At 61.3% G+C, this 57671-nt stretch carries 49 protein-coding genes (2 of these 49 cut by a window edge); 23 read left to right on the top strand and 26 right to left on the bottom strand.

What is annotated here, in order from left to right; all coding sequences use genetic code 11:
- The 7 genes from infB to HKD24_RS04825 all read left to right on the top strand — a co-directional run.
- Positions 1–184, top strand: the final stretch of a protein-coding gene (gene infB, locus HKD24_RS04855; protein WP_194259255.1) for a translation initiation factor IF-2. Its footprint begins 2573 nt before the window's first position; only the last 184 of its 2757 coding nucleotides appear in the window; its start codon lies beyond the left edge, outside the window; its stop codon occupies positions 182–184.
- Positions 181–609 (top strand): 30S ribosome-binding factor RbfA, encoded by a 429-nt coding sequence (rbfA, locus tag HKD24_RS04850; RefSeq protein ID WP_011253108.1) that lies wholly within the window; start codon positions 181–183, stop codon positions 607–609. The genes infB and rbfA overlap by 4 nt, the downstream gene beginning before the upstream one ends.
- Positions 610–707: 98 nt before the next feature.
- Positions 708–1709: a tRNA pseudouridine(55) synthase TruB gene (gene truB, locus HKD24_RS04845; protein ID WP_194259254.1), complete on the top strand. Its 1002-nt coding sequence runs from the start codon at positions 708–710 to the stop codon at positions 1707–1709.
- Positions 1669–1938, top strand: a complete 270-nt coding sequence (gene rpsO / locus HKD24_RS04840; RefSeq protein ID WP_011253110.1) for a 30S ribosomal protein S15 — start codon at positions 1669–1671, stop codon at positions 1936–1938. Before truB ends, rpsO begins: the two co-directional genes overlap by 41 nt.
- 196 nt (positions 1939–2134) lie before the next feature.
- Complete coding sequence (gene pnp / locus HKD24_RS04835; protein ID WP_194259253.1) at positions 2135–4285, top strand: polyribonucleotide nucleotidyltransferase; 2151 nt, start codon at positions 2135–2137, stop codon at positions 4283–4285.
- 64 nt (positions 4286–4349) lie between these two features.
- The gene (locus HKD24_RS04830) at positions 4350–5768 is read left to right on the top strand and encodes an NAD(P)H-dependent flavin oxidoreductase (RefSeq protein WP_194259252.1); all 1419 of its coding nucleotides are present in this window, start codon (positions 4350–4352) and stop codon (positions 5766–5768) included.
- A 4-nt stretch (positions 5769–5772) separates the two neighbouring features.
- Positions 5773–7767, top strand: coding sequence for an FUSC family protein (locus HKD24_RS04825; protein ID WP_194259251.1), 1995 nt, complete (start codon positions 5773–5775; stop codon positions 7765–7767).
- 74 nt (positions 7768–7841) lie between these two features.
- Here the strand turns inward: HKD24_RS04825 and HKD24_RS15450 are convergent, their stop codons facing one another.
- The 7 genes from HKD24_RS15450 to HKD24_RS04790 all read right to left on the bottom strand — a co-directional run bounded on the left by HKD24_RS15450 (position 7842) and on the right by HKD24_RS04790 (position 14964).
- A complete protein-coding gene (locus HKD24_RS15450) occupies positions 7842–8282 on the bottom strand; it encodes a hypothetical protein (protein ID WP_194259250.1) in 441 nt (146 codons plus the stop codon).
- A complete protein-coding gene (locus tag HKD24_RS04815; protein WP_194259249.1) occupies positions 8279–9223 on the bottom strand; it encodes a VOC family protein in 945 nt (314 codons plus the stop codon). The genes HKD24_RS15450 and HKD24_RS04815 overlap by 4 nt, the downstream gene beginning before the upstream one ends.
- A 162-nt stretch (positions 9224–9385) precedes the next feature.
- Positions 9386–9805, bottom strand: coding sequence for a DUF1489 family protein (locus HKD24_RS04810; protein ID WP_194259248.1), 420 nt, complete (start codon positions 9803–9805; stop codon positions 9386–9388).
- Between the two features lie 23 nt (positions 9806–9828).
- The gene (locus HKD24_RS04805) at positions 9829–10929 is read right to left on the bottom strand and encodes a nucleoside hydrolase (protein WP_194259247.1); all 1101 of its coding nucleotides are present in this window, start codon (positions 10927–10929) and stop codon (positions 9829–9831) included.
- Positions 10930–10965: 36 nt separating this feature from the next.
- On the bottom strand, positions 10966–12144 hold the full coding sequence (gene hemW / locus HKD24_RS04800; protein WP_194259246.1) for a radical SAM family heme chaperone HemW: 1179 nt from the start codon (positions 12142–12144) through the stop codon (positions 10966–10968).
- On the bottom strand, positions 12141–14168 hold the full coding sequence (locus HKD24_RS04795; protein WP_194259245.1) for a potassium transporter Kup: 2028 nt from the start codon (positions 14166–14168) through the stop codon (positions 12141–12143). The genes hemW and HKD24_RS04795 overlap by 4 nt, the downstream gene beginning before the upstream one ends.
- Before the next feature lie 115 nt (positions 14169–14283).
- Positions 14284–14964 carry a YggS family pyridoxal phosphate-dependent enzyme gene (locus HKD24_RS04790; RefSeq protein ID WP_194259244.1) on the bottom strand — a complete coding sequence of 227 codons (681 nt, stop codon included), beginning with the start codon at positions 14962–14964 and terminating at the stop codon, positions 14284–14286.
- Positions 14965–15039: 75 nt separating this feature from the next.
- Here HKD24_RS04790 and HKD24_RS04785 point away from each other — a divergent pair, with 75 nt between their 5' ends.
- Entirely contained in the window at positions 15040–16392 is a 1353-nt protein-coding gene (locus HKD24_RS04785) for an RsmB/NOP family class I SAM-dependent RNA methyltransferase (RefSeq protein WP_194259243.1), read from the top strand.
- Between the two features lie 49 nt (positions 16393–16441).
- On the opposite strand, the gene HKD24_RS04780 is transcribed toward HKD24_RS04785, so the two are convergent.
- The 4 genes from HKD24_RS04780 to HKD24_RS04765 all read right to left on the bottom strand — a co-directional run bounded on the left by HKD24_RS04780 (position 16442) and on the right by HKD24_RS04765 (position 21083).
- Positions 16442–17488 (bottom strand): aldo/keto reductase, encoded by a 1047-nt coding sequence (locus tag HKD24_RS04780; protein WP_194259242.1) that lies wholly within the window; start codon positions 17486–17488, stop codon positions 16442–16444.
- Between the two features lie 89 nt (positions 17489–17577).
- Positions 17578–19197 (bottom strand): ATP-binding protein, encoded by a 1620-nt coding sequence (locus tag HKD24_RS04775; protein ID WP_194259241.1) that lies wholly within the window; start codon positions 19195–19197, stop codon positions 17578–17580.
- 5 nt (positions 19198–19202) lie between these two features.
- Positions 19203–19928: a response regulator gene (locus HKD24_RS04770; protein WP_062506969.1), complete on the bottom strand. Its 726-nt coding sequence runs from the start codon at positions 19926–19928 to the stop codon at positions 19203–19205.
- 99 nt (positions 19929–20027) lie between these two features.
- Complete coding sequence (locus HKD24_RS04765) at positions 20028–21083, bottom strand: cysteine synthase A (RefSeq protein ID WP_194259240.1); 1056 nt, start codon at positions 21081–21083, stop codon at positions 20028–20030.
- 57 nt (positions 21084–21140) lie between these two features.
- Between HKD24_RS04765 and HKD24_RS04760 the strand changes: the two genes are divergently transcribed.
- On the top strand, positions 21141–21557 hold the full coding sequence (locus tag HKD24_RS04760; RefSeq protein ID WP_194259239.1) for a rhodanese-like domain-containing protein: 417 nt from the start codon (positions 21141–21143) through the stop codon (positions 21555–21557).
- Here HKD24_RS04760 and HKD24_RS04755 read toward each other — a convergent pair.
- From HKD24_RS04755 to HKD24_RS04730, 6 genes are all read right to left on the bottom strand, one after another.
- Entirely contained in the window at positions 21533–22453 is a 921-nt protein-coding gene (locus HKD24_RS04755) for a DUF2272 domain-containing protein (RefSeq protein ID WP_194259304.1), read from the bottom strand. The genes HKD24_RS04760 and HKD24_RS04755 overlap by 25 nt on opposite strands.
- Before the next feature lie 55 nt (positions 22454–22508).
- A complete protein-coding gene (locus HKD24_RS04750; RefSeq protein WP_194259238.1) occupies positions 22509–22958 on the bottom strand; it encodes a hypothetical protein in 450 nt (149 codons plus the stop codon).
- 3 nt (positions 22959–22961) lie between these two features.
- Positions 22962–24068 carry an S-methyl-5-thioribose-1-phosphate isomerase gene (gene mtnA / locus HKD24_RS04745; RefSeq protein ID WP_194259237.1) on the bottom strand — a complete coding sequence of 369 codons (1107 nt, stop codon included), beginning with the start codon at positions 24066–24068 and terminating at the stop codon, positions 22962–22964.
- A gap of 116 nt (positions 24069–24184) precedes the next feature.
- Positions 24185–25660, bottom strand: a complete 1476-nt coding sequence (locus HKD24_RS04740) for a glycosyltransferase family 4 protein (RefSeq protein ID WP_194259236.1) — start codon at positions 25658–25660, stop codon at positions 24185–24187.
- A 46-nt stretch (positions 25661–25706) separates the two neighbouring features.
- A complete protein-coding gene (locus HKD24_RS04735; protein WP_194259235.1) occupies positions 25707–27077 on the bottom strand; it encodes a glycosyltransferase family 4 protein in 1371 nt (456 codons plus the stop codon).
- Entirely contained in the window at positions 27074–28540 is a 1467-nt protein-coding gene (locus HKD24_RS04730; RefSeq protein ID WP_194259234.1) for a glycosyltransferase family 4 protein, read from the bottom strand. Before HKD24_RS04730 ends, HKD24_RS04735 begins: the two co-directional genes overlap by 4 nt.
- A gap of 290 nt (positions 28541–28830) precedes the next feature.
- Here HKD24_RS04730 and HKD24_RS04725 point away from each other — a divergent pair, with 290 nt between their 5' ends.
- The 4 genes from HKD24_RS04725 to HKD24_RS04710 all read left to right on the top strand — a co-directional run bounded on the left by HKD24_RS04725 (position 28831) and on the right by HKD24_RS04710 (position 36868).
- Positions 28831–31002, top strand: coding sequence for a glycosyltransferase (locus HKD24_RS04725; protein WP_194259233.1), 2172 nt, complete (start codon positions 28831–28833; stop codon positions 31000–31002).
- Between the two features lie 78 nt (positions 31003–31080).
- Complete coding sequence (locus tag HKD24_RS04720) at positions 31081–32298, top strand: HAD-IIIA family hydrolase (protein WP_194259232.1); 1218 nt, start codon at positions 31081–31083, stop codon at positions 32296–32298.
- Positions 32295–33383: a GHMP family kinase ATP-binding protein gene (locus HKD24_RS04715; RefSeq protein WP_322783276.1), complete on the top strand. Its 1089-nt coding sequence runs from the start codon at positions 32295–32297 to the stop codon at positions 33381–33383. Before HKD24_RS04720 ends, HKD24_RS04715 begins: the two co-directional genes overlap by 4 nt.
- The gene (locus HKD24_RS04710; RefSeq protein ID WP_194259231.1) at positions 33371–36868 is read left to right on the top strand and encodes a glycosyltransferase; all 3498 of its coding nucleotides are present in this window, start codon (positions 33371–33373) and stop codon (positions 36866–36868) included. The genes HKD24_RS04715 and HKD24_RS04710 overlap by 13 nt, the downstream gene beginning before the upstream one ends.
- Positions 36869–36957: 89 nt before the next feature.
- Here the strand turns inward: HKD24_RS04710 and HKD24_RS04705 are convergent, their stop codons facing one another.
- The 3 genes from HKD24_RS04705 to HKD24_RS04695 all read right to left on the bottom strand — a co-directional run bounded on the left by HKD24_RS04705 (position 36958) and on the right by HKD24_RS04695 (position 40877).
- Positions 36958–37860 carry a GDP-mannose 4,6-dehydratase gene (locus HKD24_RS04705; protein ID WP_194259230.1) on the bottom strand — a complete coding sequence of 301 codons (903 nt, stop codon included), beginning with the start codon at positions 37858–37860 and terminating at the stop codon, positions 36958–36960.
- A gap of 11 nt (positions 37861–37871) precedes the next feature.
- Entirely contained in the window at positions 37872–38855 is a 984-nt protein-coding gene (locus HKD24_RS04700; protein ID WP_194259229.1) for a GDP-mannose 4,6-dehydratase, read from the bottom strand.
- Positions 38856–39278: 423 nt separating this feature from the next.
- Positions 39279–40877, bottom strand: coding sequence for a putative bifunctional diguanylate cyclase/phosphodiesterase (locus HKD24_RS04695; RefSeq protein ID WP_194259228.1), 1599 nt, complete (start codon positions 40875–40877; stop codon positions 39279–39281).
- 211 nt (positions 40878–41088) lie between these two features.
- On the opposite strand from HKD24_RS04695, the gene HKD24_RS04690 reads away from it, so the two are divergent.
- Positions 41089–42177 carry a glycosyltransferase family 4 protein gene (locus tag HKD24_RS04690; protein ID WP_194259227.1) on the top strand — a complete coding sequence of 363 codons (1089 nt, stop codon included), beginning with the start codon at positions 41089–41091 and terminating at the stop codon, positions 42175–42177.
- 5 nt (positions 42178–42182) lie between these two features.
- Here the strand turns inward: HKD24_RS04690 and HKD24_RS04685 are convergent, their stop codons facing one another.
- On the bottom strand, positions 42183–43181 hold the full coding sequence (locus HKD24_RS04685; protein ID WP_194259226.1) for an aldo/keto reductase: 999 nt from the start codon (positions 43179–43181) through the stop codon (positions 42183–42185).
- 90 nt (positions 43182–43271) lie between these two features.
- Here HKD24_RS04685 and HKD24_RS04680 point away from each other — a divergent pair, with 90 nt between their 5' ends.
- From HKD24_RS04680 to HKD24_RS04670, 3 genes are read left to right on the top strand one after another with little or no spacing between them, the layout of a single operon-like run.
- Positions 43272–44564: an O-antigen ligase family protein gene (locus HKD24_RS04680; protein ID WP_194259225.1), complete on the top strand. Its 1293-nt coding sequence runs from the start codon at positions 43272–43274 to the stop codon at positions 44562–44564.
- Positions 44565–44583: 19 nt separating this feature from the next.
- Complete coding sequence (locus tag HKD24_RS04675) at positions 44584–45582, top strand: CobW family GTP-binding protein (RefSeq protein ID WP_041111934.1); 999 nt, start codon at positions 44584–44586, stop codon at positions 45580–45582.
- Positions 45579–46619: a WD40 repeat domain-containing protein gene (locus tag HKD24_RS04670; protein WP_194259224.1), complete on the top strand. Its 1041-nt coding sequence runs from the start codon at positions 45579–45581 to the stop codon at positions 46617–46619. The genes HKD24_RS04675 and HKD24_RS04670 overlap by 4 nt, the downstream gene beginning before the upstream one ends.
- Positions 46620–46662: 43 nt before the next feature.
- On the opposite strand, the gene HKD24_RS04665 is transcribed toward HKD24_RS04670, so the two are convergent.
- Entirely contained in the window at positions 46663–47658 is a 996-nt protein-coding gene (locus HKD24_RS04665; RefSeq protein WP_322783280.1) for an MIP/aquaporin family protein, read from the bottom strand.
- A 386-nt stretch (positions 47659–48044) separates the two neighbouring features.
- Between HKD24_RS04665 and HKD24_RS04660 the strand changes: the two genes are divergently transcribed.
- Both HKD24_RS04660 and HKD24_RS04655 read left to right on the top strand, forming a co-directional pair.
- Positions 48045–50066, top strand: a complete 2022-nt coding sequence (locus HKD24_RS04660; RefSeq protein ID WP_322783279.1) for a GAF domain-containing protein — start codon at positions 48045–48047, stop codon at positions 50064–50066.
- 25 nt (positions 50067–50091) lie between these two features.
- Positions 50092–50463 carry a response regulator gene (locus HKD24_RS04655; protein WP_194259221.1) on the top strand — a complete coding sequence of 124 codons (372 nt, stop codon included), beginning with the start codon at positions 50092–50094 and terminating at the stop codon, positions 50461–50463.
- Between the two features lie 9 nt (positions 50464–50472).
- Here HKD24_RS04655 and HKD24_RS04650 read toward each other — a convergent pair whose 3' ends face one another.
- On the bottom strand, positions 50473–50775 hold the full coding sequence (locus HKD24_RS04650; RefSeq protein WP_194259220.1) for a SelT/SelW/SelH family protein: 303 nt from the start codon (positions 50773–50775) through the stop codon (positions 50473–50475).
- 149 nt (positions 50776–50924) lie between these two features.
- Here HKD24_RS04650 and HKD24_RS04645 point away from each other — a divergent pair, with 149 nt between their 5' ends.
- Positions 50925–51734: an acid phosphatase gene (locus HKD24_RS04645; protein WP_194259219.1), complete on the top strand. Its 810-nt coding sequence runs from the start codon at positions 50925–50927 to the stop codon at positions 51732–51734.
- A gap of 27 nt (positions 51735–51761) precedes the next feature.
- Here HKD24_RS04645 and HKD24_RS04640 read toward each other — a convergent pair whose 3' ends face one another.
- From HKD24_RS04640 to HKD24_RS04630, 3 genes are all read right to left on the bottom strand, one after another.
- Positions 51762–53231: a chloride channel protein gene (locus HKD24_RS04640; protein WP_407646349.1), complete on the bottom strand. Its 1470-nt coding sequence runs from the start codon at positions 53229–53231 to the stop codon at positions 51762–51764.
- 200 nt (positions 53232–53431) lie between these two features.
- The gene (locus HKD24_RS04635; RefSeq protein ID WP_194259218.1) at positions 53432–54325 is read right to left on the bottom strand and encodes a cation diffusion facilitator family transporter; all 894 of its coding nucleotides are present in this window, start codon (positions 54323–54325) and stop codon (positions 53432–53434) included.
- Positions 54326–54334: 9 nt separating this feature from the next.
- Entirely contained in the window at positions 54335–55390 is a 1056-nt protein-coding gene (locus tag HKD24_RS04630) for a cation diffusion facilitator family transporter (RefSeq protein ID WP_194259217.1), read from the bottom strand.
- A 138-nt stretch (positions 55391–55528) separates the two neighbouring features.
- Between HKD24_RS04630 and HKD24_RS04625 the strand changes: the two genes are divergently transcribed.
- The 3 genes from HKD24_RS04625 to HKD24_RS04615 form a co-directional block, all read left to right on the top strand.
- The gene (locus HKD24_RS04625; RefSeq protein ID WP_457851941.1) at positions 55529–56131 is read left to right on the top strand and encodes a DJ-1/PfpI family protein; all 603 of its coding nucleotides are present in this window, start codon (positions 55529–55531) and stop codon (positions 56129–56131) included.
- Positions 56132–56196: 65 nt separating this feature from the next.
- Positions 56197–56814 (top strand): TIGR00645 family protein, encoded by a 618-nt coding sequence (locus tag HKD24_RS04620; RefSeq protein ID WP_194259216.1) that lies wholly within the window; start codon positions 56197–56199, stop codon positions 56812–56814.
- Positions 56814–57671, top strand: partial view of an NAD(P)/FAD-dependent oxidoreductase gene (locus HKD24_RS04615; RefSeq protein WP_194259215.1) — the 5' portion only. The gene runs 750 nt beyond the window's last position; 858 of the gene's 1608 nt are visible here — the first part of the coding sequence; its start codon is at positions 56814–56816; its stop codon lies off the right edge, out of view. Before HKD24_RS04620 ends, HKD24_RS04615 begins: the two co-directional genes overlap by 1 nt.

Raw genomic sequence — 57671 nt, 5'->3', positions numbered from 1 at the left:
CGTGCGTCTGCTGCGTGACAACGTGGTTATTCATGAGGGCGAGCTGAGCCAGCTCAAGCGCTTCAAGGATGACGTCAAGGAAGTGGCACGCGGTTACGAATGTGGTCTGTCCTTCGCGGGTTACAATGACCTGCGCGAAGGCGACATGGTCGAGTGCTATGAAATGGAAGTGATCCCGGCTTGAGCTCCCGTTCCAGACATGACGTGAAAGGTCCCGCGGGCGTCTCCGCTCACGGGCCCAGCACCCGCCAGCTCCGGGTGGCCGAAGAGGTTCGCCGGGTTCTGGCGGAGCTGTTTGCCCGGACCGAATTCCGCGATCCGGAACTGCTGGATGTGCGGATTACGGTGACGGAAGTCCGTATCTCTCCGGATTTCAGACATGCCACGGCTTTCGTGACGCGTCTGGGACGGAGCGATGTGGAGGTTCTCCTGCCAGCCCTGAAGCGGGTGGCACCTTTCCTGAGAACGGGGCTTTCCAAGGCTCTCAATCTCCGGACGGTGCCGGAGATCCACTTCCAGCCTGATACGGCGCTGGATAACGCCATGGAACTCGACGAGATCATGCGGTCTCCGGAAGTCCAGCGGGATCTGAACTCCAAGCCCGAGTGACTTTTTTAAAAAACGCCTCTCACTTCCGGTGAGGGGCGTTTTTGCATTCCGGCCCCCTGCTGGTCTATCAGCGGCCTTCAAAAGCAAGGACGGGATGTATGGGCAGGAAACGTGGACGCGATATCGACGGGTGGCTGATTCTCGACAAGCCGCTGGGGCCGACCTCCACGGATATGGTCAATAAGCTGCGATGGGCTTTTGATGCGAAAAAGGCCGGTCATGGTGGAACGCTCGATCCGCTGGCTTCGGGCGTCCTGCCGATCGCGTTCGGCAAGGCCACGCGGACCATTCCCTACATCATGGACGCGACAAAGCGTTACCGTTTCACCCTGACTTTTGGTGAAAGCCGGACGACGGATGATCTTGAAGGCGAGGTTCTGGCGACATCTCCCAACCGCCCGACCGATGACCAGATCCGTGCTGTTCTGCCCGCGCTCACCGGAAATGTCATGCAGGTGCCGCCCGTTTTTTCAGCGCTTCGGGTCGGGGGCGAGAGGGCCTATGACATGGCGCGGGCCGGCCGTCCGCCTGAACTTCCGCCACGTCCGGCGCGGATCGATTCGATAACGCTGGTGGAACGTCCGGACGCGGATACGGCCGTATTCGACGTGCAGTCTGGCAAGGGCGTCTATATGCGTGCGCTCGCGCGTGACATCGCGCTAGCCTGCGGAACGATCGGGCATATCTCGGTGCTGCGGCGGATGAAGTGCGGGCCGTTCGATCTGAGCCACGCCCTGACGATCGATCAGATATCACTGGACAAATCGACTCAAACTGTGGACAAGGCCGATGCTCTTCCGGCTCCTCTGCTGGATGCGGCGACCGCGCTGGTCGACATCCCGGCGCTGGCCGTCACCGATGCGGAGGGAAGGATGCTTGTCTGGGGGCAGTCGATAGACCCCGCGGACCTTGTGCATCCTCTGCCGGCATCGTCGCAGGGGGAAGACCATCTGTGGCGCGCGATGATCGGAGAGCACGTGCTGGGTCTGTGTCATGTCCGTCATGGGCGGCTCAGGGCAGCGCGGATGCTGGAAAACCACGAGTTTTTTGGAGAACACGATGTCGATTACCGCAGAACGCCGTACGGCGCTGATTTCTGAGTACAAGCAGAGCGAGACGGATACGGGTTCGCCGGAAGTGCAGGTTGCAATCCTGTCCGAGCGTATCGTCAACCTGACCGAGCACCTGAAGACCCACAAGAAGGACTTCCACTCCCGTCGTGGTCTTCTGATGATGGTCGGTCAGCGTCGTAGCCTGCTGGACTATCTGAAGCGCAAGGACCAGGCCCGTTACCAGAGCCTGATCGAGCGTCTCGGCCTGCGTCGCTGAGCTAGATCTGTCCGGGAGCCTGCTCCCGGACATCCCGCCATCGCCTGTCCGGCGGTGCGGGTGCGCGACCGGCGTTTCAGGCCACATGGTGTCATGTCGGGGGCTTCCCGCCATCACCGCCATGCCGTCCGAAACGCTGCTCCGCCACCTGCCGGACGCCCGGGGATGGTTTCATCCTTAATTTGGGAAAACATGCATGTTTGATTATTTCCGTAAGGAAATCGAATGGGCCGGACGCCCCCTGATCCTGGAGACCGGCAAGGTCGCACGCCAGGCAGACGGCGCGGTCATGATCACATATGGCGACACGGTCGTCCTCTGCACCGCTGTTGGTGCCAAGACGGTCAAGCCGGGACAGGACTTCTTCCCGCTGACGGTCAACTACCAGGAAAAGGCTTATGCCGCCGGCAAGATCCCGGGTGGGTTCTTCAAGCGTGAAGGTCGTCCGTCCGAAGCCGAAGTCCTGAACGCACGTCTGATCGATCGTCCGATCCGTCCGCTGTTCCCGGAGAACTTCCGCAACGAAGTCCAGATCACCGCAACGGTTCTGAGCTACGACAACGAGAACGATCCGGCCCTCGTGTCGCTGATCGGCTGCTCGGCTGCGCTGACGCTCTCCGGTATTCCGTTCTTCGGCCCGGTCGCCTGTGCGCGCATCGGTCGCATCGACGGCAAGCTGGTCGTGAACCCGACGCATGACGAGATCAAGGATAGCACGCTCGACCTGATGGTCGCCGGTACGGCCGAAGGCGTACTGATGGTTGAATCCGAAGCCAGCGAGCTTTCGGAAGAGACGATGCTCGAAGCCGTCACGCTGGGTCACACGTCCTTCCAGCCGGTCATCGATGCCATCATCGCGCTCGCCGAGCACGCTGCGAAGGCTCCGTGGGATCTGCCGTCGCTGACGAAGGAAGAAATCGCCCTTCGCAAGCGCGTCGAGAAGGTCGGCAACAAGCTGATGGCGGATGCCTACAAGGAGCGTCAGAAGCAGGCCCGTTACAAGAAGGTCGCCGAAGCCAAGGACCGGATCAACGAGATCCTGGCCGAGGAAGGTCTGGACGTCGAACTGGCCAAGCCAATGCTCAAGGAGCTTGAGGCACAGGTCGTTCGCGGCTCCATCCTCAAGACGGGCATCCGTATCGATGGCCGTGACCTGAAGACGGTCCGTCCGATCCTGGCCGAAGTCGGCATCCTGCCACGCGCTCATGGGTCTTCCCTGTTCACGCGTGGCGAGACGCAGGCCCTCGTGGTCGCAACGCTCGGCACGGGTCAGGACGAGCAGATCATCGACGCGCTGGAAGGTGAATACCGTTCCAACTTCATGCTGCACTACAACTTCCCGCCGTACTCGGTTGGTGAGTGTGGCCGCATGGGCTCCCCGGGCCGTCGTGAAATCGGTCACGGCAAGCTGGCATGGCGCGCAATCCACCCGCTGCTGCCGAGCAAGGAAGCCTTCCCGTACACGATGCGTGTGGTTTCCGAGATCACGGAAAGCAACGGTTCGTCTTCCATGGCAACCGTCTGCGGCTCCTCGCTCGCCCTGATGGATGCCGGCGTTCCGCTGCCGCGTCCGGTTGCCGGCATCGCCATGGGCCTGATCAAGGAAGACCGTGGCTACGCCGTGCTGTCCGATATCCTGGGTGATGAAGATCACCTCGGCGACATGGACTTCAAGGTGGCCGGTACGGCTGACGGCGTGACCGCGCTGCAGATGGACATCAAGATCACGTCCATCACGCCGGAAATCATGAAGATCGCCCTGGAGCAGGCCCGTGAAGGCCGTATCCACATCCTTGGCGAAATGGCCAAGGCCCTGACGGAAGGCCGTTCGGATGTTTCGGGCAATGCTCCGAAGATCACCACGATCTCCGTGCCGAAGGAAAAGATCCGTGATGTGATCGGCTCCGGCGGCAAGGTGATCCGCGAGATCGTCGAGTATTCGGGTGCAAAGGTCGATATCGGTGACGATGGCACCGTGACGATTGCTGCTTCGAACGACGAGCAGGCCCAGAGGGCCATCGCCCGCATCGAAGGCATCGTTGCCGAGCCGGAAATCGGTCGCATCTATGATGGTAAGGTTGTTAAGACCGCCGATTTCGGTGCGTTTGTGAACTTCCTCGGCCCGCGTGATGGCTTGGTTCACATCTCCGAACTGGCTGAAGGCCGCGTTGCGAAGACGACCGATGTCGTCAAGCAGGGTGATGCCGTGAAGGTCAAGGTCATCGGTTTTGACGACCGCGGCAAGGTCAAGCTCTCCATGAGGGTTGTCGATCAGGCCACGGGCGCCGATATTACGGAGAGTGTGGGGGCCAAGCCGGGCCGTCCGCCCCGTCGCGACGCCGAATGAGTGTTGGGGCGGGGCTCGCAAGGCCCCGCCTTTTTTTTCTGAGTATCGGAGACAGCCAGTCCCCATGAAATCTATTGATACCCTCCGTTTTGGTGGTCAGGATGTGCTGCCTCTGATCGAAGGGGGCAAAGGTGTTTCCGTCTCCACGGGCGTTTCGGCCGGACACTGGGCTGCCGCCGGCGGGATCGGAACCATCTCGGCCGTCAATGCGGACAGCTACGATCAGGATGGCAAGCCCATTCCGCAGATCTACCATGGCCGGACCCGTCGTGAGCGTCAGCAGGAACTGATCCGCTACGCCATTGATGGTGGCATCGCCCAGGCGAAGATCGCCCACGATATTTCGGGCGGCAAAGGCCGGATCAACGTCAATATCCTGTGGGAAATGGGCGGAGCCGAGGAAGTCATCACGGGCATCCTCGAAGGCGCTCCTAGCCTTGTGCATGGTCTGACCTGTGGCGCGGGCATGCCGTATCGCCTGTCGGACATCGCGGTCCGTTTCGGGATTCCGTATTATCCGATCATCTCCTCGGGACGCGCGTTCAATGCCCTGTGGCGGCGTGCTTACAGCAAGGCGCCCGAACTTCTGGGTGGCGTGGTCTATGAGGATCCGTGGCGTGCGGGCGGTCATAACGGCCTGTCCAACACGGAAAATCCGCTGTCTCCGGAAGATCCGTATCCGCGCGTTCTCGAACTGCGCCGCGTCATGCGCAATTACGGTCTGGACGAGACGCCGATCATCATGGCCGGTGGTGTCTGGCATCTTGAAGAATGGCAGGACTGGATCGGCAATCCGGAACTGGGGCCGATCGCCTTCCAGTTCGGAACCCGTCCGCTGCTGACGCAGGAAAGCCCGATCCCCGATGCCTGGAAGCGTCGCCTTCTGACGCTGAAGAAGGGGGATGTGTATCTGAACCGCTTCTCCCCGACCGGGTTTTACTCATCAGCCGTCAAGAACAGCTTCTTGAACGACCTTCGCGAGCGCTCCGAGCGTCAGGTGCCGTACAGTCAGGAATCTGGCGACGGATATGAAGCGTCCTATGGCGTTGGTGCCCGCAAGCGCGAGGTGTTCGTGCCGGCGGCTGACCGTCCGCGCATTGCGGAATGGGAGGCAGCGGGCTTCACGGAAGCACTGCGCACGCCGGATGATACGCTGGTGTTCGTGACGCCGGAAAGCTCGCGGGAAATCCTTGCGGACCAGACGGCCTGCATGGGCTGCCTGTCGCAGTGCCGCTTCTCCAACTGGATGCAGAAAGAGCCGTACACGACAGGTCAGAAAGCTGACCCCCGGTCGTTCTGTATCCAGAAGACGCTTCAGACCATTTCCCACATTCCGCCCGGTGCGGATGAGGATGTGGTCATGGACCATAATCTGATGTTCGGCGGCACGAATGCGTGGCGCTTCGGCACGGATCCGTTCTACGCGAACGGCTTTGTCCCGACGGTCGGCCAGCTCGTGGAGCGTATCCTGACCGGTCGCTGAGGACATGGTCCGCGATCCTCTTGCTACTGGTCCGTCGTCCCGGCCTGCCCCCAACAGGGGCAGGCCGTTCGACTTTCTGACGCAGTTTCTGGCGCGACATTCCGTGCCTGTCAGTCCGGAGCAGATTGCTCCGGCCGAGGGAAGCCGGGCTGCGGTGGCAACCGTCATGGCGCTGCTTCCCGCGCTTTACGAACAGCAGGCCGTGCTGGCCTGGGCTGCCTTTGCGGCGTTCTGGAGCTGCCTGATCGAGCCGGGCGGGACGGCGCGCGAGCAGTTCCGCATTCTTGGACTTTTCACGGTAGGCGGCGCGATTTTGGGGGGGGTGACCTCCATTGTCGCGGATTATCCGCTGTGGGGTGTGCTGCCTTGGCTGGTGCTGACGGGTCTGCTGACAGGCATGGCGCGGGCGCTCACGCCGTCCATGGCGTTGCTTTGCGCGCTGCTGGGCTGCGTCATGCTGGCGGGAACGGGGTTTCCGGCGCATGGATTGCAGGACGCGTTCGTCATTGCCCTGGCGTTCGGCGGAGGTGGCGTCTGGGCCATGCTTCTGTGCCTCGTCATCTGGCCGTTGCATCCCTATGCGCCAGCCAGGCGGGCCGTGGGGAGCTGTTACCGGCTGCTTTCGGTCATGGCGGGCGAGATCGCGGCGGGGCGTCTTCAGGAAACGGTTCATCGGCAGAATGTACGCACCGCTATCGAGCGCGCGCGCGGTCTGGCGCTCCAGATTGATGCCGGGCACGCCAGCTATGGCATGCGCGGGCGCCTGATTGCGTCTCTGGCCGGGGCGGAGCGTCTGTTCACAGCCATGCTGGCGGTGGAGCATCTGGTCGAGACGCGCGGGCTGGATTTCGAGGCTCGGGGCACGCTCGCCGCTTTTTCCGCGCTGTGCCAGCATGCCAGTGACGCGGCACTTGAGCCCACGCCGGATCTTGAACGTCTGGCGTCGGAAGGGCTTGCGCTGGCGGAGAGCATTCCTGCGACGGCTGGTCCGATCGGGGAGTTGGTGGCCACCAGTGCGCGGACGCTGGGAACGCTGGCCGAAGGTCTGGCACAGAAGGCACGGCTGCCGCTTGATGCCGAACTGCCCCGGCATGTGGTGCGCCTGACGCCGGCGATCTGGCAGCATACGCTCCGGCTCGTCGTAGGGCTGCTGGCCACTTACATGACGAGCTGGTGGCTCGGGCTGGATTACGGGTTCTGGGCGCTGGTGGCGGTGCTACTGGTGATCCAGCCTTCCGGGCAGACGACGCTGGTGCGGGCGCTGGAGCGTGTGCTCGGGACTGTGGGCGGTGGCGTGCTGGCGCTGCTGCTGACACCGTTCCTGCCGGGTTCGGCGCAGATGCTGGCGGCGGTGGCGGTGTTCGTGATCGGGGCCATCGCCATGCGGGCGGTGAATTATACCATGCTTGTTGTGTTCATCAGCGCGCAGTTCATTGTCGTGACGGAAATGATCATGCCGTCGCAGGGTGTGGCCTGGATGCGGATGCTCGATAACACGCTTGGCAGCGTGATCGGGCTGCTCTGTGCCTTCATGGTCTGTCCGCAGCGGCGCGGGCAGGACATGGACGGTCTGCTCCAGACGGCGGCGGTCGGAAATCTGCGCTATCTGGCGGCTGTGCTGACCCGCGATGATCCGGTTGTCACGGACAGGATCCAGCGCCAGGCCGGGATCGACACGACCCGGGCGGAGTTTGCCCGTGGCTCGCTGCCCATCCTTGGTGGTGTCTCGGCTGTCGGGGAGCGTGCGACGCAGGCTCATGCGCTGTTGCGGGCCCTGCGGCGTCTGAGCGGAGAGGCGACACTGCTGCGGTTCGATATTTCGGCTGGTCTGTGTGACGGCGATGCCGAGGCCGGGGAGCGGTGGCGTGTCACAGCGGCGTCACTTGAGGCTGGGGCGTCACTGTCGGATATTGCCCGAAAGATCGAGAATGGTGAGGTCATGGCCGAGATTGCGGCGCTGGAGCGGGCGGGGCGTAATTCGGCTTCGTCAGGCAGCTAGGGCCTGAAAACAGGAAAAGCCGGAGACGGGATGTCGTCTCCGGCTTTTTTTACGCGGACTGGTCGGGAAGGATGTCAGTGATGGCCGCCGCCACCATGACCGCCACCTCCGCCATGGCCACCGCCACCCGGTCCGCCACCGTGGCCACCCATTCCGCCCGGACCGCCATGGCCTCTACCGGGCCCGCCGCCCGGTCCACCATGTCCGCCCATGCCTCCGGGGCCACCATGACCACCGGGTCCGCCACCGAACCCGTGTCCTCCCGGTCCACGTCCTCCGGGGCCGCGACCGCCGGGGCCACGTCCACGATAGGGGCCGACGCCGTAGCCGCCGCCCCAGCCGTCGCCCCAGCCACCACCCCAGCCGGTGTCGTAACCGCCATAATAGCCACCGCCGCCATAGCCGCCGTAACCATCATAACCGTATCCGTCATAACCGACGCAGCCGGACAGCATGCCGAGCAGGCAGAGCGCACCGCCAATGCGGGCGAAGGTCTTCGTTGTCCGACGGGTCATTTCGCGTCTCCTGCCGCGATGGGATCATGCCATTCCATGACGCCGAAAGCGGCGCCTGCCGGATCGGCAAGGATGGCGATCATGCTGTTCTGATGATCGAGATGCGGCTCGACCAGAACGCGGCCGCCGAGCTGCACGGCTTTTTCGGCGGCACTGCCCACACTGTCCACCTGCACGAAGCTGAGCCAGCGGGCTCGTGCGTTGGATGGCAGGCGCGGAGGCAGGGGATTGACGGTTGCGCGCGCTACGGACTGGGATTCAAGGATGTAGCGCTGGTTGGTGTCGGGGGCCGGGGCGGCCTCGACCTGATAGCCGAAGAGTTTCTGGTAGAACCCGGCGCTGGCCGAAGGTGTGGAGGTCAGGAGGGCGTTCCAGATCCAGTCACCCTGTGCGGTGGCGTCCGTATCGTTCGGATCACCCTGCGGCGCGCGCAGGGTGGCGAACAGGGCGCCCTGCGGATCGGCGATGATGGCTTGTTCGCCGCGGCCTTGGATCATCGTCGGACGGAAGACGACCTTGGCACCCCACTGACGGGATGATTTTGCCAGAGCCGGAACGTCAGGCGCCGAAATGAAGGGGAGCCAGATCGGGTGGGGCGGGTTGGCGGTATCGGGCAGGGGACGCTCGACAAGCCCGGCGACAACATGGCCGTTCACGAGGGCTTCGGCGTAATGGCCGCGCGAGACGGGGCGGTCCTGAAAGGTCCAGCCCAGAAGACTGCCATAGAAGGATTTGGCCCTGGTCAGATCGGGTGTCGTGAGCTGGGCGTAGACGATCTTGCCGGGCAGGACGGGCGCGCTGGTGGCCGCTGCGGGCTGGGTATCGGTCGTCTGGGCATGGGCGGCGGGTGCGGCGGCCGTCAGGCCGAGGCCGATGGAAAGGGCCGCCGAGAGCGTAACGGCAGCCGTGCCTGCTCGGGAAGGACGGGGAAAGGGGGGCAAGGCGGCACTCCTTTTTGTTCGGGCCTGCGCGGAGCACCATTTGGGCGTTGGCAGGGCGGAGGGGGAACGTCATGTGGTTCCCCGGAATAGGAGCATGACGTTTCATGTCTCATACCGTTCCCGGAATGCAGCGAAAATGAGGATGGCTGGGTCCGGAAGGCTTCAGATCAGGGCGAGTTCGGCCAGCTCGCGACGAAGCTGGGGTGGAAGCTCGGCGATGCCATCGTCACCGAGACTGTTGCCGAGATCGGGCGGGGCATCTTTGGGTTCCAGATAACGCCAGCCCTGAAACGGGCGCATGGGGCGTGGCTGGACGGGGATGATTTCGTCAGATACGACAATCAGCGTGCCCGTGCTGCCATCCATGCGCTGGCAGCTTTCCAGCCCGATGATCGGCTGGCGGCACAGGATCATGCCGTCCATCACGCGGTACAGCGAGCCGCCGTCCAGCACCTCTTCGGCCCGTTTGGGCATGGTGCGGGTCTGGACGGTGGCGTGGCCGTTGACTCGGTAGTTGTTCAGCCGTTCGCGCAGGACTTCAATACTCGGGCAGCCGACGGCCAGCTTGATGATGTTCAGCATGTGTGTCGGGTGCCCTCCTTGGGTTAGTGCCTGCCCAGAGCGTTCTGGGACTGCGAGACGAAATCGTTGATGAAGCGCGTTTTGTCGATAGACTGCACGATCTTCACCTTGCGCAGGCCCATGGCCTTCGGCGCCGTGGAGTCCGGCCAGATATGGGCGTGGCCGTAATCCATGCCGTGTTCGATGTTAATGTCCATGACGGCCGTAACGGATTTCGTGACCAGTGTGGGATCAACGGCGATGGCGGAGGTCAGTTCATCCCACAGGGGCAGAGGGGCCTGGTACTTTTTCAGATAATCCGTGACGGCGTTGTGCTTTTCATCGATGCGGTTCGCGAGTTCGGGCGTCATCATGATGTCGTTCGAGACGTTGCCGACGCAGGTGATGGAGGCCCAGGGTGCGGTCAGGGTGATGCGGGCGGCTTCGGGGTCCATGATCATGTTGAAGTCGGACGCGAAATCGGCATTGCCGGTGACGGACATCATGCTGGCATCGAGCAGGCCGCCCATGAAAACGAGCTGTTTTGCGGTCGCGGCAAAGGTCGGGTCGATGCGGATGGCCAAGGCTAGGTTCGTCAGCGGACCGGCGGCGATAACCGTGACCTGATGCGGATGGGCGTGGACCTCGCGGATCAGGAACATGGCGGCCGGGAGCGGATCGGCGGCGGTATGCGGCGCACCTTCCGGCAGCTTGCCGACGGCGGGCTGTGTGGCCGGTACGTGCTCGATGGAGCCGAGACCGCCCCAGGCGCCCTTCCACGGAATGATGCCGAACTGCTGTTCGCGCAGCTTTGTCTCGGCCACCGTGTTGACCAGCGGCGTGGTGGCACCGTCAGCCACGGGGATCTGCGTCTGGCGGGCGATTTCCAGAAAGCGGAGGGCATGCGCCGTGCCCGCGTTTTCCCAGTCATCGCCAATGACAGAGGTCAGGCCCAGCAGCGTCACACCGGGGCGGTTGAGCAGCGGAATGATGGACTGGATGTTGGAGCCGCCCGGGCCGAGGAAGTCGTTGTCGAGTACGACATAGTTCGGAGCGGGGTTCGAGGCAGGAGCAGCGTTCGCAGTGGCAAACGGGGCCAGCACGGTGCAGGCGGCCAGAAGGGCAGAGAGAATGGGTCGGCGCATGGTCTCTTCCAGATGGATTAAGACCGGATCATGCCTTCAAGTGACGAGACGCGCCAGTATTGCTTCAAGCCGGAGCCGTCCTTCGCCCGTCGCGCGCAGAATGCCGTTGTCCCGCTCAAGGTAGTTTTCCTCAATGCAGGCTTCGAGCAGGGCCGGGTCCACACAGTCCATGAGCGCTCGTCCCGTGCGGGCAGCAAAGCGGGCTTCGTCGATCCCTTCGGATAGACGAAGCCCCATCAGCAGCGCCTCGCGACCCTTTTCTTCCGGAGTGAGGAGCGTTTCCTCCGTGCTGCCGGAGCCTGTCTTTTCGACGCGCTCGGCCCAGGGCTCCGGCGCGCGATGGCGGCGGGTGGCGTAGAGTTCGCCATCCAGCGTGAGGCGTCCGTGAGCGCCGGGACCGATGCCGATATAGTCCGCATAGCGCCAGTAGGTGAGGTTATGCCGGCTTTCGGCACCGGGGCGGGCATAGTTCGAGACTTCGTAAGGCAGGAGAGCATGACGGGCCGCGATTTCGCCGGTCAGGTCATACAGACGCGCGGCAGTGTCTTCGTCGGGGAGGGTGAGTTCGCCGCGACGGTGCATGGCTTCGAACTTCGTGCCGGGCTCGATGGTGAGCTGATAGAGCGACAGGTGATCGGCCACGAGGTCGAGCGCGGTGGTGAGTTCGTCCGTCCAGTCGGCGTCGCTTTGACCGGGCCGGGCGTAGATCAGGTCAAAGGAAATGCGTGGAAACAGGGTTCGGGCGGTTTCGAGCGCACGAATGGCCTGTGTGGCGGAGTGTTCGCGGCCCAGCTTGTGCAGGGCATCGTCCCGCAGGCTCTGCACGCCGAGCGAGACGCGGTTGACGCCCGCCTGACGGAAAGCGGCGAATTTTCCGGCCTCGACGCTGGTTGGGTTGGCTTCGAGCGTGATTTCGAGATCATCTTCCGCATCGAACAGGCGATGCGCGTCCTCGATCAGGGCGGCAACGGTTTCGGGCGCCATGAGTGAGGGCGTGCCCCCGCCAAAAAAGATCGAACGCAGGGGGCGTTTGACGCCATCGTGGGTCAGGCGGGCAGCGTCATGCGCCAGTTCGCGGCGCAGGGCCTCGGCGAAGCGCTTCTGCGGGATCACCTCCCGGACATGGGAATTGAAATCGCAGTAGGGGCACTTCGCCAGACAGAAGGGCCAGTGGATATAGAGGGAGAGGGGCCCGGGTTGTGATGTGGTTGTCAAATGGCGATCCGGACGCCGAACTCCACCACGCGGTCAGGCGGGATACGCAGGAACTCTGTCGTGGAGGCGGCATTGCGCAGGAGAAGAAGGAAGATCCACATCCGCCAGAGCTGCATCTTCGGCACGCGGGAGCGCACGACGAGCTCATGCGACGTGAAGTACGAGGCCTGGATGGCGTCGAAGGCTACGCCCAGCGCATTCAGTTCCAGCAGGGCGCGGGGAAGATTGGGCATCTCCATAAAGCCGTAGCGGACGATGACGCGGTGGATGTTGGGTGCGAGTTCCTGAACGATGGCGCGGTGGCCGCGCTCGGCTTCCGGCTTGTCGAGGTTTTCGACCGTCACGAACAGGATGTGGTCGTGCAGGACCTTGTTGTGCTTGAGGTTATGCAACAGCGAGTTCGGCACGACATCCGGATTGGCGGTCAGAAAGACGGCCAGACCCGGGACGCGGATCGTGCGGGACTGCGGCAGGCGGGCGAGGAAGGAGCCCATCGGCATGGAATCCGCCTGCTGGCGGGCGGCGATGAGGCTGCGTCCGCGCTTCCAGGTGGTCATGATGATGGTGCTGATGATGCCGATTGCAAGCGGGACCCAGCCGCCATCGGGGATCTTGAGTACGTTCGCGGAGAAGAAGATGCTGTCCACGATGAAGAAGAAGCCGAAGACGATGCCGACCGTGGCGGATTTCCAGCCAAAGACGCGGCGGAACACCACCATGGCCAGAACGCAGGTGCACAGGAACGTGCCGGTCACGGCGATGCCATAGGCCGCGGCCAGGGCCGAGGAGGAGCGGAAGGCCAGAACCAGTACCAGTGCGCCGAAGGCGAGGATCCAGTTGAGGGAGGGCAGGTAGATCTGCGCTTCTTCGGAGGCATTGGTGTGTACGATGCGGGTTCGGGGCAGGTAGCCAAGCTGGATGAGCTGGCGGCACAGGGAGAAGCTGCCCGAGATGCCGGCCTGCGAGGCGATGACGGTCGCAAAGGTTGCGAGGATCAGCATCGGGATCTGCGCCCAGTGCGGCACCAGCAGATAGAACGGGTTGGACAGGGCGTGCGGATCGTGGATCAGCAGGGCGGCCTGTCCGAAATAGTTCAGCGTCAGGGACGGCAGGACGAAGAACAGCCAGGCCTTGCGGATGGGCGCACGGCCGAAATGGCCCATATCGGCGTAAAGCGCTTCCGCACCCGTCACGGAGAGCACGACCGAACCCAGTGCGATGAACGACAGATAGCCGTGCATGATGATGAATTCGAGCGCAAAGGTCGGGGACAGGGCGAGCAGGATATGCGGATAGAGGAAAATGCCCTTGATGCCGAGAATGGCGAGCACGCTGAACCAGCAGACCATGATCGGCCCGAAAGCCTTGCCGATCCTGCCGGTTCCCAGCACCTGAACCGAGAACAGCCCGACCAGCACGACCATCGCCAGCGGGATGATGATGTGGCTGGCAGAGGGCACGGAGGTTTCGATGCCCTCCACGGCTGAGAGCACGGAAATGGCGGGGGTAATGATGCTGTCGCCGAAGAACAGGCAGGTGCCTGCAATGCCCACGAGGCCGAAAAGCCATCGGAAATGCTGCGACTTGCAGACGCGCTGGGCCAGGGACATGAGCGCGATGATGCCGCCTTCGCCATCATGGTCGGCCCGCATGATGAGGATGACGTATTTGATGGTGACGATGAGCATCAGCGCCCAGAAGGTCAGGCTCGCAAGACCCATGATCTCCCAGGGCTGGGCCGGGGCCTTGGGGGAGCTGACAATGCTGACCGAGGATTGCAGCGCATAGAGCGGGCTTGTGCCGATATCGCCATAGACCACGCCCAGAACCGCGAGCAGGGCACCCATGCCAACGGGACGCTCATGGCCGGAGCCATCCTCTTCGCCGCCAATTTCGTGGGTATGTCCCTCCGAGCGGGCCTGCTCGATCGTCTGGACGACTTCACCGGAGTCGCTGGGAATCCCTACGCCATGAGGAGGGTTGGAGGCGTGGTCACCGTCATGTTCAGGCATTGCTGGTTCCATTTACGGGCGTCAATAGAGTGCCGCTGTCTACTGTCACAGCGCTTCTCAAGCGCGGCTCCGCATCAGGGCAACTGTCCCTCATGACAAGATTTCTGCGGCGGACGCAAGCCGCGTGTCAGGATTGTGGCGCGGGGCGGGCTCCGAAAATGGCGGTCCCGACCCGGACCAGCGTCGCATTTTCGGCAATGGCGGTTTCAAAATCAGCGGACATTCCCATCGAGAGCACTGGCAGGCCGTGCCGCTCGCTCATGTCGCGCAGCAGACGGAAATGGGGGGCAGGGTCTTCGTCTTCGGGGGGAATGCACATCAGGCCGCGGATCTTCGCTCCGAATCTTTCGAGCGAGGCTTCGATGAAAGCATCAGCCTCTTCGCGCGGAACACCGGATTTCTGCGGTTCGTCGCCCGTATTGACCTGAACGAGAAGCTCGGGAAGGCGACCGGCCTTCTGTACGCCCTTCTCGATGGCATCGGACAGGGACGGGCGGTCGAGGCTTTCGATCATGTCGGCGATCTGGCAGGCATCGGTGGCCTTGTTGGTCTGCAGGCCGCCGATGATGTGCAGGCGCAGGTCCGGGAAGCTTTTGCGGAGTTCCGGAAACTTGGAGGCCGCTTCCTGCACGCGGTTCTCGCCAAACAGGCGCTGGCCGGCTTTCAGGGCGGCTTCAACGCTCTCGATCGGGTGGAACTTGCTGACGGCGACGAGGGAGACATCCGTCTCTGCACGTCCGGCCTTTTCGCAGGCCTGGGCGATGCGGTGACGGATGGTGGCGAGGTTCTGGGCAATAAGATCGGACATGTCTGGAGAAGACGCCATTGCGTCCGTGGCCGCAAGATGCGATTTCGGCAGGATGCGAGAGACCGATAGCCAGTCATGACCCAGAAGCCTTCCAATCCGTCGCCCCGTAATCCAGCCTCCGGAAACCGGAGCGGTGGTTCACGCCGTTCGCGGGGCCCTTCGCAGGGCAGGACGCAGGAGCGCCGTCCCGCGCCGGATCCGACGCGGGATCTGGCGTTCGATATCGTTTGCGGTGTGGTCGAGCATCGCCGGATGCTGGAGACGACGCTGGATCGTGCGGGACCGATGGATCCGCGTGACCGTGCGTCCGCCCATCGTCTGGCAGCGACCACCCTGCGTCATCTGGGCAGCATGACCGAACTGCTTCAGCCGATGCTGCGACGCGAGCCGCCCGAGCCGGTGCGCTGTGCGCTGCTCATGGGGGTGGCGCAGCTGCTGCATCTGGAAACGCCGCCTCATGCGGCTGTGGGGACGATCGTGGATCTGCTGCGTCGTCGTGGTCTTGCACCGTTTGCGGGGCTGGCCAATGCGGTGCTGCGGCGTGTGTCGCGGGAAGGGCATGATCTGCTGGAGGGTCTGGACGAGGACCGGCTGGATGTGCCGCCCTGGCTGTGGAGCGCATGGGGCAAGCGGGCGCGGGCGATTTCGCGCGGCCTGCATCGTGAGGCGCCGCTGGATCTGACGCTGCGTCCGGGGGCTGTTGCGCCGGAAGGTGGCGAGGTGCTGCCAACCGGCTCCGTCCGTTATCCGGCCGGCACGCGGATCACGGCTCTGGAAGGGTTCGAGGACGGCGCGTTCTGGGCGCAGGATGTGGCTGCGACGATGCCGGTGAAGCTCATGGGAGACGTGGCGGGCAAGACCGTCGTGGATCTCTGCGCGGCGCCGGGCGGCAAGACGGCGCAGCTTGCGACGGCGGGTGCGCAGGTCGTGGCGGTCGAGCGTGAGGAAGCGCGGGCCAAGCGGCTTGAAGAAAACATTGCGCGTCTGAAGCTTTCGGCGAAGACGGTCGTGGCGGATGCTGCGACATGGCGTCCGCAAACGCCGGTGGACATGGTTCTGCTCGATGCGCCGTGTTCCGCGACAGGGACACTGCGGCGCCATCCGGATGTGCTGTGGATCAAGCGGCCGCGCGATGTGACGGCACTGGCGGAAGGTCAGGATGCGCTGATCGACGCGGCACACGAGATGCTCAAACCGGGCGGCGTCCTGCTTTACGCCGTATGCTCGCTTCAGGACGAGGAAGGTCCGGAGCGGATCAAGGCCGCGATTGCGCGTGGTAGCTGGAAGTTCGATCCGTTCTCGGAAGCCGAGCTGGCCGATATGGCTGTTGCGCGGACCTGGGATGGGATGTTCCGCACCCATCCGGGTCTGTGGAGCGAGCTTGGCGGCATGGACGGATTTTTTGCCGCGCGACTGATCAAGGTCTGATGTCGCCCGGCATCAGGGGCGCATAAGCCCCGATGCCGGATGCTCCGCCTCAGGGAGCGGGGTTGGAATGGACCTGATGGATGGCGTTGATCTTCTCTTCCAGCTCGGGCGTGATGGTCACGCTTTCCGCGCCGAGGATGGTGCGGAGCTGGTCCAGGCTGGTGGCGCCGATGATGTTGGACGTCACGAAGGGCCGTGAGGTCACGAAGGCGATGGCGATTTGGACGGGGTCGATCCCTTCCTCGCGGGCGAGAGCGTGATAGGCCGTGACGGCTTCATCAACGCCGGGCTTCTGGTAGCGCTGGCCACGATCGAACAATGTGGTGCGTGCGCCAGCAGGACGGGCGCCGTTGAGATACTTTCCGGTCAGATAGCCCTGAGCCAGCGGCGAGTAAGCCAGCAGCCCGACCTTCTCCTGAAGCGCCATTTCCGCCAGCCCGATCTCGAACGTCCGGTTGATCAGGTTGTAGGCGTTCTGGATGGACGCCACGCGGGGCAGACCGGTGCGGGAGACTTCCAGAAACTTCGAGACACCCCAGGCCGTCTCGTTGGAGAGGCCGACATGGCGGATCTTGCCTTCGGTCACGAGGTCGCCGAGGACACCGAGCGTTTCTTCGATGGGGACGGAGGTTTCTTCCGGCAGATCGCGGAAAGTCGTGCCGCCTGCGCCGAACAGGCCGATTTTCCGGTCCGGCCAGTGGAGCTGATAGAGGTCGATGTAGTCCGTGCCAAGGCGGCGCAGGGAGCCTTCGAGGGCGTAGCGGATCTGGCGCGGGATCAGGCGGGCTTCCTCGCCATCGGGCCGGAACCACGGCATGGCGGTGCGTCCGACGACCTTGCTGGCGATGACGAGGCGGTCACGGCCACCGCGGGCTTTCAGCCAGCTTCCGATGATCGTTTCGGTTGAGCCCTGCGTCTCGGCGCGGGGCGGGATGGAATAGAGTTCGGCCGTATCGATGAAGTTGATGCCGTGGTCCAGCGCCATGTCGAGCTGGGCGTGGCCTTCGGCTTCGGTGTTCTGCTGACCGAAGGTCATGGTGCCGAGGCAGATTTCGCTGACGGCAATGCCGGTGCGGCCAAGTTCACGCTGTTTCATAAGAAAGACCTGATCAGAAAATGGGGAGAAGCCCCCAGCATGGAAGGCCCGTCACCATTGATCAAGGTGCGGGCCTGTCCGGACCGGGGTTACGGGGCCAGTGTTACGATAACGCGCAACCCACCGCTCGGCCGGTTTTCGAGGCGGACATTGCCGCCCTGACCGTGCAGGATGGTGCGGGCGATTGAGAGGCCCAGACCGCTGCCGCCGGTTTCGCGGTTGCGGCTGCTTTCGATGCGGACGAAGGGCTCGAACACGCGGTCCAGCTCACTTTCGGGCAGGCCGGGGCCGTTATCTTCGATCAGGATCTTGACCACGTTGCCCTTCTCGCCCGGATGGGTGGCGGGAATGAGCGTGACATGTGCGTTGCCACCATATTTCAGGGCATTGAGGATCAGGTTGTTTAGGGCCCGTTTGAGCGCCACCGAACGGGCCTTGATCCGGACGGGGACATGGGGTGGCTCGTAGAACAGGTCGTCGGCCTTGTCCGGCAGGCTTTCGGCCGCCTCGTCCATGATGGTCTGGAGCAGGGCGCGCAGGTCGAGCGAGACGATGGGTTCGGCGGACGCGCTGTCCCGCCCGAAGGCCAGCGTGGCGGAGACCATGGCTTCCATCTCGTCGAGATCGGCCAGGACCTTGTTGCGCAGTTCCTCGTCGTCAATGAATTCGGCGCGGAGCTTCAGGCGTGTGATGGGCGTGCGCAGGTCATGGCCGATGGCGGTCAGCATGAGCGTGCGGTCCGTCACGAAACGGCGGATGCGCAGGGCCATCGTGTTGAAGGCGATGGCGGCGCGGCGGATTTCGGAGGGGCCGTTCTCGGGCAGGGCGGCTGTATGGACGTCCCGGCCCAAAGCTTCGGCGGCATTGGCCAGCGTTCTGACAGGCGCGATCAGGCGCTGTGTGGCCCAGACGATCATCGCACTCCCGGCAATCGACATGACGAGGAAGGCGATCATGAAGGTTGGGGAGCCGAACGGATTGGGCAGGGGGGTGACGAAACGTACCACGAGCCAGCAGTCCCGGTCCGGCAGGAGGATCGAGGTCGAATGCGTGCGCATTTTCTGCCCGATCAGGACCTTGCGCGGATAGAGCGAGGACGGCAGGAGCGCCCAGCGCATGAAGGGCGGCATGTCGCGGCGGCGTATGGTGCCGGGAAAGCGTGGCTCTCCGTTCAGGTGCTCGGCATCCGGATGTTCGCCATCGGGATGTTCGGGAGGAAAGTGGAACTCCGGTCCGCCCGGTGGGCCGCCCAGTGGCCCCCCAGGTGGTCCCATCGGGCCGGGGAAGCCCGGGCCTCCCATATCGGGGCCGGGACGCGGCATGCCCGGATCCATCGGACCGGGAGGCGGAAAGCCCTCATGGCCTGATGGATCGTCATGCAGGCGGTGCAGGAAAGACGGCGATGCCATCGCCGGGAACGGGATTTCATGCCCCTCGATCAGCGGGTCCGGCTCCTTGATCAGCAGCACCGTGACGTTGGAGGGGATGTGCAGGTCGTCGATCGCATCGTGTCGGTCGGCGGGTTTGGCTTCCGCGACCGTGCGATAGATCGAAAAGACCTGAACCTGTTCTTCATGGACCTGACTGCGTTCTTCCAGATCGAAGCGGTCCAGCGCGTGGATTCCGAGCCCCGCCGCTTCCACGACCGCAAGGCCCACGATCAGCAGCAGGCTGGTCCGGGCGACGAGAGAGCGTGGCAGGATGTGCATCGGGTTCAGAGACGCTCCACTTCCGCTGCGAGCACGTAGCCACCGCCACGGACCGTCTTGATGACCTGTGCATTGCGGCCGTCATCCTCGAGCTTGCGGCGCAGGCGGCTGATGGCGACGTCGATGGCGCGGTCGAACGGTCCGGCCTGACGGCCGCGGAGCAGTTCGAGCAGCATGTCACGCGTCAGGACGCGGTTGGCACGCTCCAGCAGGGCCATGAGCAGGTCGTACTCGCCGCCCGTGAGGGAGACTTCGGCACCGTCCGGATTCAGCAGACGGCGACGCACGGGGTCGAGGCACCAGCCGGCGAAATGGATCTTGCGGGTGTCGGAGGCCTGACGCTTGTCCTCGACATCGACCGTCCGGCGCAGGACGGCGCGGATGCGGGCGAGGAGTTCGCGAGGGTTGAATGGCTTGGCGACATAATCGTCCGCACCGAATTCGAGGCCGATGATACGGTCGGTTTCATCGCTCATGGCGGTGAGCATGATGATGGGGACGTTGTCCTGCGAGCGCAGCCAGCGCGCGACTTCAAGGCCGCTTTCACCGGGCAGCATCAGGTCCAGCACCACGAGCTGGTAATGCCCGTTAGCCCAGGCCTTGCGAGCCTCGCGGGCGTCACGAGCGGCCGTGACGCGGAAATGGTTGCGCTCGAGGAACTGGCTCAGCAGTTCGCGAATTTCGCGGTCATCATCCACGACCAGAAGATGGGGCAGGGTTTCCGTGCTCATGACCAGAGGCCTTTCGGGAATGCTGTGACCGCGTTCGGACTGCTCATGCCGTCTGTCCGGAAAACGACGTTTCCGGACAGGGTGTGGATGGGAGCGATGTTATGCCAGCCAGGGGGGAACAGGCAGGTTTTTCGCACGCAGGAACTCCGGGTTGAACAGCTTGGACTGATATCGGGCGCCACCGTCGCACAGAATTGTAACAATCGTATGTCCGGGACCGAGCCTGCGTGCTGTCCGGATCGCGGCGGCGACATTGATGCCGGACGAACCGCCGACGGAGAGGCCTTCTTCCGATGTCAGGGAGAAAATCTGCTCCAGCGCTTCGGCGTCGGGGATGCGTTCGGCGTCGTCGGGGTGAGAGCCTTCGAGATTCGCCGTCACACGGCCCTGACCGATGCCTTCGGTGATGGAGTTGCCGGTGGCGGTGAGGTCGTTGGACTTGACCCAGCCGTAGAGCGCGGAGCCTTCTGGATCGGCGAGAACGATGCGCGGGGCCGCTTTTCCTGCGGCCTTGGCCTGATCGCGCAGGCCGAGCGCAGTGCCGGCGAGTGTGCCGCCGGTGCCGCAGGCGCAGGTGAATGCATCGACGTTGCCGCCCGTCTGTTCCCAGATCTCGCGGGCCGTGGTGGCGCGGTGGCCTTCGCGGTTGGCGGTGTTGTCAAACTGGTTGGCCCAGAATCCGCCGATCTCTTCGGCCAGACGGCGCGAGACATGGACATAGTTTCCCGGATCGCGATACGGCTTGGCGGGAACGAGACGCAGATCCGCGCCGATCATGCGCAGGAAGTCCAGTTTCTCGCGGCTCTGTGTTTCCGGCACGACGATCACGGCCTTGCAGCCGACAGCATGGGCGACCAGTGTGAGGCCGATGCCCGTATTGCCGGCCGTGCCTTCCACGACGGTTCCGCCGGTCTTGAGGGCGCCGGTCTTCAGAGCGTTCTCGATGATGGCCAGGGCTGCACGGTCCTTGACCGAGCCGCCCGGGTTCATGAACTCGGCCTTGCCGTAGATGTCGCAGCCCGTTTCCTCGGAGGCGCGTCTGAGGCGGATCAGGGGTGTGCCCCCGATTGCGGCGGTCATGCCCGGGGAAGTGGTCTGCCATCCAGGCGTGGTGGCCGGGGAGACGGTTTGGCGGTTCGGGGAGATGTCAGTCATAGTTCACTCCTGTGCTGGGTGAATTATAGAACGCGTTTTGGAAGGATGAGGAAGAGCATGAAGGTTCTGACGGCAAGACAGGCATGGGACATGCTTGAAAAAGAACCCGAAAATCAGGCTCCGGAAGCGCCTGTTCCCATTCTCGTGGATGTCCGAACCCGGCCGGAATGGGTACATGTGGGGCTGCCGGATGCATCGGCAATGACGGCGCCGCTCCTGTGTCTGACCTGGCAGCCGGACCGGCAGCGGGAGTTCGTGGAAGCTCTGGTCGAGGCTGTTCCCGACCAGCAGACTCCGCTGCTGTTCCTGTGCCGGTCGGGGATGCGGTCACATCATGCCGCAGTTCTGGCGGAAAATGCCGGTTATGCGGATGTCAGCAATATCGTGGACGGATTCGAGGACCAGCATGGTCCGGACAAGGGCTGGCGTGCCAGCGGCCTGCCATCCACTCACATGCCGCTGTCGGGTTCCTGATCCGCGTCGTAATGGACTTCCAGCACGGCGCACCAGGGATAGCGGCTGTCATAGCTGTGGCCTGAACCATCGGCGATCATGCCGTTGGCGTCCGTGGGAACATGGGTGAGGGCCACGGCATCATCCACGTTACCGCCCACGATGCTCAGCTCATGACCGAAGGGCTGGGCGTTCTGGTTCGTGGCGGAGACGATGCCGCAATGGGCCGGAAAGCCGTAGCTGGTGGGCAGCATGGAAAAGGTGACGGTCTTGCTGCGGCCGCGGCCGACGCAGATCAGGTCGCCGATCTTCGGGGCATAGGTCCCCGGATCATGCGCCGTAACGCCGCTGGACTGTCCGCTGGCGGCGGCGTTGATGTAGGTCGAGTGATTGGGCGAATACGGGAAGCGGTCATTGGCTCCGGCGACCCGCATCACATAGGAAATGAAAGCCGCGGACCAGGCGTAATGGCCATCATGCTCGATCTCGAAGCGTGTGCCCTGGGAGTCCGTCTTGCCCGTCCAGCCGACTTCCGTCTCGTACGGATCCTGTCCGATCCACCAGTATTCGCCAACGCGCTGCCACAGGCCGGGGAGGCGTTCGGGTTTGAGTGCGGCATCGGTGGGTTCTGGGCGGTCTTCGGGATCATCGTCCGAGACGGGTGAGCCGAACATCCGCCATTCGCGCAGGGCAATGGCGGCGACATCCTGCCGGTTGAACGGTTCGAAATTGCGGGTGGCGAAATCCGGGACATGGCTGTCATAGCCCACCGGACCAGTGGTTCCGTTCGCATACTGGGCGTTCGGCGTGCGGGCCGGGTACGGGCGGACACTCTGCTGGCTGGAACATCCAGCCAGTGCGAGCAGGGCGGCCGTAGCAGCTGCTCGCCTGAAAATATGCGAATCTGGCACTGTTATCCTCGTTGGGGGATCTGTTTCCCAGGCTGAATGAAGGGCCAAGACGACCGGGGCGTCAAGGACGGGCGCTCAGAGGGGCATGGCTGCCCGCATGGGTCGCCATGATTTTCGTACAGGCTTTATCAAGCAGTGACACGCCCGTGGGAAGGAACCAGATGCCGAGCAGAACTGTCGAAACCAGCGTGTTCACGATCATCCGCATCCGGGAGGGGGACGCCGCCCTGAAGAGAAGGATGGCTGTCACGGTGCAGATGACCGGCAGGAGCAGGAGATAGAAAAGCAGGCACCATCCGAAAAGCGGCTCGTTGTCCGGGCTGGACAGGGCCATGCCAGCGCCGAGCCCGATACCGGGAAGAAAAACGCTCGCGACCATTCCGGCAATGACGTTGGCCATCAGGAAGCCCCGTATGATGCAGAACCACATCGGAAGGAAGGCCGCAGGCGGTTCCACGGAGACCGGAACAGGAGGTGGTGTTGCGCAGTCCAGGTCCTGGCAGGAGGACACTCCTCAGTGGGCTTTCGTCTGCTCGGGAAAGAGGGACTGCAGCCCGGCCTCGGATGCATCACAGCGGCCGCGTTCGGTGATGAGACCCGTCATGAGGCGTGCGGGCGTGACGTCAAAGGCCGGGTTGGCTGCCGGGCTGTTGAGCGGAGCGATCCGGACGCGGCCGGCTTCCCCGTTGCTGTCGAGCCCCGTCATGAACAGGACTTCATCCGCGCTGCGCTCCTCGATCGGGATGTCCTTCACGCCGTCGCGCACACGCCAGTCGATCGTCGAGGACGGTAGCGCCACCCAGAACGGGACATTGTTGTCATGGGCCGCCAGCGCCTTGAGATACGTGCCGATCTTGTTGGCGACATCGCCCTGAGCAGTCACGCGGTCGGTGCCGACGATGACCATGTCCACACGCCCGGCCTGCATGTAATGGCCACCGGCATTGTCGGCGATGACGGTATGCGGCACGCCATGGCTGCCGAGCTCCCATGCGGTCAGGAGGCTGCCCTGATTGCGGGGGCGTGTTTCGTCCACCCAGACATGCACGGGGATGCCCTCGTCATGGGCCATGTAAATCGGGGCGAGGGCCGTGCCCCAGTCCACGGTCGCGATCCAGCCGGCATTGCAATGCGTCAGCAGGTTTACCTGTCCCTGTTTGCCCTTGCGCTCCCAGATCTCACGGATCAGTTCCAGCCCGTGACGGCCGATGGCTTCGTTGGTCTGTACGTCTTCGTCGCAGATCGCATCGGCTTCAGCGTAACCTGCGGCGACGCGTTCATCTGCGGGAACGGCCTTGAGATGTGCGACCATGCGCTCGATGGCCCAGCGCAGATTGATGGCCGTCGGGCGGGTGGCGATCAGGAAAGCCGCTGCCTTGTCCAGTGCTTCGTCGGAGGCGTCATCCTGCAGCGCGAAAACCAGACCATAGGCCGCGACGGCTCCGATCAGCGGTGCTCCGCGGACCTGCATGGTGGTAATGGCTTCGGCGACGGCGTCTGCGTCCCGGAGTTCCAGGATCTCCACGTTCCAGGGAAAGCGGGTCTGGTCGAAGATCCGGATGCTGCGATCGTCATCGGACGGGCGCCAGAGGCTGCGATAGGAAATGCCGTTGATTTTCAAGTGTGACGCTCCTTGTCGGGACCAGGCGGCGGGGATGCCTCTGCATGTGCGTGATCCGGGGCCTCAACTCAAGGCCCCGGACAGCAAACAGTCCCGGAGTGTCAGAAAAACCCTGCTCAGAGTGTTTCGAGCGTTGCCAGAATTGTCTTTGCGCTTTCGGTCCATGGTCTGGGTTTGAACTCCGTACGGACCTGCTGCGTCCATGCGGTAAGGCCTTCGGGATCCTCGATGGTCTGTCGGATGACGGTATAGGCCTCTTTCAGACTGCAGGGATTGAAATACCGTCCCAGGCTTCCCCCGGCTTCGGGGATAGAGGTCGTGTTCGAGGCGATGCAGGGGCGTCCCATCGAGAGGCTTTCCGTAACCGGCAGGCCCCAGCCTTCGAAGAAGGACGGGAAGAGCGTGAAACTGCAATCGGCATAAAGGCGGCGCAGTTCGCCATCCGTGAGGTTCTGGATGAAACGGATCTTGCCATTCAGCCAGCGGGAGTTTTCCAGCTGCTGCATGAGATCGGAGACGAGCCATCCCTCGCGTCCGGCAAAGACCAGGGTTGGAACCTGCTCAGCCGGCATGTCCTCGAGCAGCTGCCGCCAGACGCGGAAGAGGAGGGCATGGTTCTTGCGGGCCTCGATGGTCGAGACGAACAGGGCGTAGGGTTCGTCCACGAGAGCTTCGGAGGCCGTGGCGGTCTCGGCAAGGCCGAAACCTGTGCCCAGCGGGATGGCCTGAACGGGCGTGTCGATGCCCTGTTCTTTCAGATAGCTCTCCACGTCCCGCGCCGTGGCCTGGCTGATGGCGAAAATCCGGTCAGCGAGCGGCAGAATGGCCTGATGCCAGTCCGTATAATCCTGGATCATGTCGCGTGTGCACCACTCGGGGTGACGGATCGGAACCAGATCATACATGAGCAGACCATAGGACATCCGCAGAACGTCCCGTATCCAGCGGACCATGGTCGCATAATCGGCATGATGCCAGGGCGCACCCAGCGTGAGGAAGATATCGCCGGGACCTGCTGCTTCCGTCAGCGGTGCGCCGGGCGGAAGGACAATCCGTGTCTGCTGAGCTTTCTTCTGCGCAGCCTGTTCTTTGCGCTGGTCGCGCTTTGTCTGCCAGATATCGCGACTGCGTTTGAGGGATGTCGAGACATGACGTTCGGTGACCCGGACAAAACCACCCGGAACACTCAGGGCCTGCTTCAGGGTCCCCTTCTGGATCTGGAGCAGTTCACCCAGCAGACTGTCGTTGGAGACGGTGCTATCGGACGCAGGTACGACGAAAGCCGGCAGCTGCGACGAAAGGCCTGAGGCTTCGGTCTCCGGCTCGTCAGGAGTCTGAGCGGCCGGAGCCCTCTCGGGGCTTTTCCTGTCCACCGGCGTGAAGGTCATGCGGTCAAAGAGGGCCTGTGCGAAAGACCAGTCGACGACGCGCAGATCCCGCCAGTTCTCTCCGCGCCGGACAAAACGGACTGTCCCCCCGCCAAGGTGATGCAGGGCGCCAGATATTTCGTAGACGACGCGCTGGATGCCACTGGGACGGCTGTGATGAGCCAGGTAGGTGAGCAGGTCGTCAATATCGATCCAGAGCGTCATCGGTCTTACTGCTGTTAGAACATGGGGCAGGAGGGAAGGAAACGGATCAGACGGGTTCGAAAGCCGTGAGAATTGTCTTTGCGCTTTCGGTCCATGGCCTGGGTTTGAACTCCGTACGGACCTGCTGCGTCCATGCGGTAAGGCCTTCGGGGTCCTCGATGGTCTGTCGGATGACGGTGTAGGCCTCTTTCAGACTGCAGGGATTGAAATACCGCCCAAGGCTTCCCCCGGCTTCGGGGATAGAGGTCGTGTTCGAAGCGATGCAGGGGCGTCCCATCGAGAGGCTTTCCGTGACCGGCAGACCCCAGCCTTCGAAGAAGGATGGAAAGAGCGTGAAACTGCAATCGGCATAGAGGCGGCGCAGTTCTCCATCCGTGGGGTTCTGGATGAAACGGATCTTGCCATTCAGCCAGCGGGAGTTTTCCAGCTGCTGCATGAGGTCGGAGACGAGCCATCCCTCGCGACCGGCAAAGACCAGGGTTGGAACCTGCTCAGCCGGCATGTCCTCGAGCAGCTGCCGCCAGACACGGAAGAGGAGGGCGTGGTTCTTGCGGGCCTCGATGGTTGAGACGAACAGGGCATAGGGTTCGTCCACCAGGGCTTCGGAGGCCGTGGCGGTCTCGGCAAGGCCGAAGCCTGTGCCCAGCGGGATGGCCTGAACGGGCGTGTCGATGCCCTGTTCTTTCAGGTAGCTTTCCACATCCCGCGCCGTGGCCTGGCTGTTCGCAAAGATCACATCGGCGAGCGGCAGAATGGCCTGATGCCAGGACTTGAATGTCGTGATGATGCCGCGATCGCACCATTCCGGGCAGCGGATCGGAACGAGATCGTGCATCAGGAGCCCGAAACGCATCCTCAGATCGTCACGCATCCAGCGGATGGTGTGGATGTAATGACGATGATGCCAGGGGGCGCCCAGTGTCAGGAAGACATCGCCGGGGCTGGCAGCGTCGGCCAGTTTTGTGCCTTCCGCAAATTCCATCCGGGGCGTCTGGGAGCGGCGTTTCGTCACCCGGTTCCGCACGGCGTCAAGACCCATCCGACCAAGGATTCTGGTCAGGTCTCCCAACTCGCTCAGAACGCGGCTCTCGGACTCGAAAAATGTCGAAAGGGCAGCGTTCGAGGCGATGTCACCTGCCGCCTGCGGCGTGACCGGCACGGATTTTGCGGTACTCGCGGAACTGGAGCCGGCATTTCCCATGATGTGACGGAACGCCGCTTCAACCATGGTCCAGTCAAGGGTCCGGAAATCTCGGGGATCTGCCGGATTGGAACCACGATGCACGAACTGGACGTTATTGCCGTACAGCGCACGCAGGGCTGCTCCAATTTCGAACACCACGCGCTGGATGCCGCTGGGCCGTCCGTGATGGAGCAGATGAAACATCAGATCATCAATGTCGATCCAGAAGATCATGATGTCTGTCTGTTCAGATAGGCAGCATGACAGGCATCGAGAATTGCGTCCGCGCTCCGTTCCCAGGGGACGGGTTTGAATTCGGTACGCACCTCTTCCTGCCATTTTTTCAGGCCGGGACGGTCCTCGATCGTGTCCCGGACGACCCGGTAGGCTTCATCAAGATTTTCAGGGTCGAAATAGCGGGTCAGCGGGCCGCCGGCCTCGGGAATGGATGTCGAGTTCGAGGCAATGCAGGGACGGCCGTTCACGAGGCTTTCCGTCACGGGAAGGCCCCAGCCCTCATAAAGAGAGGGGAACAGCGTGAACATGCAGCCATCATAGAGATGGGCGAGTTCATCATCTGTCGGGTTCTGCAGAAGACGGATCTTGCCGCGAAGCCATTCCGTATTTTCGAGCTGCTGCATCAGGTCGGAGACGAGCCATCCGACACGACCGGCGAAGACGAGGGTCGGAACCTGATCGCGCGGCAGGTCGGCAACAAGGCGACGCCAGATGCGGAACGCAAGAAGATGGTTCTTGCGCGCCTCGATGGTCGAGACGAACAGGACATAGCTGTCTTTTGCGGGCAGGCCTCTCGGGCGTTCCCCGTTGATCAGCCTCGGAGGTCCGAAGCCGCTTCCGATCGGGATTGTCTGGACCGGGGCAGACAGCTTCAGCCGCTGCTGGCGTGCATAGGTTTCGACACTGTCAGCCGTTGCATGGCTGATGGCCAGGAGGCGCCCGCACTGGGGAAGCGTCGTGTCGAGCCAGTGACGGAAGTCCCGGATCAGGGACAGGGCACACCATTCCGGACGGACAGCCGGAATGAGATCATAGAGCAGCAGAACGGGCTGGACGCCGTATGTCTTGCGCATATGGGCCAGACGATCGCCAAAATCCGGCTCGGACCAGGCCGCGCCAAGGATCAGGAAGATATCGCCTGTCTTTGGTGTAAGCGTCGAAGAGGCTGCGGATGCAGACGAAGCAACGGGCGCCTGGGGCGTGGGAGCAGGATTGAAATGTGTCCTGCGGCTGGTGCGCGTGCGGATATAGCGCCGGAGCAGCCTGATCGCACGCAACTGGTTGACGGCTATGTTCAGGAGAGGGCGTGCCAGTTCGGGGGGCAGGCTTTCCAGACGCCGGATTACGCTATGGCGGAGACGCTGGACGAGCGGACCACGGGAGGGCCGGGCGTCCGGCTGGAGGATGGTGCCGGAGACGTTCTTTTCTTCCGTACGCGCGGCAAAAAGCGCCTCGAGTTCCTCGAAGGAAACGGATGTCGGCAGATGGTTTTCGGACCCGTCTTCCTGCGCGCGGCGCGTCAGAACAATGCGGCCAATGTCAGGTCTTGCAGCGGCCTGCTTGCGGATAACGCACAATATTTCAAAGACGAGGCGTTGTATTCCACTTGGACGGGAATTGTTCTGGAAATATTGGAAGATATCCTCGACGTCGATCCAGATGGTGTAGTCTTTACTCATATGTCCAAGCCAACTTCAAAATAACCGACGAAGGGGAGGGGAGGTCAGGATTTCGTTGTTGGGCCTGTCTAGAATGACTGACCCCGTCCCGGCAAGGGCGTTGCGAACATGACCTGGCATGTCCTGGCGGGAAAAATGACCCGAATGTCCTTTTGGAAAAGACCAGTTCCGGGAACTGTTTTTTCGCGGGATGGTAGAAGTTCGGGAGATTATATGACAGACTCTTCTTGGATGTGACTGATTATCTCAGTCTGTATCTTGGTAACCTATTATTGAGAATCATTATTGCCATGCCATTTCCTGCCGAAAAAGTCGCCGATATTGTTCAATTGTTTCGGGCAGGTCTTGGACGGCGTCCCGAGCTCTCTGCAATAACGCATTTTGCGACTCTGCTGGAAAACGGAGCAACGTTCCGTGATGTGGCACATGCCATCGCGGGTTCCGCGGAGTTCCGGCAGTTGCACGGCGCGGAAGATGTCTGCGACAGGGAGTATGTTACATTCCTGTACCGCAATGGACTGGGCCGGGATCCGGATCCCCAGGGTGAGGCAAACCTTCTTTCCACCCCGAATCGGGGTGATGCGCTGGTTGTAGTGGCAGGTTCTGATGAGGCCAGGACGAGGACGGATCTTTTCGGTCTGCTCTATCCCGATGGTGCGTCTCCACAGGATGATCTGGCTTACCGGGCATGGCTCCTGCGTTACGATCGTATCTCGACGACGGAACGTCTGACCATTGGTCGTCATATTGATAACGGAATGAAGTCCCGGACTCGTTTTTCTCTTCTGATCCAGGTCAATCACCACCGTATCGACCTGTTTGAGGAGACGGTCGCGTCGCTGGAAAACCAGATCTATCCGGAGTGGACGCTGATCGCGGTCTATCCTGATGATCTGCAGGCAGGGACACAGCAATGCCTGCAGAAAGTCATCAAGCGGGTTCCAGGGATCGTGGGGGTGGAAGTTCCATCCTATATGGGCGTGGAAGAACGCTGGCAGCAGGCCATGATGAAGGCCGACGGGACCTTTTTCGGGTTCCTGGAGCCGGGTGACCAGCTTGCCGCGACGGCTCTTTATGAATTCGCGGTGGCTGTTGAGGACAAGCCTGGACTTGCGCTGATCTATTGCGATGAAGATCGTCTGGGCAGTGACGGACAGCGCTGTGCCGCATGCTTCAAGACGGCGTGGAGTCCGGAGCTGATCTATGCCGGTGACGTGGTGGGTCAGCTTGCGATGTTCCGCAAGGATGTTGCGCTCGCTGCAGGTGGTATCCGCGAAGACGTTGGCGCTTTCACGCGCTACGATCTGGTGCTCAGGATTACGGAGGGACTGGAATCATCCCGGATCTGCCATCTGTCCCGTGTTCTGTTCCATCGCGGGCGGATGCCGGGTCTGCCGCTGACATTTCCGCTGGTGCGCACAACGGCGCAGCATCCTGAAATCCGGCGCGTGGCTTTGCGGCATCTTCAGAACAGTCGTCCCGGCTGCACGCTTGAGGACGTCTATATTGGCGGCAATGTCTGGCCGCGGTTTGTCGCTCCCCTGCCGGCAGATGTTCCTCTTGTGTCGATTATTATCCCGACGAAGAACAAGGACATTTTCCTGGCGCGGTGTGTTTCCAGTCTTCTGAACGTGACGGATTATCCGCGTTTTGAGGTTCTTCTGGCCGATAATGGCAGTACGCGGCCGGAAATGCTTGAACTTCTGCGGCGGCTTGATCGCGATGACCGTGTCTCGGTGACGCGGATTGCCGAGCCGTTCAACTGGTCAGCCATCAATAACCGCATGGCTCGGCAGGCTCGTGGAGACCTGCTGCTGTTTCTGAACGACGATACCGAAATCCTTGAGGCCGACTGGCTGACGGAAATGGTGCGCCAGATCAGCCAGGACAAGGTAGGCGTTGTCGGGGCGCGTCTTTTCTATGCAGATGAGACGATCCAGCATGCCGGGATGGTGATGACTCCCAAGGGAGCCAAACATATCCTGCGCGGTGCACATGACGATAATCCGGGATATCTGGGGCAGCTGGTTCTGGCCCGTGACCTGATGGCTGTCACGGGTGCATGTATGCTGGTTTCCCGGACTGTGTTCACCGAACTTGGCGGGTTTGATGAAAGCTTCCCGTTGACCTGCAATGACGTGGAATTCTGCCTGCGGGTTCGTCAGCGCGGGCTGCGGGTGATGTGGACGCCACATGCGTCACTGATGCATGTCGATGGCGGCACGAGAGGGCGGGATTATTCTCCCCGTAATATCCTTGATGCCTGCATGGATGTCGGGCGGCTGCTTCAGAAATGGGAGAAGGTCATGACCCAGGATCCGTTCCTCAATGACAATCTCCTGGCGACAGATCACGACCTGATTCTGGCCACTCCTCCGCGGGTGAAAAAAGCGTGGCGGCAGCGTCCTGCTTATATAAGATCGGGCCCCGCCACCCGGGGACTGCGCTCTGCCGAACTGTGACTGTCTGATTTCTGAAGTGATGAGAATGTTTTTTTCCATACTGCCGCTTCCCTGTGACGGCCCGAAAAGGTGGCTGCCATGAGCGGTGTAACAGTGCGGCAGTGCGCCATTCTTGTAGGCGGTCTGGGGACACGGCTGGGCGCGCTGACGCAGTCGCTTCCCAAGCCGCTCATGACCTGTGGAGACAGGCCGTTTCTTGCCTGGCTGATGCGCGAAATGCAGCGCTTCGGTGTGGAGGAATTCGTCCTTCTGGCAGGGCATCTTTCGCATGAAATCGAGCGGGCTGTTGAACAGATCCGTCTCTTTCTGCCGAAGCCTGCGAAGATCACGATCAGTGTCGAGCCTTTCCGGGCCGGCACAGGTGGTGCGCTCTATCATGCGCGGGAACACCTGCAGGAGCGGTTTCTCCTGTGTAATGGGGATTCCATATTTTCCTGCAATCTCTCGCGTTTTCTCTCCAGGGCCCGCAGCGGAAACTGGATGCTGCTGCGCGAAGTTGACGATCTGGACCGCTATGGTGAGGTCCGTCTGGAAAGTGACGGGGAATGTGTTGCGTCCTTTCATCCCAAGGCGGAGCAGGCTGGTCGGTCAGGGCTTATCAACAGCGGGATCTACCTGTTCGACCACTCGGTCTTTGATCACCTGACGCCGAACTGCTCCCTGGAACAGGATGTTCTTCCCAAACTGGCGCAGGAGAAGGCACTGCGCGGTGTGTGCCTGACCGGATATTTCCGGGATATCGGACTTCCCGATGATCTGGTTGCGGCTGGTCAGGAACTGCCTGAAGTCCTTCTGCGGCCTGCGGTTTTCCTTGACCGGGACGGCGTTATCAACCGGGATCACGGCTGGGTCGGAACACGCGAGCGGTTTGAGTGGGAGGATGGCGTACTTTCGGCCATCGCGCGCATGACCGATAGCGGCCATCATGTGTTTGTTGTGACGAACCAGTCTGGGATCGCCCGCGGGTTTTACTCCGAAGCCGATCTGACACAACTCATGGACTGGGTAATCGAGACTGTCCGTGAACATGGCGGCACGATCGAGGACTGGCGGTACTGTCCGATCCATCCGGACGCCAAACTCCCGCAGTACCGTGGGCATAGTCCAGACCGGAAGCCGGAACCCGGCATGATCCTGGATCTTCTCAAACGCTGGGAAATAAAGCCCGAACACTGCGTGCTGTATGGTGATCAGCCTTCAGACATGCAGGCCGCGTCTGCCGCAGGCATCAGGGGTATCCTGGTGGGGCCTGCATCTCTTGCCGAGCTGATCTCTAAAACGAAAGACTTTCCGTGAACATCGAGTTTCATACCCGCCCGTCCCATGCGCGCTCTGTTATCGGGACGCGGGACGTTGTTCGTGCGCGTGTTCCGTTGCGCCTTGGACTTGCAGGCGGTGGAACGGATCTCAGTCCGTATTGTGACGATTTTGGCGGTGCCGTGCTCAACACGACGATTGACCGCTATGCCTATGCGTTCATTGAGCGCTCCCAGGACGGCTGTGTGCATTTCGTCGCACCAGATGTGGAACTGGATGAGGCATTTGCAGTCGATCAGATCAATGAAGATGTGCCGAAACAGGCCAATTTGAAGCTTCATGCCGGCGTTCTGGTGGGGATCAGCCGCCGCTTCAATGTGCCGGTAGAGCCGTGGCGCATCACGTCCTTTGTGGATGCGCCTCCTGGTTCAGGACTTGGGTCGTCTTCCGCGCTGGTTGTGGCGCTTGTGGAGGCCTTTGTCAGGCTGCTGCATCTGCCGCTCGGCCCTTATGACGTGGCTCATCTGGCCTACGAAATCGAGCGTGTGGATCTTGGTTTGCAGGGTGGCAAGCAGGACCAGTATGCAGGAACATTCGGCGGCACGAATTTCATCGAGTTTCTCGCCGATGACCGTGTGATTGTGAACCCGCTCCGGATTTCGGACGGGATAAGAAACGAGGTCGAGACCTCGCTTGTCATTGCGTTTACCGGCGTCTCTCGGGCTTCTGCCGACATTATTGCGGAGCAGCGTTCGGGCCTGATTCAGGTGACGGAAGAGACCATGCGCAACATGCATCGTCTCAAGCAGGACGCCCATGACATGAAGAATGCGCTGTTGCAGGGCAATGTCGTGCAGATGGCTGAAATTCTCAATCGCTCCTGGAAAGCGAAAAAGAGCACGGCACGTGGCATTTCCAATCCGCTGATTGAATCGCTCTATACCCAGGCCATGAAGGACGGGGCGATTGGCGGGAAGGTCTCGGGTGCGGGAGGCGGTGGCTTCATGATGTTCATTGTTCCACCTGACCGGCGTGTACAGGTCATCCGAAGTCTGAATACCTCAGGCGCGCAGGCCAGTGGCGTGCATCTTGTTGCGGAAGGAGCCGAGACATGGCTGAGCTGAACGAAAAGACAGCAGTCCCGACGCCGCAGGAACCGGAAGCAGGTGTGAAGACCGGATGGCGGCTCAGTGAAGCAAAGGTGGAAAAGCATGTCCGCACGCTGATCGAAGATCAGCTGGGCCATGCCATGCATCGTGCGTATCAGTGTGAAGAGCACGCACGTCATCTCGAACAGATCGTCGCAAATGTCCCGCGAGCCGATGAGGACATGCAGGCGCTTTCCGTGACGAACGCCGACCTCCGCCGTCAGCTTGAGCAGATCCAGAGCGAGCACCGCATCCTTCTGCAGTCCACGGCATGGAGAGTGGGGCGGCGTGTCCGGGCGATTGCAAGCCGTCATCCGACTTTTGCCAAGCACATGCGTCGTGCCGCCAAGCTGGCCTACTGGACGCTGACCATGCGTCTGTGGTCCCGTGTGCAGGTGCGGCAGGGTGCAAAGCGCGGGATTGGCCTGCTCAGGGACTCTGCGCTGTTTGATGCGGACTGGTATCGCACGCGCTATGCGCATCTCTTGCAGCCGGACACGGATCTGGTCGCGCATTATTACTGGACCGGCGCGGCACAGGGACTGGACCCGCATCCCCTGTTCAGCAGCAGCTGGTACATGTCCGCCCTGCCAGTAGAAGCTACTGTTAATCCGCTTGTGCATTATATCACGCATAACGGACGCGGGACGCCTGATCCCCATCCGTTATTCGATACGGCATTTTATTCCAGACAGGCGGGAAAAATTGCGGAGCGGCAGACCCCTCTCGAGCATTTTCTCGCCAGCGATCCGCAGGGCGGTCTGAAGCCGAATGCTGTTTTCGATCCGGTGGCCTATCAGGAGGAATATGCGGCCGCTCTGAAGGACGGCGTCAATCCGCTGGCCCATTATGCATCGGATGGTGAACAGGCCAATTTCTGGCCGCATCCTCTGTTTGATCCCGCCTGGTATGCCGCCCGCAATCCTGGTTCGGTCGAGTTCGGCGCACTGGCTCACTATCTGCGGGAGGCGCGCTGTGCAAAAGGCGTGCCCTGCTCGCTGCATATGGAGCGCTTTGCAGACCCGCAGCTTGCCCTGCCATTTACCCTGACTTTTCCTGAAGAAAAGAACCCGGAAGTTTCAATCATCATTCCGGTGTACGGTCATTATTATGACACCTGGCGCTGTCTGGCGTCCGTTATGTTAATGACGCGGAAAACCGCTTATGAGGTCATTATTGCGGATGACCGGCCTGCACGGCCGATTGCCAGAAAGCTTGGGCTTCATGGTGCAAAACTGATCATCAACAAGGAAAATCTCGGCTTTCTGGCCAACAGCAATACTGCTGCACGTCAGGCCAGTGGGCGCGAAATACTGTTCCTGAATAACGATACGACGGTCTGCAAGAACTGGCTGGCACCTCTGATGTCCGTCATGAATTCAGACACGCGGGTCGGTGTTGTCGGCTGCAAGCTGCTGAATGGTAATGGCACTGTTCAGGAAGCGGGCGGCATCATTTACGGCACGGGCTGGGGAGATCCGTTCGGCAAGAATGACCGGCCTGACCGGGGCTGCTACAATTATGTTCGTGATGTCGATGTCGTAACGGGGGCCTGTTTCCTTGTGCGGCGGCGCCTGTTTGAAGAAATGGCAGGGTTCGACAGTCGTTATGCCCCGGCTTTCTATGAAGAGTTTGATCTGGCGACAAGTATCCGCGATGCGGGGTATCGTGTTGTTTATCAGCCTGCCAGCGAAGTGTTTCATCACGGCAGCGCGTCTTACGGAACAGAAGTCCGCGACCGGCAGACCCTGAAAAACCATGCGACATTCTGCCGCAAGTGGCAGACGCTTCTGGCAACCCAGCCTGCACCGGACATGGCGTCGTTTCTCAGTCGTGAGCGGCCGTCTTCACGCGGCATCATTCTGGTTATTGATGACAAGGTGCCGGAATACGACAAGCATGCAGGCGCAGTAACGCTCTTTCAGTATCTGCGACTGATGCGGGAACTGGGACTGCGGGTCATTTACGCGCCTCAGGATGGAAAGCCGCTTGAACCCTATACGAGCGCTTTGCAGCAGATGGGCGTCGAAGTCCTCTGTGCGCCGGATCGTCTTGATTACTGGCTGTGCACATACGGACTTCATGTTGATTTCATCTGGACGGCGCGTCCGGATGTAACGTTCCCGATCCTGCCATTGCTGCGCAAGCATACGGGCGCGACAATTCTCTATTATACGCACGATCTGCACTATCTGCGTGAGATGAGACGTTACGAGCTGGAGGGAAGCATCTGGGCGCTGCAGGAATCACAGCGTCTCAAACCTCTGGAGCTCAAGATTTTTGATGTTGTCGATCACGTTCTGACGCCGAGTGGGGAAGAAAAGCAGGATATTCTCGAAGAAGTCCCCTACGCGAATGTGACCGTGGTTCCGCCTTACCTGTTTGGGGATACGGACTTGGTCGATGCTCCGGCTGATTTCGGGAACAGGAAGGACCTGATCTTCGTCGGTGGCTTTGATCACACGCCGAATGTGGATGCTGCGTTGTGGCTTGGGCAGGAAATCATGCCTCTGGTCTGGAAAACACATCCTGACAGCACACTCTGGATTGTCGGTAATGTGCCGCCTGACAGCGTAAAGGCCTTGGCGGGTGAACGCATCAAGGTCACGGGTTTCGTGCCGGAACTGGAACCCTACTTCGAGCATGCCAGGGTGTCGGTCAATCCGCTGCGCTATGGTGCCGGCGTAAAGGGCAAGATCGTGACGTCCCTGCAGGCCGGTATTCCGGTTGTGACAACGTCCTGCGGTAATGAAGGTATCCAGCTTGTCGACGGGGAAGAAGCCCTGATTGCGGATACGTCCACAGGGATCGCGGATGCGGTCAACCGTCTGCTGGATGACGAAAGCCTTTGCCATACCTTGATCCGTTCCGGTGCCAATGTGGTCCGGACGCGCTTTTCCGCCAGCCGTGCCCGGCAGATCTTGCAGAATGTTCTGGGTGATGGCGTCTGTTCAGTTTGTGGAAGTCGGCCGCGTCAGGAAAAACAGGCGCGCGATGACTGGAGAAAGGGGATCTACTGCCTGAACTGTGGGGCGGATAATCGTGTCGGGGCCGTAGCACAGGCCATGATAACGCCGTGGCGTCGCCAGCGCGTCAATACGGTGCATGAGGCCCTTTTTTATCTTCAGGACCTGCACATCCATGAACTGGACAATTCGGAAGCTCTCTCTTCCGAGTTGTCTAGGCTCAGGGGATACAGTCACGCTGACGGGATGGGAGAAAAGTCGCTTCGACCGGGCAGTCTGGATCTGCTGCTGGCGGCAGATGACAGCAGGCTCGCACCGTCCAGAGCGCACGAGCTTCTCAAGACCGGTGGCCGTTATATTCTGACGGTTATGGACGATCCGACGATGGAAGCAGGTGAGCTGCGCCAGACCGGATTGCACGTTTCGTCGCACAAGGTGGCGATGCCGGCATATGACCAGAAAGAACTGTGGGTTCTTGAAGCCCGCAAGCTCTAGATCTTCCCGTCATTACGGAACGAGAGAAACCGGTTCTGGTAAATCCGGAACTGGTTTCCTGTCCTGAAAGCCGAAAGATCGAAGTTGGCTTAAACGGACTTCAGACGATCTTCGTAGATATCGTTCAGCGTCTGGTTCCATGAAATCCGGGGCGTCCAGCCCAGCGCAGTTCTGAAACGTGATGCATCTCCGGCGGCAACAGGGATGTCTGAAGGACGCAGCCGGGCAGGGTCGATCGTAATTTCCGCTTGCACACCACTCAGACGCAGCAAATTATCCAGAATGGAACGGATGGAGCGGGTCTGTCCGGAACAGACGTTGAAGATCGCGCCTGGCTGAAGAGACAGGCGATGTTCCACAACGTCCAGATAAGCATCGCAGACGTCTCTGACGTCCAGAAAGTCCCGCTCGGCATCAAGATTGCCCACATGGATCTGAGGCTTCTGCTGACCTTTTGCAATTCGTGCAATCTGCGAGGCGAATGCCGGGACGACAAAATCCGGGGACTGGCCAGGGCCCGTATGATTAAAGGGACGCATCCGGATGGTCCGTAATCCGTCCCGCGCCATGGCGCCCAGAGCCAGGTCGGCAGCAGCTTTGGTGGCAGCATAAGTGTTGGCTGGCGAAAGGACGGCGTTCTCATCAAGGGGAGTGTTGCGCTGGAACGTCGTGCCATAGGCCTCCGCTGTAGAAGCGAAGAGAAACGTACCGTCCGGGACATGTTGCAGCATGGCACGCGCTAGGTTGAGCGTGCCCTGCAGATTGACGGCCCAGGTATCATCGGGCGACTGCCGGGCTTTTCCGATGGTCGAAATGGCTGCGAGGTGGATGCAGCATTCCGGCCGGCCATCTGCGATGCTGTCATTGACCGCGCGGGCATCCCTGATGTCAGGAATGCCCGGCAGGATCTCGCAATCGGGAAAGCGCATCTCAAGCCGGGACTTCAGGTGTTGCCCGACAAAGCCGCCAAGACCCGTGATCAGTAGACGCACGATCCGGCCGCTTATGAGTTTTGGTATCTGGAATGGCGGGCGAGATCAGCTTCGACCATTTCCGCGATCATGCCCTCAAGGGTGGTCTCGGGCTCCCAGCCAAGGATGGTCTTCGCTTTGGTGGCGTCGCCCAGCAGGACTTCCACTTCGGCAGGACGCAGGAAGGCGGGGTTGGTCACGACGTAGTCTTCGTAGTTCAGACCGGCGACGGAAAATGCAATGCGGCACAGATCGCGAATGCTGGTGGTCCGGCCGGTGGCGACGACGTAATCGTCCGGCTTTTCCTGCTGGAGCATGAGGTACATTGCCCGGACATAGTCACGGGCGTGGCCCCAGTCGCGGGTTGCATCGAGGTTTCCGAGAGCCAGTTCGTTTGCAAGACCCAGCTTGATACGTGCCACACCGTCCGTAACCTTGCGCGTTACGAACTCGATGCCGCGGAGCGGGCTTTCGTGATTGAACAGAATACCGGAGGAGGCATGCATGCCGAAGCTCTCGCGGTAATTGACCGTCATCCAGTGCGCATACAGCTTGGCGACGGCATAGGGCGACCGCGGATAGAACGGGGTTTTTTCGTTCTGTACCGGTTCCTGGATCAGGCCATACATTTCTGAAGAAGAGGCCTGGTAGAACCGGGCATTACTCTGGACGATACGGGCGGCTTCCAGAACATTGACTGCCCCGATACCCGTCACGTTTCCGGTCAGGAGAGGCTGCTGCCAGGATGCTGCAACAAAGCTCTGGGCCGCAAGATTGTAGATTTCGTCTGGGTTGACTGTCTCTACAACCCGGATCAGGGAGGACAAATCCGTCAGATTGCCGTCAACGAGTTCTACATCATCAAGAATGCCGAGCCATCTCAGTCTCTCACCAATGACGTCTGCAGAGGCGGAACGTCTCAGCAGACCCACAACGCGATAGCCTTTTTTGAGAAGGAGCTGGCTGAGATAGGCTCCGTCCTGGCCAGTAATTCCTGTGATGAGAGCTGTAGGCATGATTATCTCTGAGTCCGGTTCGGTGGAGAGTTGCGACCGTCACTTGGCCCGCTTGATGTGTATCGGGTTAAACCTTCTTGAGAAGGATGGTCAATGCGCGAAATTCTCCCGATTTCAGGCCTGTGGCCCATTTTTCTGATCCCGGAAAATAATTGATGAGTCCGATCTTCATCATATGTTACAGTCCGTATCAGTTCATGCGACGGGAAGGAAATGATGGCGTCCTGCGTAAAAACATATGTTTCTTCACCCCGTATGACAGGGAAGGCGGCAGCAGGACTGCAAGGTCCGGAAGGGTGTCTGAAAAAGAGCAGTGCGGTGGAGAAATACCGTCTGTTGCGTGAGACACGGCGTGTTCTTCGACGTGAACGTCTGGCGCAGGAACGCAACGCCAAACTGTGAAGCCTGTCAGGCTGGGATTTTCTAGCCGTTCATGCCCGGAAGAGCCGTCAGATCGGCAAGCGGAGCGGGACGTCCCATCAGGAAACCTTGTGCCGTACTGCAGGACGTATGGCGCAGCATATCGAGTTGTGCAGCAGTTTCCACACCTTCGGCGACCACCTCCATCGACATGGCGTGGCCCAGTGTCATGATGGCGCTGACGATGCTTTCGGCCTGTGGATCGTTCAGCATGTCCCGTATGAAGGACCGGTCGATCTTGATCCGGTCGAACGGGAAACTCCGCAGGTAATTGAGGCTCGAAAAGCCGATCCCGAAATCATCCATGACGATCTTGACGCCAAGGGCACGGATCTTGCTCATGGTTTCCAGATTGCGCTGGACGGCATCAAGAAAGATGCTTTCCGTCAGTTCAAGTTCAAGCCGGTTCGCGGCCAGACCTGTCTGGAACAATGTCTGGATCACGGCAGCATACATGTCATCATGCAGGAATTGGACGGCAGAAATATTGACGGCGACCCTGATATGCTCCGGCAGTCTGCTTGCCTGTGCGCAGGCCTCAAGCAGAACCCAGCGGCCGATCGGGACAATAAGGCCGCTTTCTTCTGCAATAGGGATGAACTCGTTCGGAGAGATCACTCCTTTTACAGGATGCTGCCAGCGCAGAAGAGCTTCAACACATTCAACTGTATTGGTCTTGAGGCAGATGAGCGGCTGAAATTCCAGAAAGAACTGGTTCGTCTCAAGCGCGCGTTGCAGGTCATGTTCCAGTTCGGAACGATGCTGGATGTCTGCCTGCATGACCGGATTGAATCTCACCCAGTCTGATGACTGGAGACGGCGGGCCTCGTTCAGGGCCAGTTCGGCGTAATGGCATGCCGTCTCAAAGCGATAGGTATCAAACGGAATGACACAGCAGCCGATACTGGCCGTCACATGGATCCTGTGTCCTGCGACTGACAGGGTCGTGTGAAAAACATCGCGGATGATCTGGGCCCAGCGGGTCGCCTGAGCCGGATGCGCATAGGGGAAGGGGCAGAAAATACCGAATTCATCATTGTCCAACCGCGCGATGATACAGTCATCGGTCAGGAACGTCCTCAGCCGCTGTCCCAGTTCAGTCAGGACCTGACCGGCGACCAGTGTACCGTAACGTTCGCTGATCGTGTGGAAGCGGTTGATGTTGGCATGCAGGAGGATGCCTGCGGGCTGCCGGATTGTGCCGTTTCCAAAGAGGGCTGCGAGACTTTTCCGGAACTCGTCTTTTCCGCACAGGCTTGTCGCGGTGTCTAGAGCGGAGGCCTCGAAAAGGGCAGCCATGGCATGGGGGAACATGATGGCCAGGGCCAGGCAATCCTGGTCTGGACGGCGCAGGGGCGTTAGTCTGAACTGGACATGAAGGGTCTGTCCTTCCAGGGTTCTGAGCACACCGGGACGATAACTGTTGTCTGGTGAGGCCTTGAGAGCGCCGGGAAGGATGTCGCGCAGGGCAGGGAAGTTCTGCAGACTGGTTCCGATGCAGGAAAGGAGCGGCCTGTTGGCCTCGATGATCCGGCCCTGATACAGAACGGCCAGCCCTTCGCTGGCGGCATCGGCGAGATGGTGAATGGGAAAGAGGGCCATGACGTTTTCCCGGAGCGCAGGCTTCGGAAGGCGGTCGTCCGCACAGGATCGTCCCCCTTTCTGACTGCTTTTTCCAGGAATATTCACGATTGTTTCTGTCCCTCTGTCTGCGGGAAGGATGACCCGGTTTCTGTTAAGAAACTGGAAATGTCGGACAGTCAGGAAACACTCCAAATGAAACAAAATGTTTCATAGGGAAGGTCGGGATAAAATGAGTTACGAAGTGTTGACCATTCTGCCGCCCCGTGAGCGCTATGAGGTTGGTCATGCAGGCGCAATTTCGCTGCTTGTCAGCCGGATTGCATGTGTTTCGGATGTGGTGGCGGGACTGGGACGGATTGGAACGCCTTTGCCGGGTGGCCGGTATTTTCCGTTAATTCTGCCTCGCATTCCTTTGCCGTCAGGATGGCGTCTGCGTCTGGCGTGTGTGGCAATGATGCGCTCCTGCCAGCCTGCTTTGACGGAAATTCACAACCGGCCTGATCTGGCGCGTTTTCTGGCGCGATTCGGGCCTGTCAGACTGGTTCTGCACAATGATCCCTGCACGATGCGCGGTGCGCGCTCGGTCCGGCAGCGGGAGGAACTTGCGCGGCATGTTCTGGTCTGTGGTGTTTCGGAGTGGGTTACCCAGCGTTTCCGTGAGGGCTGTGGTTCGATCCGGACTGAAGTGCAGTCCAACTGCATCAGTCTGTCGGCCTTGCCATACAGGCCCTTTGCCCAAAGACAGAAGACGATCCTATTTGCGGGGCGGGTCGTCGCGGACAAGGGTGTGGATGGGTTTGTAAGGGCCTGGGATGCAGTTCGTGCAGCTCATCCGGAATGGCGGGCTGTTATTATGGGAGCAGACCGGTTTGGACCTGACTCGCCGGAAACGCCCTATCTGGAAAAGCTGCGGCCGCTTGCTGCGACGGCAGGGGTTATGATGACGGGATATGTGCCTCACGATGAAGTGCTGAAAGCCATGGCCGAGGCTGCCATTGTTGTGGTGCCGAGCCGCTGGCAGGAACCGTTCGGTATGACGGCACTGGAAGCCATGGGATGTGGCGCGGCAATCGTGGCGTCACCTAGGGGGGCATTGCCGGATCTGGTTGGGAATGCGGCACTCCTGGCGGATCCTGATGAACCAGGCGCGCTGGAGCAGGCTCTGAGCCGTCTGATGGATGATGATCGTCTGAGAGAGCGGCTGGGAGCGAAAGGCCGGGAACGGGCTGCCCTGTTTGATATCGGGGCAGCCCGGACGCGACTTGGGGAACTGCGGCGGGAGGCAATTGCGTTTGCTCACCGCGCGCCGCAGTCCTGATGGCTTCAGTCCCGGGCGGGAGGGGCCATGAAGGTCGGGTCAATGGGGTTCGGGACGTGACGGGCCAGAATTTCGTCAACGGCCTTCTTTTCCTCATCGGTCAGGGACCAGCCGAAGACGTCTTTCACGCCTGAGACCTGCTCCGGCTTGCGGGCACCCCACAGGGCGATGACAGGGCCCTGATCCAGAACCCAGCGGACGGCGAAGGCCATGACGGACTTGCCGCGCTTCTGGGCCAGCTTTTCGAAATCCTCGACGGCGGCGAGATACTTCTCGAAATTCGGTTTCTGGAACTTCGGATCGTTCGAGCGCAGATCGTCTTTCGGGAAGGTCGTGTCGCGGTTCATCTTGCCTGTCAGCAGGCCACGGCACAGCGAGCCATAGGCGAGAATGACGGCGTTATGCTTTTCGGCATAGGGCAGGATGTCCTTTTCGATGGTGCGTTCGAAAAGGTTCAGCGGCGGCTGGATCGTGGCGAGGGGGGCGACCTCGCGGAAGATGTCCATCTGCTCGGGCGAGAAGTTGCTCACGCCGAGGGCGCGGATCTTGCCTTCCTGATGAAGCTTCTGGAGTTCGCGGGCGCTCTCGTCGATCGGGGTTTTGTCGTCGGGCCAGTGAATCTGTTCGAGATCGATCGTCTCAACGCGCAGACGACGCAGCGAGTCCTCGACTTCCTTGCGGATGCGGGCCGGGCGGGAATCCCGGAAGACCTTCATGTTCTTTTCGTCTTCGCCAACCCAGTGCAGCCCGAGTTTTGTGGCGACGTGCGCTTTGTTGGGCTTTTCAGCCAAGGCGCGGCCGACGATTTCCTCGGAATGGCCGAAGCCGTAAACCGGGGCCGTATCGATCAGGTTGATGCCTTCGTCGATGGCGGCGTGGATGGTGCGGACGCCATTGTCATCATCGGGACCGCCCCACATCCAGCCACCAATGGCCCAGGTGCCGAGGGCGACGCGGGAAAGGGGGGTGTCGATGCCGGGGATGCGGATGGTGTCGGAAGCCATGAGTGTCTCCACTTGAAATGGACAGTAACGAAAAAGCGTATCGCGCCGGAAGTGGTTGCATGAAATCGTGAAACCTTTCATCCACGCCAGATGCGTTTCTCTCCTTCCGTCCTGACCCGGATCGGCCGCTGGGCTGCCGTGGTCCTGCCTCTGGCCCTGACGCATGTGCGCGTGGCGGGTGAGGCCGATCTTGATCTTCTGGCCGTGCTGCTTCTGCTGCATTCGGGCCTGACCGGGCGGCGCCAGGGCGGATGGGACTGGTTTCGGGAACCGTGGGTCGTGGCCACGTTCTGCTGGTGGGGCTGGCAGGTGCTGTGCACGCTTTGGGTGGCGCCGGGGCATGGGGCGCTGACCCAGTCGCTGCTGGCGATCCGTTTTCCACTCGCGGCCGCCGCTTTGGGCTGCTGGGTGTTGAAGGATGCGGTCTGGCGCCGGCGTGTGCTGTGGCTGACCTGTGCGTGCGGGGTCTATATCGCGTTGCAGATGCTGATTCAGGCAGTGTTCGGGCGCAATCTATTCGGGATTCCGCGCTTTCATGACGGAACGCTGACGGGGCCGTATGCACATCCGCGGGCTGCGGCACCGCTGTCGCGGCTGATTTTGCCGCTGCTGATGGTCGGGTGTGCGGCGGCGGAAGGGGCGCGCAGCCGTATAGTGCGGACGCTGGGGCTTTGTGCAGCAACGGTTCTGGCGGTCGGGATTATGGTTCTGGCCGGACAGCGGATGCCGCTTGCATTGTCCCTGCTGGGGATTGGCGTGTGCGCGCTGCTCTATCGGCCGATGCGTCCGGCGGCACTGGCGGCTGCGGCGATGCTGCCGGTTCTGGTGCTGGTGGCGCGGGTGTTCTCGCCGGGCAGCTTCTTTCATCTCGTAACGCTGGCACGGCAGCAGCTCACGCATTTCGGCCAGTCGCCCTATGGAGAAATCTATACCCATGCGGTTGTGATGGCGCAGGCGCATCCGTGGATCGGGCAGGGTTATGACGCCTACCGGCATTTCTGTTCGGATCCGGCCACGTTCCATGGGATTTCTGGATTGTCTGAAGCTGTGCCGGAGAAGGGGTGGCTGGATCTGTGTGTGCAGCATCCGCACAACCATTACCTTCAGGCGCTGGTTAATGCGGGGGTGCCGGGGCTTATCCTGTTCGTGCTGATGATCGCGACCTGGCTGAAGGCGATCTGGCCGGGGCGGAATGGTGCTGCGATTTCAATCGGACTGTTTGCGGCAGTGTTCATTCAGGAATGGCCGATCGCATCCTCGTCGGACTTCCTGAACCTGCCCCTGAGCGGATGGGGTTTCCTGCTTCTGGGGCTGGCGCTGGCCTATCGGACATTCCGGGGTGGGGACGGGTTTCAAGCGGGCAGGGACCGGCCTATATCGTAAGGCAGATTACGGAGGCTTTATGTCCAGCACCCCTGACACTACTGCGACCCCGGCACGGACCGGAACCGTTCCCGTGACGGTTCTCACCGGCTTTCTCGGCGCCGGCAAGACGACGCTTCTCAATCATATCCTGACGGCCGAGCATGGCCGCAAATATGCGGTTGTCGTGAACGAGTTCGGCGAACTCGGGATCGACAACGACCTCGTGGTGGATGCCGACGAGGAAGTGTTTGAGATGAACAACGGCTGCATCTGCTGCACGGTGCGCGGGGATCTGATCCGCATTCTGGGCAGTCTGCTGCGCCGGCGGAACCGCTTTGATGGCATCATCGTCGAGACCACAGGACTGGCCGATCCGGCGCCGGTCGCGCAGACGTTCTTTGTGGACGAGAACCTGCGTGAGAAGGCCCGTCTGGATGCGGTCGTGACGGTTGTGGATGCGTTCAACGTCATGGAAACGCTGGATGAAAGCCCCGAGGCGGTGAACCAGATCGCGTTTGCGGATGTGATCGTGCTCAACAAGGTTGATCTTGCGGATGAAGAACGCCGCAAGGAGATCGTGGCGCGTCTGCGCAAGATCAATGCGGTGGCGCAGATCCATGAGGCGCAGCATGGCGGCGTGAAGCTGACGGATATTCTGGACCGTGGCGGCTTCGATCTGACGCGTGCGCTCAAGACGATGCCGGATTTTCTGGAGAACGAGCATCACTCGCATGAGGAAGGCATCACCAGCATTTCCCTGAGCATCAAGGACCTGATCGACCAGCGTCGTTTTCAGGCCTGGATCGGGGCGATCCTTCAGGAGCAGGGCGCGGACATCCTGCGGGCCAAGGGCATCCTGCATTTCAAGGGCGAGAAGGACCGCTTTGCGTTCCAGGCCGTGCACATGATGGCGGATGGCGACTTCATCGGTCCGTTCCGTGAGGGCGAGAGCCGGGAATCCCGTCTGGTGTTCATTGGGCGCAATCTCAACCGTCCGCAGCTTCGTCGCGGCTTTGAAAGCTGCATTGCGGAATGATGGGCGATCTTCTGACGGACCGGGGCGGAGAGCGCCGGTTCGAGAGCCCGGTCGTGCATGTGGTTTCCGCACGGGATGGCAACAGCTTTGCGGCGCTGACGGCGGACGGGGAGCTTGTGCTGATCCCCCGGGACCGTCTGCGGGATCCGGAAAGCTGGACGGTTGTTGCAGCGCATGATGGCGGGCTGTGTCTGGCCCAGGATTGTGCTCCGGATGCGTTCCTGTCGGGCGGCGAGGACGGCAGGCTCGTCCAGACTTTTGCCGACGGGCGGAGCGAAACCCTGCATGAAGGTCGGCGCTGGATCGACTGTGTGGCGAGCACGCCGGACCATCTGGCGTTCTCGACGGGCAAGCAGATCGAGGTCCGCACGGCGGAAGGGCGCGAGACGCTCAAGGTTCTGGAGCATCCTTCGACCGTGACCGGCATCGTGTTCGATGCGAAGGGCAAGCGGATTGCGGCGTCCCACTATAATGGTGCGTCGATGTGGTTTGTGCAGGCCAAGGTCGATACAGTGCGGCCGTTTGAGTGGAAGGGCAGCCATATCGCGATTGCCATCCATCCGGGCGGCGAGGCGCTGGTGACGTCCATGCAGGAAAATGATCTGCATGGCTGGCGCCTGTCGGACGGGCACAACATGCGCATGAGCGGCTATCCGAAACAGGTGAAATCGCTGGCGTTTACGCGCAATGGCCGCTGGCTGGCGACGGCCGGTGCGGATGCGATCATCCTGTGGCCGTTCTTTGGCGGCGGGCCAATGGGCAAGGCTCCGGCCGAGCTGGCACGCCTGCCGGGGCTGTTCGTCAGTGCGGTTTGTCCGAACCCCAAGGAAGACATCATCGCGGCGGGCTATGAGGACGGGACGGTTGTGCTCGCGGAAATCGGGAGCAATGACCAGCGCGTCCTGCCGCTGTGCTCCGGACAGGATACGAAGCGTGGCAAGGTCACGTCGCTCGGCTTCACGCCGCAGGGCGGATCTCTGGTTTTCGGGACGGAAGACGGCGTTCTGGCGGCGATCGATCTGTCCAGTGCGGACTGATTGTCGGAACTGACGTTACGAAGAAACGGGCCGGTCTGATTGTTCAGGCCGGCCCGTTTTCTATGTCGCCGGGCTGGAGATCGCCTGTGGCGTCAGGGGCCTGTTTGCGTGCGAGGGCTTCCAGATGGGCACGATAGGCATCGTAATGTTCAGGGGCAGCGTGTCTGAAATCGGGGTCTTCGAGGTGCGGGACGCGTCCATGATGGCCGAAATTGACCAGACGGGCTTCGAGCAGGTGCACTTTGCCCAGAATGTCGGACTGGATCAGCAGGACGGCGAGCGATGAACCGATGAACGGTCCGAAAAGATAGATCCACAATCCGTTCCAGTTGCCGGCAAACAGGTCCGGGCCGAAGCTTCGGGCGAAATTGGCGCTATTACCGGACATCCAGGCGGTGATCGGGTTCATGACGAAGAAGAACAGGCCGCCGATCCAGGGCGTGATCCATTTGTAGCGGGGATGGGCCGCCAGCCAGTACAGCATCATGATGAGCAGGCCGGTCACGAGGATTTCGGAGCCGAGCGCATACCAGATCGAGATATCGGTATAGGGAACGGTCGCTCCGTAATGCACTTCTGTCGAGAACAGGTGCCAGGGCTTGAAGATGATGCCGAAAGCATAGACGGCGCCGGTTCCGAGTGCGGCACCCAGGATCTGTGCGATAATGTAGCCCAGCGCGTCGATCCAGACGATTTTCTTCGATAGCATGAAGGCAAGGGTGACGGAGGGGTTGAGATGGGCCCCGCTGACTTTTCCGAAGGGCGTCATGGCGGCGACCGTGCCCGCCAAACCAAAGCAGAGACCGCACAGGGCGGTCTGCAAGGTGGGATAGGGCGCGAGAAGGGTGCTGAAGAATGTGCCCGGTGCAGACAGGAAGATCACGCAGGTCAGGCCCGCAATCATCAGGATGGCCGTGGCGAGCGCCTCGCATCCGTAAAGATTCCAGTGGAACGGGCGTTCGGGATGGGGATCACCGGCAAGGGGACGGTCGTGGAAATGAATATGGAAATGCGGCCAGTGGATCTGCGGGATCTTGATGTGTGGAAGATGGAAGTGGGGAAGGTGCAGATGGGGGTGATGTGTCTCCCGAGTGCTTTCTTCCTCTTCCGGAACGGATTTCTGTTCTGACATGACCTCGTCCATGTATTCGTGGCGATGCGATGCGCGAAAACACATGACATCCATTGCGGAACTCTTCGCGGCGTCTCTCTGATATGTAGGAGCACTTTGCGTCTATTTGGGTCACGATGACGTGACGATGTGCGAGATTTGGTCGTTATAAGAGCCAATTGATAATGGTTATATGTTATGATTCCGGAACATATTCCACTGGTCGGTTCACGCTGGATTGTGCAAGGATGAAATAACGCTATGTTCGTGCCATGCAGAGCACGGATTCCATTCAGAAAAAGAATTTGAAGACAGTGCTTCCATCGGACGTTCCGACTGATCCGACTGCATACGGGGATCTGCAGGCATTTTCGGATCTCGATCTCGACGATATTGCCGTTGCCGCGGCGGCACTCTGCCGGGCGCCGATTGCGCTCGTCAGTATTCTGGATGGGGACCAGCTCTGGTTTTCCGCGCGGTTCGGAACTGACCAGCCAAGAGGTGCGCTTGCCAATTCCGGCTGTGCCGCAGTGATTGCGCTCAGGGCGCCGGTTGTGATCCCGGACATGATGGCGGATCCTGACACGCGGAAGAACGGTCTTGTCTGCGGCGTGCCAGGTCTGCGGTTCTATGCCGGATATCCGCTGTTTACGGCCGAGAACGACATTTTTGGCACGCTGTGTGTCGTGGACCTTGAGACACGTCCCGAAGGCCTTTCGCCGCAGGAACATAACGGGCTGGGGGCTCTGGCACGGCAGGCCATGCGCCTTATGGGGATGCGTCGGGAGACGGTGGCGCAGGAGCGGCGTCTGGCCGCCCAGCAGATCCGCCGCGAACGCGCCACGCGACAGGCACGGCAGGCCGATGCGGCACGGCGCCGGGCGGTCGAAAAATACGCCATCCAGCAGGCTGCGGGCGCGGCCGGTGGCGTGGGGATTTTCGAATATGACCTGGGCAGCGGGGACATTACCGTTTCTCCGGAAGTCTGCCGGATCATCGGGATGCCTGTCAGGGAGATCGTGACGGCAGCCGAGTGGGTCATGTGCGTGCATGAGGAGGATAGGCCGCAGATTCCGGTTCTGGCGCAGCTGCTGGATGGATCTGCACCGCTGAAGCTGGAATACCGTATTATCCGGGCGGACGATCTGAAGGAACGCTGGATCCTGCGTCAGGGCGTGCTGGATCGTGACGAGGATGGACGCCCCATCCGGCTGATTGGCACGATTCAGGACATCACGCCTGAAAGAAATGCGACCAGTCGTCTGACAACGCTTCTGGCCGTGGGGGATGCTCTGCGAACGGCCACGACACGGCAGCAGGCGCTTGATGAGGCGTGCCAGCTTCTGGGCAACCGGCTTGATGTCCAGCGGGTCGGGTTTTCAGCCGTTTCGGTGCGTGACGAACTCTTTACCGTCGAGCGCGGATGGTCTGCACCCGGTGCGTCGCCGATTGAGGGGAGTTTTTCGTTTCAGTCCTTCCGCCGGGTCTCGAATTTCCTGCGCAGCGGGGCTGTGCTCATTCTTGATGATCTCTCCAATCCGTCCTGGATGTACGAGGAGCAGGAAGCGTGCCGTGCGGTGCAGGTCGAGGCCCAGATTGTCGTGCCGAAAATGGATCATGGCGAGCTGACGGGATGTCTGTTCGTTCACAGCGCAACGCCCAGGGAGTGGACGCTGGATGAAACGTCCTTCATCCGTATGGCTGCAGACCGGATTTTTACTGCGTTGGATGAATGGGATGCCGAGGCGCGTCAGGAGATCGTCAATCATGAAATCCTGCACCGCCTGAAGAATACGCTGAGTATCGTGCAGAGCCTGGCGCATCAGGGTTTCCGGGGTGTGGACGATCAGGAGCCGCTGACGACTTTTACATCCCGTCTGGTGGCGCTCAGTGCGGCGCATGACCTGCTGATGCGCCGGAACTGGCAGTCCACGGATCTCGCCAGTCTGGTCTGCGGGGTTCTGACGCCGCTGGGGGTGGAGAACCGGGTTCTGGTGTCGGGGCCGTTTCTTAAGCTGGGACCGGATACGGCGACATCGTTTTCGATGCTGCTGCATGAACTGGCCACGAACGCCATGAAATACGGGGCGCTGAGCGTGCCTGAGGGCGAAGTCTCCCTGGACTGGACGATTACGGACAGCGAGGGCGAGCCAGTCATGGCGCTGTGCTGGCGGGAGACGGGTGGTCCGGCCGTCACGCCGCCGCAGCGGACGGGGTTTGGCGTGCGTCTTCTCAAGGCCGGACTGGGGCGATACGGAAAAACGGAACTTCGTTATGCTTCGACGGGTTTATGTGCAGATCTGACCGCCCCGACCCTGTCGCTCGCAACGATCTGACACTGACTGGAGACCCGTGATTTTTATGCCGGAGGACCCTGACACACGGCCAACAATCCTGATTGTCGAAGACATCGTGTTTATTCGCATGATGTCCGAGGACTATTTCGAGGATGCCGGCTTCAGGACCCTAAGCGCCCGGACGGCGGCGGAGGCGATTGCGTTTCTCGAAACGGATCCGTCGATCCGCTACCTGTTTGCTGACATCCATCTGCCGGACGGTGATGACGGGCAGAAACTCGCCGCCATCGCCCGCAAACGCTGGCCCCCGGTAAAAATCATCCTGACCTCGGCCGATATGCCGGCAGATCAGGTGCGCCTGCCAGTCCGCGGCATGTTCCTGCCCAAACCCTATAGTCTCGACCGGATCAGGCACACGTTTGAAACGATGCCCTGATCCGCTGGATCAGGATTCAGGCTGCGTGGCAGGGCGATCTGTATGGCCAAGGTCGCGGTCGGGATCGATGATGTTCCGCACGCGCTGCTTCAGTTCCTTCGGACCCGGAAAGCCGCCATCGCGTTTGCGCTCCCAGATCAGGGTTTCGTCGACGTGGATTTCAAAACGTCCTCCGGTATCGGGGATCAGGGCAACCTCACCCAGTGCCTGGCCGAAGGTGGACAGCAGTTCCTGTGCCATCCAGCCTGAGCGGAGCAGCCAGTTGCACTGGGTGCAGTAGCGGATGGAAACGCGGGGCAGTGGCGTTGTCATGAGTGGCTCCTGTTGAGGCTGTACGACGGTCTGGCGACATAGACTGTCATGAGGTTTTCACGCGTCAAAGTCTTCGCGTGGCGGGCAGTGAACGTTAAGGATACGGATTATTCTTCCTCTTCCGTTTTCCTGACTGGAATTTCTGGCCCATGCATTCTGCTTTTCGTCTGCCCGCCGCGTTCGTCCTGTGTGCGACTGTTCTTTCGGGATGTGCATCTTCAACGCATGAAACAGCTTCGGTTCAGGCCGGGATTCTGCCCGACAGCGCGGCTCCGGACGAACGCCTTGTCCTTGCGCCACCACCTGCACCTGGCAGCGCCGCGCAATTGGATGACGACCGGGTGTTCCGTGTGACGCGCGCGCTGAAGGATACGCCGCGCTGGACACTGGCGCAGAGCGATGCCGATCTGTTGCAAGAGCATCTGGTGCGGGATTTCTCCTGTGCGGCGGGTTTTGACATTGATCTGAAGAAAGCGCCGCATCTGGCCCGCGTGCTTGAGCGCATCCGCCATGCGGTCGGGCACCGGACGTCCGAGGTCAAGAAATACTGGCACCGTACGCGGCCGTTCGTGGGCACGAACCTGCCGATCTGTACGTCTTCCGAAGGTCTGGGACTGAACTCGTCATATCCGTCAGGACACACGACAGCGGGGTACGGGATGGCGCTGCTTCTGGCGCATCTGATGCCCGAACATGCGTCGGCCATTCTCCAACGCGGGCGCGTGTTCGGAGAAAGCCGAATTGTCTGCGGGGTGCACTGGAAGTCCGATGTTCAGGCGGGATACCTGAACGCGTCCTCGCTGATGGATGTGCTTCTAGCCCAGCCTGAGCTTCAGGACGATCTGGCGGCGGCACGGCGCGAACTGCTCGCAATGCAGGGGGACGCTGCGGCTCCTGACGCCGGACGATGCGCCGTAGAGCATGATGCAGCAGTGCACTCGCTGCTGACAGAGCCATAAGAGACCGCAGGGCAGCGTGCTGAAAGATCAGGACGCTGCTTTTTCACTTTCGGAAGATGTCGGCACCGATGGAGCTGAGGGCGGGGAATGGCTGTGGTGACGGCCACGGTCATTGGCTTCCATGAACCGGTCGGCCAAGCTGCTGTAGAGAGAATGCGGGCAGATCATTTTTGATACGCCGAACGCCAGGAAGGAGGTGGCCAGCAGGGCCAGCGTGACCTGCTGGTTGTCGCACATTTCCATGACGATGATCGTCGCGGTCAGGGGCGACTGCGACATGCCGCAGAAATAGGCCACAGTGCCGAGAAGCACGACCGCGCCGGGCGTGGTGTGGGGCAGGAACTGTTCTACCCAGCCGCCAATTCCTGCACCAATGGCGAGGGATGGTGCGAACATACCGCCCGGAATGCCGGAGCAGTACGAGACGATCATCGCCAGATATTTGAGGATGAAGAACGAGGCCGGGTAATGCTCGGTGCCGTTGAAGATGGCGCGGGCCTGATCATAGCCCGTGCCGTAAGTTGCGCCCTTGGAGACGAGCCCGATCAGGGCGAGCACGAAGCCGCAGGCGGCGGCAAAGGCGATCGGGCGTGTGGCGGCAAACTGACCTATCCGGCCGGGAATGCCACGCGATGCCTTGATGAGAATGGCCGAGAAGCTGCCACCCGCGAGGCCACCGAGAATGCCGCAGGTCAGGACCGCAATCCACGCCGTGCCGACCGGCACGTCTACATCCGCATGGCCGAAATAGGTGTAGTTCCCGATCAGCGCGATGGCGGTGACGCCGGACAGGACCACCACGGTCAGGGTGCGGCCCGAAGTCTTCTGCTCGAAGGAGTGGGACAGCTCCTCGATGGCGAACATGATGCCAGCCAGAGGCGTGTTGAACGCGGCCGCCATGCCGGCGGCGCCACCAGCAAGGATCATGCTGCGTCGGGCGGCGATGTTGGACTGACCAAGAAGGCGGGAGAAAGCATGCATGATGGATGCACCAACCTGAACGCTGGGGCCTTCGCGACCGATGGAGGCGCCGCAGATCAGTCCGAAGGACGTCAGCAGGATTTTGCCGAGCGATGTCTTGAGGGACAGCACGCGATCCACGACAGTGACGTTTTCGATATGCAGTGTCGCAATGGTCTGGGGAATGCCGGAGCCCTGAGCGCCCTTGAAGATGGTGCGCGTGGCCCATGTGATAAGGGCCAGACCTGCGGGGGCGACGACCAGCATGGCAGTAGGATGCCAGGCTACGATGTGATGACGTACACCAGCCGCCCAGTCACCCAACCGGGCGAACAGGACCGCCACGATGCCGACCAGAACCGCGCCCACCCAGTAGACCGCCGTGCGGCGCCACTGGTTCGTCGTCACCTTGGCCGAGCGGCGCAGATGCAGGATGCGGTCCTTGCGGCGCATGGCATGCTGCGAAGAGCGGGCATCCGTCACCGGAGGCTCGGGAGGAACAGCGGCGACGGGAGAAGGAGGCGGTGTATCGGCCAATATTCGGACGTCCGGGAGGGAGGATCAGGCTGTGGAGGATACGCCCGGTTCAGGCCCGTGCGCTGATAATCTGCACCTGCCACCAACGCGGGAGGAGGGTCAAGGGTTCTCGACCGATGGGGCGCAGAAGGGCCAATCCGCCTCCGACTGTGTCATAAACCGCACGGTCAGGGCGGATTCGCCACGGTTTTGAGTGGGCGTCAGCTCAGGACCAGAGCGCCGGAATGCTTGGCCTTGTCTTCGGGCTCGACATGGATGTGGATGGAGGCGCGGCCGAGTTCCGAGCGGATGGCGGCTTCGATCTGGTCGCAGATCTCGTGGGCGTCGTGGACCGTGAGCGTACTCGGGACCACGAGGTGGAACTCTACGAAAGACAGGGCGCCGACCTTGCGGATGCGCAGATCATGGGCTTCGAGAGCCCCTGTGGCGCTCTCGGAAATCACGGCCTTGACCGCGTCCATCTGCTCGGGCGAGGGCGCTTCGTCCATCAGGCCGGACAGGGAGTGCTTCATCATGGAGAAGCCGGCGCGCATGACGTTCAGTGCCACCAGTGCGGACAGCACGGCATCGAGACGGTCCCATTTAAGCAGCGGAATGAGCGAGACACCGATCACGAGCGCGATCGTGGCCCAGACATCCGAGACCACATGCTCGCCCGCGGCCTGAAGCGCCTGTGAGGACTGTTTGCGGCCGACCGTGATCAGGGTGCGGCCCCAGGCGAGATTGACCAGACCGGCCAGCGCATTGAGCGCCACACCGGAGAAGGGGGCATTGACCGGTTCGGGATGGCGCCAGTCATGGATGGCGATGACCAGAATGCCGATGGCGGTGAGGACGACCAGAACGCCTTCGATGACGGCGGAAAGATATTCCGCCTTACCGTGTCCGTAAGGGTGGTTATCGTCGGCTGGCAGGGCCGCGACAGACATGGCCCAGAGCGTGCCGACGGCTGCGACGACATTCAGGATGGTCTCGATCGCGTCCGAAAGCAGGGCTTCTGAGCCGGAGACCAGATAGGCCGCGTATTTGATGGCCAGCACCACCACACTCAGCACGATGGAGGCGCGGGCGACCTTGATGCGGGTGGATGTCATGACAGGTCCTCAGCAGCAGGGCTGGTGCGTGTCGCAGACTGAAGGCCGGGTTTCAAGCTGGAAAGTGGGATGGGCGATGTCAAAACGCGTCCGGACGAGTTCGGCAGCGCGGGCGATGACCAGATCCGTGCTGACGGGTTTCGTGGGGTCGCAGACGAGATGGACGGTCAGGGCGGTCTCGGTCGTGCTCATGGCCCAGATGTGCAGGTGATGCAGTCCGGAGACGCCATCAAGCGACAGGAGCGCGGCCTGCACGGCGTCAGGATCGATCCCCGCCGGGACCGCATCGAGCGCCAGGTTCAGCGAGCTCCGCAGTAGCGACCATGTCCCGATCACGATGGAAACCGATACGATCAGGCTCATGATCGGGTCGATGATCGTATAGCCCGTGAACGCGATCAGCAGTCCCGCGATGACGACCGAAAAGGCCATGACGGCATCGGCCGCCATGTGCAGAAACGCGCCGCGCACGTTGAGGTCGCTCGATGCGCCTTTAATAAAGAGCAGGGCCGTTACGGCGTTGACGGCGATCCCGACCAGCGCCACCCAACTGATGACCTCGCCCTGGACAGTCTGGTGCGAGAACAGGCGCAGGACGGATTCCCAGACGATGCCACCCGTGACGAGCAGCAGGATCGTGGCATTCGCGAGGGCCGAGAGGATCGTCGAGCGGCGCAGGCCGTAGGTGAAACGCGCGCTGGACGGGCGTGTGGCGAGAACCTGCGCCAGCCAGGCTCCGGCAAGGCCGAGTACGTCTGACAGATTATGTCCCGCATCGGCCAGCAGGGACATAGAGTGTGCCCAGATGCCCCACAGGGCCTCCCCCGCGACATAGGCCGTGTTCAGAAGAATGCCGATGGCAAAGGCCGTGCCAAAACTTGCAGGCGTATGGACATGGGCATGTCCGAAGCCGAACCCGTGACTGTGCCCGTCGCAATGGTCGTGATCATGGTCATGGCCGGCGTGATCGTGGTCCGTGTGGTCATGCGTGTGATGCTCATGCGGAAGGGTGGTGCCATGATGATCGTGATCGCAGGCGCAGTCGTGATGGGGATCTGAGGTCATGGAGGCCAGTGCTGTGAGAATTGAGGGGTAACCTTACTGCATGTAAGGCGGCCGTCCCATATCTATTGCCGAACCGTGCATGGCATGGTGTCGTGACTGATATGAACAGCAGCGCTCCTGATGCGTCAGGATGTGCACATGAAGAAGGAGAAAGAGACGATGGCTGAAAAGCGTATTCTCATGATCGCGGGTGATTTCGTCGAGGATTACGAAATCATGGTGCCGTTCCAGATGCTGCTTCTGGTCGGACACAAGGTCGATGTAGTCTCGCCGGGCAAGAAGGCCGGGGAGCAGGTCGCAACGGCCATTCATGATTTCGAGGGCCATCAGACCTATACCGAAAAGCGCGGCCATAATTTCACGCTGAACGCGACCTATGCGGGCGTGACAGCCGACGCCTATGACGCGCTGGTTATTCCGGGCGGACGCGCTCCGGAACAGCTCAGCACCGATGAAAGCGTCCTGGATCTGGTCCGCGCCTTCGTCGAGAGCGGAAAGCCGGTCGCGGCTGTCTGTCACGGTCCGCAGCTTCTGGCGGCGGCAGGCGTCATCAAGGGGAAGAAGATCTCGGCCTATCCGGCCTGCCGTGCAGAAGTGCTGCTCGCCGATGCCGAATACCAGTCCGTCCCGATGGATGGCGCGGTGACGGACGGGCAGTTCGTGACCGGGCCGGCCTGGCCCGCGCATCCTGCCTGGATCGGGCAGTTCCTCAAGGTTCTGGGCACGCAGATCACGCCGTAAGGGATTTGCGCCGGATCGCTCACAACATTGTGGCGAAACGCGGCCTGAAATCGTAGAGAGGGAGCATGACGACTTCCTCTCCTTCTCCCGATCAGCAGCCCAGACAACGCACCGGCAGTTTCGGCCGTGCGGAAGGCCTCATGGAGCGCGCGTTTTTCGCGACACGCTGGATTGCAGCACCGCTCTATTTCGGCTTGACGGTCGGGCTGCTTCTGGTGGCTTTCAAGTTTTTCCAGCAGCTGATCGGGCTGGTGCTGAAAGCCTCAGGGCTGGATTTCGACGACGTGTTCGTCGGCGTGCTGGACCTGATCGATCTCGTTCTGCTGGCCAATCTGCTGCTGATCGTCATGTTCTCGGGTTACGAGAACTTCGTCTCCCGCCTCGATATCCGCAGCCACGAGGATTATCCGAGCTGGATCGGGCATGTCACGTTCGGAGACATCAAGATCAAGCTCATGGCCTCGATCGTGGCCATGTCCGCGATCCATGTGCTGGCAGACTTCATCCGCGTGGACGAGACCTCGACGCGCGCTCTGGAATGGAGTGTGGGCATTCATCTGGCTTTCGTCGTCTCCGGCGTGCTGATGGCCATCATGGACCGGATCATGGAAGGCTCGCCGGATACCCATCACGCTGATCCTGCGCCGGCTGTCTCGAAAACGGCAGGGGATGGGCACCACTGATGATCCGCATTACCGAACTGCGCCTGCCGCTGGATCATCCGGAGGAGGCGCTGCGCGAAGCCGTGCTTGCGCGTCTGAACATTGCGTCCGAAGACCTGAAGGCCCTGCACGTGGCGCGTCGTGGATATGATGCCCGCAAGCGCGGCCATATCGTGCTGGTCTATAATGTGGACTGCGACGTTGCCGACGAAGCCACAGTATTGGCTGCGCATGAGGGTGACCAGCGTGTGCGGCTGACGCCGGACACGACCTATCATCCGCCGGAAGCGACGCTGCCTGAAGGCATGCCGCGTCCTGTCGTGATCGGCGCAGGGCCATGCGGGATCATGGCGGCGCTGACACTGGCACAGGCCGGACTGAAACCCATCATCATTGAGCGCGGCAAGGATGTGAAGGCGCGGACGGTCGATACATTCGCCCTGTGGCGCAAATCCGTCCTGACGCCTGAAAGCAACGTGCAGTTCGGTGAGGGCGGGGCGGGGACGTTCTCGGACGGCAAGCTCTATTCCGGCGTTTCTGACCCGCGCCATCTGGGACGGCATGTCCTGGAAGAATTCGTGCGGGCGGGGGCTCCGGAAGAAATCCTGACCATTTCCAAACCGCATATCGGCACGTTCCGTCTGGTCACGATGGTCATGTTCATCCGTGCCGAAATCGAGCGTCTGGGCGGTGAGTACCGTTTCGAGACCCGCGTTGAAGGGTTCGACATGGAAGGCGAGGGCACGGAGCGTCGTCTGCGCGGCCTGCGTCTGTCCAGTGGCGAAACGCTGCCAGCGGAACGTGTCATTCTGGCTGTCGGACATTCGGCGCGCGATACGTTCGAGATGCTGCGTGACGCTCAGGTGGAGATGGATGCC

This window comes from Gluconobacter vitians (assembly GCF_015244565.1).
In the GTDB taxonomy this organism is placed as follows: domain Bacteria; phylum Pseudomonadota; class Alphaproteobacteria; order Acetobacterales; family Acetobacteraceae; genus Gluconobacter; species Gluconobacter vitians.
This window is presented reverse-complemented; position numbering and strand designations above follow the sequence as displayed.

Excerpts from the sequence above, each read along its gene's own strand:
- HKD24_RS15450 (WP_194259250.1), bottom strand. The coding sequence starts at position 8,282 with ATGACCCGTCGGACAACGAAGACCTTCGCCCGCATTGGCGGTGCGCTC.
- HKD24_RS04795 (WP_194259245.1), bottom strand. The coding sequence starts at position 14,168 with ATGGAACCAGCAATGCCTGAACATGACGGTGACCACGCCTCCAACCCT.
- HKD24_RS04695 (WP_194259228.1), bottom strand. The coding sequence starts at position 40,877 with ATGGCCCTCTTTCCCATTCACCATCTCGCCGATGCCGCCAGCGAAGGG.
- HKD24_RS04650 (WP_194259220.1), bottom strand. The coding sequence starts at position 50,775 with ATGACAACGCCACTGCCCCGCGTTTCCATCCGCTACTGCACCCAGTGC.
- HKD24_RS04780 (WP_194259242.1), bottom strand. The coding sequence starts at position 17,488 with ATGAAACAGCGTGAACTTGGCCGCACCGGCATTGCCGTCAGCGAAATC.
- HKD24_RS04690 (WP_194259227.1), top strand. The coding sequence starts at position 41,089 with ATGAGTTACGAAGTGTTGACCATTCTGCCGCCCCGTGAGCGCTATGAG.
- HKD24_RS04710 (WP_194259231.1), top strand. The coding sequence starts at position 33,371 with ATGGCTGAGCTGAACGAAAAGACAGCAGTCCCGACGCCGCAGGAACCG.
- HKD24_RS04685 (WP_194259226.1), bottom strand. The coding sequence starts at position 43,181 with ATGGCTTCCGACACCATCCGCATCCCCGGCATCGACACCCCCCTTTCC.
- HKD24_RS04735 (WP_194259235.1), bottom strand. The coding sequence starts at position 27,077 with ATGATCTTCTGGATCGACATTGATGATCTGATGTTTCATCTGCTCCAT.
- HKD24_RS04675 (WP_041111934.1), top strand. The coding sequence starts at position 44,584 with ATGTCCAGCACCCCTGACACTACTGCGACCCCGGCACGGACCGGAACC.
- HKD24_RS04790 (WP_194259244.1), bottom strand. The coding sequence starts at position 14,964 with ATGTCCGATCTTATTGCCCAGAACCTCGCCACCATCCGTCACCGCATC.
- pnp (WP_194259253.1), top strand. The coding sequence starts at position 2,135 with ATGTTTGATTATTTCCGTAAGGAAATCGAATGGGCCGGACGCCCCCTG.
- rpsO (WP_011253110.1), top strand. The coding sequence starts at position 1,669 with ATGTCGATTACCGCAGAACGCCGTACGGCGCTGATTTCTGAGTACAAG.
- HKD24_RS04725 (WP_194259233.1), top strand. The coding sequence starts at position 28,831 with ATGCCATTTCCTGCCGAAAAAGTCGCCGATATTGTTCAATTGTTTCGG.
- HKD24_RS04655 (WP_194259221.1), top strand. The coding sequence starts at position 50,092 with ATGCCGGAGGACCCTGACACACGGCCAACAATCCTGATTGTCGAAGAC.
- HKD24_RS04810 (WP_194259248.1), bottom strand. The coding sequence starts at position 9,805 with ATGCTGAACATCATCAAGCTGGCCGTCGGCTGCCCGAGTATTGAAGTC.
- HKD24_RS04670 (WP_194259224.1), top strand. The coding sequence starts at position 45,579 with ATGATGGGCGATCTTCTGACGGACCGGGGCGGAGAGCGCCGGTTCGAG.
- HKD24_RS04700 (WP_194259229.1), bottom strand. The coding sequence starts at position 38,855 with ATGCCTACAGCTCTCATCACAGGAATTACTGGCCAGGACGGAGCCTAT.
- HKD24_RS04720 (WP_194259232.1), top strand. The coding sequence starts at position 31,081 with ATGAGCGGTGTAACAGTGCGGCAGTGCGCCATTCTTGTAGGCGGTCTG.
- HKD24_RS04635 (WP_194259218.1), bottom strand. The coding sequence starts at position 54,325 with ATGACATCCACCCGCATCAAGGTCGCCCGCGCCTCCATCGTGCTGAGT.
- HKD24_RS04770 (WP_062506969.1), bottom strand. The coding sequence starts at position 19,928 with ATGAGCACGGAAACCCTGCCCCATCTTCTGGTCGTGGATGATGACCGC.
- truB (WP_194259254.1), top strand. The coding sequence starts at position 708 with ATGGGCAGGAAACGTGGACGCGATATCGACGGGTGGCTGATTCTCGAC.
- HKD24_RS04825 (WP_194259251.1), top strand. The coding sequence starts at position 5,773 with ATGGTCCGCGATCCTCTTGCTACTGGTCCGTCGTCCCGGCCTGCCCCC.
- HKD24_RS04830 (WP_194259252.1), top strand. The coding sequence starts at position 4,350 with ATGAAATCTATTGATACCCTCCGTTTTGGTGGTCAGGATGTGCTGCCT.
- HKD24_RS04760 (WP_194259239.1), top strand. The coding sequence starts at position 21,141 with ATGAAGGTTCTGACGGCAAGACAGGCATGGGACATGCTTGAAAAAGAA.
- HKD24_RS04620 (WP_194259216.1), top strand. The coding sequence starts at position 56,197 with ATGACGACTTCCTCTCCTTCTCCCGATCAGCAGCCCAGACAACGCACC.
- HKD24_RS04805 (WP_194259247.1), bottom strand. The coding sequence starts at position 10,929 with ATGCGCCGACCCATTCTCTCTGCCCTTCTGGCCGCCTGCACCGTGCTG.
- HKD24_RS04630 (WP_194259217.1), bottom strand. The coding sequence starts at position 55,390 with ATGACCTCAGATCCCCATCACGACTGCGCCTGCGATCACGATCATCAT.
- HKD24_RS04785 (WP_194259243.1), top strand. The coding sequence starts at position 15,040 with ATGACCCAGAAGCCTTCCAATCCGTCGCCCCGTAATCCAGCCTCCGGA.
- HKD24_RS04765 (WP_194259240.1), bottom strand. The coding sequence starts at position 21,083 with ATGACTGACATCTCCCCGAACCGCCAAACCGTCTCCCCGGCCACCACG.
- HKD24_RS04680 (WP_194259225.1), top strand. The coding sequence starts at position 43,272 with ATGCGTTTCTCTCCTTCCGTCCTGACCCGGATCGGCCGCTGGGCTGCC.
- HKD24_RS04740 (WP_194259236.1), bottom strand. The coding sequence starts at position 25,660 with ATGACGCTCTGGATCGATATTGACGACCTGCTCACCTACCTGGCTCAT.
- HKD24_RS04775 (WP_194259241.1), bottom strand. The coding sequence starts at position 19,197 with ATGCACATCCTGCCACGCTCTCTCGTCGCCCGGACCAGCCTGCTGCTG.
- HKD24_RS04730 (WP_194259234.1), bottom strand. The coding sequence starts at position 28,540 with ATGAGTAAAGACTACACCATCTGGATCGACGTCGAGGATATCTTCCAA.
- HKD24_RS04645 (WP_194259219.1), top strand. The coding sequence starts at position 50,925 with ATGCATTCTGCTTTTCGTCTGCCCGCCGCGTTCGTCCTGTGTGCGACT.
- HKD24_RS04625 (WP_457851941.1), top strand. The coding sequence starts at position 55,529 with ATGAAGAAGGAGAAAGAGACGATGGCTGAAAAGCGTATTCTCATGATC.